We start from the raw sequence: 55,497 nt of genomic DNA, 5'->3' as shown, positions 1-55,497 counted from the left end.
AGGGCCCGTGCATCACGGGGAAGACGACGTCGACGTGGCCGAGCTCCACGGGGATGCTGCCGGGGTCGTACGCCACCAGCGAGCCGCCGCCCGAGCTCAGGGCCAGCGTCGCGCTCTCCGCCTCCACCACGGGCAGCTCGCCGCCCTCGATCTCGTAGCGCTGCTCCCCCGAGGCGAGTACCCACCGGCCGTCCCGCGCGATCCCGATGGGGATGACCTCGTACCTGGAGCGGTCGATGACCTCCAGCACGCTTCCGGCCCCCATGATGGAGACGGCGTGCTCGGAGTTGCGACCGCCGAAGAGGACGGCGACCCTCGGCAGGGGTTCGTGCTGCTGGCTCATGATGACCGAATGTACCCCCTGTTAGAGGGCAATCCGGCTGTTAGACGCGCCTATCTACTCGATGTGGGTAGGGAGCCCGCCCTCTTGGTCATGTCCACGCCGGGGTCCTCTGCGGCCTTGGACCCGGCGGGGAAGCGACCGCCCGGCCGTCGCCCGGCGGGGAGGCGACCGCCCGGCGCGGGCCCGCCGCCCGGCAGGCACGACGGGCTCGCCGCGGCCCGCCGTCCCGCGGAGGGCGGGCGGGCCGTGGGTGCCCGTCCCCTCGTACCCGTTCCGCCGCCCCTCTCACACCCCGTACCGCTCCGGCTTGGGGGTCCGTGACATCAGGAGCACCGCGGCCTCGCTCGGGGGCATCGCGTCGTGGACGACGGCCACCACCACCTCGGTGATCGGCATCTCCACGTCGTGCTTCCTGGCCAGTTCGAGCACGGACTCGCAGGACTTGACCCCCTCGGCGGTCTGCCGGGTGGCGGCGACGACCTCGGTCAGGGTCATGCCCCGCCCGAGGTTCTCGCCGAAGGTGCGGTTGCGCGACAGCGGGGACGTGCAGGTGGCCACCAGGTCGCCCATGCCCGCCAGGCCCGCGAACGTGTGCGGGTCGGCGCCGAGCGCCGCGCCCAGCCGGGAGATCTCGGCCAGTCCGCGGGTCATCAGCATCGCCCCGACGTTGTCGCCGAGCCCCATCCCCGCCGACACGCCGACCGCCAGGGCGATCACGTTCTTCACGGCGCCGCCGAGCTCGACGCCCACGACGTCCGGGTTGGTGTAGGGGCGGAACCACGGCGGCAGGTGGCACGCCTCCTGCAGCCGCTCCATCGCCCGCTCGTCGGTGCAGGCGACCACGGTCGCGGCGGGCTGGCCCCGGACGATCTCCCCGGCCAGGTTGGGCCCGGAGACCACCGCGACCCGTTCCTGCGGCACCTCGGCGACCTCGCAGATCACCTCGCTCATCCGCTTGGTGGTGCCCAGCTCGATGCCCTTCATCAGGCTGACCAGCACCGCCTCCGGCGGCAGGTGCGGCTTCCAGGCGAGCAGGTTCTGCCGCAGGGTCTGGGAGGGCACCGCGAGCACCACGAAGTCGGCGCCGTCGAGGGCCTCGGCGGGGTCGGTGGTGGCCCGCAGCGTCTCGGGCAGCGCCGCGCCCGGCAGGTAGTCGGGGTTCTCGTGACGCAGGTCGATCGCCTCGACGACCTCCGCCCTGCGGCCCCAGATCGTCGTCCGGGTGCCCGCCCCGGCGAGGATCATGCTGAACGTGGTTCCCCACGAACCCGTGCCGAATACAGCCGCCTTGGTCATTTCATCACCGTACGCCGAAGTCAGTGGCCCGAAGGACGCGCCATGGGCGCCGGAGGGGGCTTCTCCCCGCGGAGCTCGGCGAGCTGGGCCGTGACGGCCTCCATGATGTCGGCGGTCGCGGCGCGCAGCACCTCCGCGCCGGGCGGCACCCCTGCGTACCTCGACAGGTCCACCGGAGGTCCCGGCTGCACGCTGAAGGTCCTGCGGGGCAGCAGCCTGGGCCTTCTCGCGCCGTACGGCAGGATCTCCTGGACGCCCCAGTGGGCGACCGGGATCACCGTCGCCCCGGTGGCCAGCGCCAGCCGGGCGGCGCCGGTCTTGCCCTCCATGGGCCAGAAGTCCGGGTCCCGGGTGCAGGTGCCCTCCGGGTAGAACATCACGCACGCCCCGGCGGCGAGCCGCCGCCGGGACTCCTCCAGCGAGCGGGCGGCGTCCACGCTCCCCCGGTGGACCGGGATGGCCTGCATCACGCGCACCAGGTGGCCGATCACCGGCACCGAGAAGAGCCCCGACTTGGCGAGGATCACCGGCCAGCGGCCGTTGTTGTAGAGGAAGTGCGCGATCAGGATGGGGTCCAGCCAGGACAGGTGGTTGGTGACCATGATGATGCCGCCCTCCCGGGGCAGCCGGTCGACGTGACGCCAGTCCTTCCTGACCAGGAGCCAGGAGATCGGCTTGACGATCACCACGGCGAAGGCGACCCAGAATCGCGAAGGCCATCCGGGACGTCTCATGGGCTCCTCCACGGCGACGGGGCGGGGGATCTCCGGCCGCACGACAAGTCTCCCGGTTCACCACCGGTGGTGTCGAGGCGGGATGCTTGGCCTCATGTCCGATCCGGAGAACCCCGCCTGGACGCTCGTCGTCCCGGTCAAGACGCTGATCGCCGCCAAGACCCGCCTGGCGGCCGCGGCGGGCCCGCACCGGGCCGCGCTGGCGGTGGCGATCGCCTGCGACACCGTCGAGGCCGCGCTGCGCTGCGCGCTCGTCGCGCGGGTGGTCGTGGTGACGGGCGACCCGGTGGCGGCGGAGGCCCTCGCCCAGGTCGGCGCCCACGTGGTCGGCGACCCGGGGGCGGGCCTGAACGCCGCCCTGCGGCACGGAGCGGCCGAGGCGGCGCGGCTGGCGCCCGGCGGGGCCGTCGGTGCCCTCCAGGCCGATCTGCCCGCCCTGCGCCCGGCCGAGCTGGCCCGCGTGCTGGCCGCCGCCTCCGGGTTCGACCAGGCGTTCCTGCCCGACGGCGCCGAGATCGGCACGACCTTCTACGGCGTGGGCCCGCGGGTGGCCTTCACCCCGGGGTTCGGCGGCGCGTCGCGCGAGCGCCACCTGGGGCGCGGCGCCGTCGAGCTCTCGGTGCCGGGCGTGGAGTCGGTCCGCCACGACGTGGACACCCCCGGCGACCTGCGCCGGGCCCTGGTCCTGGGCGTCGGGCCCCGCACGCGGGCCGTGGCGGAGAGGATCTCGGCCGAGGGCCGGGCGGCGGGTTAGGCTGGAGGCGTGCAGGCGACGGTGCGGGCCTTCGATCCGGCGACCCGGTCGGGGTCGGTCTTCCTCGACGACGGGACCGAGATCCCGTTCGGGGCGGCGGCGTTCGACGCCGGGCCGCTGCGGCTGCTCAGGTCCGGCCAGCGGGTGAACATCGTCATGGACGGCGACGACGTCTCCTACGTCACCCTCTCGACCTTCCCCGTCCCCGAGTGACCCCCGCCCCCGGCTTCGGGGGCCTCCTTCTTTCCCTTTCCGGCCTGGCCGGGGAAAAGCCGGACGCCCGGCCCCCACCGTGGGGCCGGGCGTCCGCGCCGAGGTCTACCTCTTCTTCGAGGCCTTCTTCCCGCCGCTGTTGACGAGTTCCTTGAAGTCCGAGCCCGGCCGGAATTTGGGCCCCCAGCTCTCGGCGACCCTGATCTCGGCACCCGTCGAAGGGTTGCGGGCGGTACGGGCCGGCTTGTGCACCATCTCGAAAGCGCCGAATCCCGTGATCGATACCTTGTCGCCACTCGCGACGGCGGTCTGGATGGCGTCGAGCACCGCGTTCACGGCCTCGGTGGCCGTTCTCTTGTCGCCCACCCGATCCGCTATGGCGTCGACGAGTTCCTTCTTGTTCATAAGGTTGCTCCCCCTGCTTACCGATGTCCGGGAGTGGGTCATGAGGCAGAAAACCCGTCTCACCCGATTTGTCACGGCGAGGGGTCTCATCACAGATCTCTCATCAACGATCACGATGAGAAACCCCCTGCCCGCTTGAAATTAGGGGACGGAGCCGTATGACTCAATCACCTTCCGCAATGTTTCCAGTGCTTGGCGTATCTGAAACCAGGACATCAATGCTGAGAAGGAACAAATCAAGACGCGCTGCGGCGTGTTCGACGTCCTTCTTGGACAGGTCGCAGATGCTCAGCAGGCGTCGCGCGAGGCGCTTGCGCTCCTCCGCGGGGACGGGCAGGGACCTGACGCGGCGGTGCGCCTCGCGCAACCGCCACGCCAGCTCGTGTTCTGAACCCGTCAGACGGTCGTCGGCAGCCATGGCTGCCGACCATTCTCGTATGTCCCTATGGCGTCGGCGTTGCGCAGGGTCAGCCCGATGTCGTCCAGGCCCTCCATCAGCCGCCAGCGCGTGTAGTCGTCGATCTCGAACGCGACCGTCCCGGCCCCCCACCGGACCTGGCGTCCGGCCAGGTCGACGGTGATCTCCAGGGTGGGGTCGGCCTCCACCGCGGACTGCAGCTCCTCGACGACCGCCCCCGGCAGGACGACCGGGAGCAGCCCCATCTTGGTGGAGTTATTACGGAAGATGTCCCCGAACCTGGCCGCGATCACGACGCGGAAGCCGTACTGCTGCAGGGCCCAGACCGCGTGCTCGCGGGAGGAGCCGGTGCCGAAGTCGGGTCCGGCGAGCAGGATCGTGGCGCCCTGGTGGGCGGGGTCGTTCAGGACGAAGCCCGGGTCCTCGCGCCAGGCGGAGAACAGGCCCTTCTCGAACCCGGTCCGGCTGACCTGCTTGAGCCAGACGGCGGGGATGATCTGGTCGGTGTCCACGTTGCTGCGGCGCAGCGGCACGGCCCGGCCGGTGTGGGTGACGAACGCTTCCATGGCGGGGACTCCTTACAGGTCGGCGGGGGCGGTGAGCCGGCCGGTGACGGCGGTCGCGGCGGCGACCTGCGGGGACACGAGGTGGGTGCGGCCGCCCTTGCCCTGGCGCCCCTCGAAGTTGCGGTTGGAGGTCGAGGCGCTGCGCTCGCCCGGGGCGAGGGTGTCGGGGTTCATGCCCAGGCACATCGAGCAGCCCGCCTCGCGCCACTCGGCGCCGGCGGCCCTGAAGACCTCGTGCAGCCCCTCCTGCTCGGCCTGGAGCTTGACCAGCATCGAGCCGGGCACGATCAGCGTGCGGGTCACGACCCGCCGGCCGCGCAATACGTCGGCCACGGCCCGCAGGTCCTCCAGGCGGCCGTTGGTGCACGAGCCCACGAAGACCGTGTCCACGGCGACGTCGCGGAGCGGGGTGCCCGCGGTCAGGCCCATGTACTCCAGGGCCCGCGCGGCCGCGGCCGGGTCGTCGGTGTCCTCCGGCCTCGGCACGGCCGTCCCCAGGGGCGCGCCCTGGCCCGGGTTGGTCCCCCAGGTGACGAACGGGGTCAGCGTGGTGGCGTCGATCTCCACGACGGTGTCGAAGACGGCGTCCTCGTCGGTGACCAGCGACCGCCAGTACTCCACCGCGGCGTCCCAGTCGGCGCCGGTCGGGGCGTGCGGGCGGCCCTGGAGGTAGGCGAAGGTGGTCTCGTCCGGGGCGATCAGACCGGCGCGGGCGCCGGCCTCGATGGACATGTTGCAGACGGTCATCCGGCCCTCCATGGAGAGCGCGCGGATCGCCTCGCCGCGGTACTCCACGATGTAGCCCTGGCCGCCGCCGGTGCCGATCTTGGCGATGATCGCCAGGATGAGGTCCTTGGCGGTGACGCCGGCGGGCAGCCGGCCGGAGACCTCGATGGCCATCGTCCTGGGCCGGTAGGCCGGCAGCGTCTGGGTGGCCAGCACGTGCTCCACCTCGGAGGTGCCGATGCCGAACGCGATGCCGCCGAAGGCGCCGTGGGTGGAGGTGTGAGAATCGCCACACACGATGGTCATGCCGGGCTGGGTCAGGCCGAACTGCGGGCCGATGATGTGCACCACACCCTGACCGGCGTCGCCCATGGGGTGCAGCCGGACGCCGAACTCGGCGCAGTTCTTGCGCAGCGTCTCGACCTGCACCCGGGAGACCGGGTCGTCGATGGGACCGCGTACGGTCGGGACGTTGTGATCCTCGGTGGCGATCGTGAGGTCGGGCCGCCTGACCGGACGGCCGGCCATCCGCAGGCCGTCGAACGCCTGCGGGCTGGTCACCTCGTGAACGAGGTGCAGGTCGATGTAGAGCAGGTCGGGTTCTCCTTCCGCACGTCGCACGACGTGCTGCTCCCAGACCTTCTCCGCGAGCGTGCGGCCCATGTCGCCTCCTTGCGATCGGCTGTCCCACACCCACTTGCTTTCTCATATGTCGAGACGGCAGTATCGGTGTATGGACAACTCTAGCGGAGTCGGCGTACTCGACAAGGCCGTCCTCGTGCTCAACGCCCTCGAAGCGGGCCCCGCCTCCCTCGCGCAGCTCGTCCAGGCCACCGGCCTGGCCCGGCCCACGGCCCACCGGCTGGCCGTGGCGCTGGAGCACCACCGCATCGTCTCCCGCGACACCCAGGGCCGGTTCGTGCTGGGACCACGCCTGTCGGAGCTGTCCACGGCCGCCGGCGAGGACCGGCTGCTGGCCGTCGCCTCACCCGTCCTCACCCAGTTGCGGGACCTGACCGGCGAGAGCGCCCAGCTCTACCGGCGCCAGGGGGACGAACGGGTCTGCGTGGCCGCCGCCGAGCGGGCCAGCGGGCTGCGCGACACCGTGCCCGTGGGCTCGGCGCTGCCGATGCTCGCCGGGTCCGCGGCGCAGATCCTGCTCGCCTGGGAGGAGCCCGACCGCCTGCACCGCGGCCTGCGCGGGGCCAAGTTCACCGCGGCCACGCTGGCGAGCGTGCGGCGCAGGGGCTGGGCGCACAGCGTCGGCGAGCGCGAGCAGGGGGTGGCCAGCGTCTCGGCGCCGATCAGGGGGGCGGGGGGCAAGGTGGTGGCCGCGGTGTCGGTCTCCGGCCCGATCGAACGCCTGACCCGCACGCCCGGCCGCCTGCACGCCGCCCCCGTGGTCAGCGCCGCCGAAAGGATCACCGAGTCGATGCGCCGCGCCAACTGAGGCCGAACCGACGCCGACAAGGCCTCTCCGGCGGGCGATATGAGGAGGCGAGCACCCCTGCCGCCCCCTAGGCTGGGAAGGTGACAGATCGCATCGAGGCAGCCGCGACTGAACTGCGTCCCCTGCTCCAGAACTTCATCCTCTGGGCGCGTGAGAACGCGCCCGGCGGCGACTCCGGCCTGGTCGGTCCCGTCGCGCTGTGGCACCGGCTGGTCGCCTCCGACGACGTGGGCCGGTGGAAGCGGTCCGATCTGCGCACGGTCCTCCTCGAACGGATGCCCCAGGTGGTCGAGGACCCGGACGCCGCCGCCGACGGCATGGTGCCGGCGGTCCGCGCCTACCTGACCTTCCTGTCCGACTCCGGCCGCCTTTCCAGGGGCTCGGCCTCGCTGGAGGACCTGCTCGCCGAGCTCGACGAGCTGGAGGACGACTTCGTCGACGCCATGGAGGACCTCGTCGCCGCCGACGACGAGGAAGAGGAGGAGGAGTTCGACGAGGAGGACGAGGGGCTCGGCGACTTCGAGCCGTTCGCCGACGAGCTCTCCGAGCTGCCGACGATCAGGCTGCGGCCGGACTCCGAGCTGGCCGCGGCCACCCGTAGGACGGTCCTGATCTCCAAGGCCCGCGACCTCGCGGTCTGGGTGGGGACCGAGCGCCGGGTCGGCGAGACGAGCCTGCTGAGCGACGCCGAGATCGCCGAGGCCCTGGGGGTGCTCGGCTTCCCGGTCCCGGAGACGGGCGGCGCGTCGCTGGCCGACGCGGTGCCCGCCCTGTGGAACGTCTGGAACCTCGCCATCGACCTGGACTTCCTCCAGCCCGAGGGGGAGGACACCGTCAGCGTCGACGCCGACACCGCCGAGTGGCCCTTCGAGGAGGACGACGACGCGCTGGACGCGTGGATGGCCGGTCTGCACTCCATCGACTACGGCGACCCCGAGCTGGACGACGAGGAGGCCACGATCGCCCTGTCGGGGCTGACGCGGGCCCTGCTCGTCCGGGTGCTGCTGGCGACCGGCTCCAAGCCGCTGGCCGAGCTCCGCACCGAGCTGGCCGAGGCCGCCGCCGAGTACGACGACCTGGGCGCCGAGGCCTGGGCCGCCGCCACCGAGCGGTACGGCGACCCGCTCAACCCGGTGCTCGACTGGCTGACCGGCTACGGCATGGTCGAGGTCGAGCACGACCAGGTCCGGCTGACGCCGCTCGGCATGGAGGGCGTGGTCCACCTGGCCGACGAGGCCGACATCGAGCTGGACGCCCGGCCCGCCATCGACGCGATGACCGCCCTGGACCTGCTCTCCTTCGGCGCCGAGCTGCCCGAGGAGGAGGCCGACGCCGAGTTCGCCGCCTGGATGGAGCTGCGCGCCCCCGAACAGGCCGCCAGGGACCTGCTGGAGGCCGCGGCCGAGGACGACGCGGACGCGCTGATCCGGGTGCAGGCGGCCAGCATGGTCGGCTCGCTCGGCGAGGTGGCCGCCCCCGCGTGGCGGGAGGCCCTGGAGGAGCCCTCCCTGCGCCCGTACGCCGCCACCCACCTGGCCCAGCTCGGCGTCGAGGACGCTCCCCCGCCCACCCAGGCCGACACCCACTGGCTGATCCTCGACATGCTGACCATCTCCGCCGGCCTGGGCCGCCCGGAGTTCGTCAGCAGCCTGGACGACATCGGCAACGTGCCGAACCTGGTGAACCTGCTGGACGTGATCTGGAAGGTGCCGCACCCGCACCTGGAGGAGCTCCTGGAGGCCATCGGCAAGGCCCATCCCGACAAGCAGGTGGGCAAGGCCGCCAAGCGGGCCCTGTTCAAGGCCCGCTCGGGCCAGAACTAGCCCCGCACGACCCCGGGCGCGGCCCCGGACACCGGCCGGCCCCCACACGGGGGACCGGCCGGACGGGACGCGGAGGACCGGCGCGGGGGGCCGGCGCGGGAGTCGGCGCGGGAGTCGGCGCGGCGGGGAGCGGGGGTCAGCGCAGCGGGAAGACCGAGCAGGTCGTGGTGGCGTGGGCGTACAGCTTGCCGTCGCCCTCGCCCACGACCTTCGCCTCCGCGGTGGCCACGGTCCGGCCGACGTGCAGCGTCCTGCCCTCGCAGCGCAGCGGCCCGCTGTGCCCGAAGACCGGCCGCACCATGTTCACGCCGAGCTGGACGGTCGTGTACGCCTTGCCGGGCGGCAGCTCGCTCATCACCGCGCACCCGAGGGCCGAGTCGAGCAGGGTGGCCAGGTAGCCGCCGTGCACGCTTCCGAGCGGGTTGTAGAGGTGCTCGCCGGTCTCCCCCTCGAAGACGGCCAGGCCGCGCTCGACGTGGATCATCCGGAACCCGAGCGTGCCGGCGATCGGCGGCGGCGCGATCCGGCCGTCGACCAGCCGCTCCAGGAACTCCAGGCCCGACAGGTCCGCCGCGTCCGCGGGGATCGTGGGCGGTGACCAGGAGTGGGTCCGCGAGGTCGTCGTCTCTGTCCGGGGCGTCGTCGTCATGGCGTCCACCATCCCTGGGACGGGCACCGAATATCAAGTACGGATTCTCTCCGGCTGACCCCGGCGGCGGGCAGGGCACGGCTCGGCGCCGTCACCCCCGGCCCGTCACCCGCGGACGGGCACGGGCGAGGGGGCGGACACGGGTGAGGGGGTGGCGGGCTCCCGGTCGTCCTGCCAGTCGGGGAGCGGCCGGTAGATCGCGATCCCGGCGGCCTCCAGTTCCTCGCGGAGCGCGAAGTAGCGCTCGCCGAACGGGTCGACGCCGTTGAGCGGCATGAGCCCCCGGCGGATGGCGAGGTCGTGCGGGGCGAGGGCGGCGGCCTCGGCGAGGTGGCGTTCGCCGGCGCTCCCGCGCCCGGCGCGGAACAGCCAGGCGGCCAGCCGCGCGTGCAGCCGGGCCCGCCGTTCGTCGCCGGTGGGGGCGCGCAGCTCGCGGGAGGTCGTCCCGGCGTCGCCGTCGATCACCCACCTGCGCAGGGCCGCGACGGCCCGCTCGGAGGACAGCCCGTTCATCGACCGGAAGGTGTCGGTGGCGGTCATGGTGTCCTGCGGGCGGGCGATCCGGCCCTCGGCGTCGACCCAGACCACGGTCGGCACGTTGATCACGTTGTAGAGCTCGGCGATGCGGCCGTCGGTGTCGGTCACCGCCGGATGGAGGGCCTCGCCGAGCCACTCGCGGGCGGCCCCGGGGACGCGGTCGAGGGAGACGCTGAGCACGCTGAAGCCGTACCCGCCCAACTCGCGGTGCAGGGCCTCCCAGGCGGGCAGGTCGTAGCGGCAGCCGCACCACGAGGCCCAGAAGACCAGCGCGACCTTGGTGCCGCGCAGCGCGGTCAGCGCCTCGAACTCCGGGGCGCGGCCGGCGGGGAGGTCGGCGGGCTCACCGACGGCGATCACGCCCTCGTCCGCGTCGGCGACCACCTGCCTGCCGAGCAGCCCGGCGAACGCGACCAGGTCGACGCCGTCGGCGGTCTCGGCCGCCGCCGCGCGGAAAGAGGGGATGCACGCGTCGCCCCGGCACCAGCCCTGCGGCTTGCGCTCCCAGCCCAGGACGGTCTCCCCGTGCGGCAGGATCGGCCCGGCGATCCGTTCCTCACGCCCGTCGGCCAGCAAAGTGATCATTTCAACCTCCTGTTGGATAGTGGCACTCTCCAATTATTGGTCAGTTCCACTATCCAATCAAGGGGTGTGACGGAAGAGGTGGGCGGCGCCCACGGGGAGCTCCGGGGGGCGGTGGGAGCGGCACGGACCGGAAAGGATCACCTGGGGCGAAGGACGGCCCGAACCGAGAAGGATCGCCCGTACCGGGAGGACGATCAGGGTCGAAGAGGATCGCCCGGGCCCGGAGGACGCGTCGGGAGGACGGGCCGGGGTCGAGGAGGATCACCCGGAGCGGGCAGGACCCGGGAGCGGGGTGAATCGCGCAGGACCGGGAAAGGGAAAACCCCCGGAAGCCGTTGCTTCCGGGGGTTCGCGATGTAGCCCCGACCGGATTCGAACCGGCGCTACCGCCTTGAGAGGGCGGCGTCCTAGGCCACTAGACGACGGAGCCTTGCGAGAGACAGTGGTAGTCCCGACCGGATTCGAACCGGCGCTACCGCCTTGAGAGGGCGGCGTCCTGGGCCACTAGACGACGGGACCCTACACACTGTCATCAGATTCGGAGGGGACCGAATCTGCGGCATCTTCCGAAAGAAGAAGATGCAGCTGGGGTACCAGGACTCGAACCTAGAACAACTGAACCAGAATCAGCCGTGTTGCCAATTACACCATACCCCACCGCACTGGACCCCTTGCGGGACTCGCTGGCGACTCCGAAAGAATAGCCCAGGTTGGGGGTCAAGACCAAAACGATTACCCGCGGCCGGATCGCGGTATCACCGGGCTGCCGCCGAGGACCGGCTGTGCGACGCTGCTGGAGAGATCCGTCCACCCGTGAGGAGTTTCCGCCTTGGTCGAGAACCCGTTCTTCGCCGACAGCGAGCTGCCGTACAGGCTCCCGCCGTTCGCCCAGGTCAGGGAGGAGCACTACCTCCCGGCCTTCGAGCGCGGCATGGCCGACCAGCTGCGCGAGGTGCGTGAGATCACGGACGACCCTGAGCCGCCGACGTTCGCCAACACGATCGAGGCGCTGGAGCGCTCCGGCCGGATCCTGCGACGTGTCTCGGTCGTCTTCATGACGATCGCCGCCTCCGACACCACCGACGGGATCCGGCGGATCGAGACCGAGATCCTGCCCAGGCTGACCAAGCACGGCGACGCCATCCGGCTCAACCGCGACCTGTACGCCCGGATCAGGCGGGTCGTCACCGACGACCCCGAGGAGGCGTGGCTGCTGGAGAAGTACCGCGTGGACTTCGTCAGGGCCGGGGCCGACCTGTCCGAGCCCGAGCAGGACCGCCTGCGGGAGCTGAACGAGGAGCTGACCAGGCTCTCCACCTCCTTCACCCAGAACCTGCTGGCGTCCTCCACCGCCTCCGCGCTGGTCGTGGAGGACCCCGCGCTGCTCGACGGGCTCCCGGAGAGCACGATCAAGGCCCTGGAGAAGGACGGCCGCCACGTGCTGCCGCTGTTCAACCACACCAACCAGCCCGCGCTGGCCGAGCTGACCCACCGCGAGACCCGCAGGCGGCTGTACGAGCTGTCGGTCGGCCGGGCCCCGGAGAACCTGCCCCTGGCCGCCAGGATGGCCGAGCTGCGCGCCGAGCGGGCCGCGCTGCTGGGCTACCCCAGCCACGCCGCCTACACGGTCGCCGACCAGACGGCCAAGACCACAGGCGCCGTCGAGGAGATGCTCGGCAGGCTGGTGGGCCCGGCGGTGGCCAACGCCCGCCGGGAGGCCGAGGAGCTGGGCCGGGAGGCCGGTTTCCCGCTGGAGCCGTGGGACTGGTCCTTCCACGCCGAGCGGGTGCGCAAGGCCAGGTACGACTTCGACGGCGCCGACCTGCGCCCCTACTTCGAGCTGGACCGGGTGCTGCACGACGGGATCTTCCACGCGGCCGGCGAGCTGTACGGGATCACCTTCACCGCCCGCAAGGACCTGACCGGGTACAACGCGGACGTGCGGGTCTACGAGGTGTTCGACGCCGACGGCTCGCCGATGGGCCTGTTCGTGTTCGACCCGTACGCCCGCCCGTCCAAGCGCGGCGGCGCCTGGATGAACAGCCTGGTGCTCCAGTCGCACCTGTTCGACGAGCGGCCCGTGGTGATCAACAACCTCAACATCACCAAACCCGCCGAGGGTCCCACCCTGCTGACCTTCGACGAGGTCAACACCGCCTTCCACGAGTTCGGTCACGCCCTGCACGGCCTGTTCTCGGACGTGCGCTTCCCCCGGGTCTCGGGCACCGGGGTGCCGCGCGACTTCGTGGAGTACCCCTCGCAGGTCAACGAGATGTGGGCCACCTGGCCGTCGATCCTGGCCAACTTCGCCCGGCACCACGAGACCGGCGAGCCGGTGCCCGCGGAGCTGCTGGAGAAGATGCGGGCGGCCGAGAGGTTCAACCAGGGCTTCGCGACGGTCGAGTACCTCGCGGCGACGCTGCTCGACTGGGCCTGGCACACGCTGGCCGCGGGCGAGACCGTCGAGGACGCCGAGGCGTTCGAGGCCGCCGCGCTGGAGCGCGCCGGGATCGCCTTCGACCTGGTCCCTCCCCGCTACCGGACCTCCTACTTCGCGCACGTCTTCTCCAGCGGGGTGGGCGGCTACAGCGCCGGCTACTACTCCTACATCTGGAGCGAGGTGCTCGACGCCGAGAGCGTCGGCTGGTTCGAGGAGAACGGCGGCCTCAGGCGCGAGAACGGCGACCACTTCCGTTCCACCCTGCTGTCGGTGGGGGGCTCGCGGGACGTGATGGACGCCTTCCGCGCCTTCCGCGGACGCGACCCGCGCATCGAACCGCTGCTGGAGCGCCGCGGCCTGCAGACGTGACCCCCGCGGCCCGCGCGGTCCTCGCCCGCTCGGTCGCGGGCGGGCCCTGCGGGCACCACGGCGGTGGGGGAAACCCCACCGCCACCGGGGACGCACATCTCCTGCGTTTCCGTACGAAAGCATAAACACTGGGCGCATGACACGAGGACGGAACAGGACGGGCGTCGCGCTCGTCGCGCTCCTGGCGGGTGCCCTGCTGGGCGCCGCGAGCCCGGCGGCGGCCCGGACGGGGGCGAACGGCGGACCGGCCGGGCCGGCCGCGGCGGGCGGGACGGCCGCGGCGGCCGGGGGGCCCGGCGCGACCGAGGGGATCGACGCGACCGGGACCGGCGGCGGGAAGGCGACCGTGCGCACCGACGCCGGCCTGGTGCGGGGCACCGTGACCGGCGGCCACCGGCTCTTCCAGGGCATCCCGTACGCCGCGCCGCCGGTCGGGGAGCTGCGCTGGCGCTCCCCCCGGCCGGTCACGCCGTGGCGGGGCGTGCGCGACGCCACCGCGCCCGGCGGACGGTGCGCCCAGGTCGCCGACGTGTGGGGGCTGCCGGCGAGCGACACCGAGGACTGCCTCTACCTCAACGTGACCGTCCCCGCGCGCGGCCACGCGAACCGGCCCCGGCCGGTGATGGTGTGGCTGCACGGCGGTGGCCTCACCAGGGGCGCCGGCAGCGAGTACGACGCCCGCAGGCTGGCCGCGCGGGGCGACGTCGTGGTGGTGACCGTCAACTACCGGCTGGGGATCTTCGGGTTCTTCGGCCACCCCGGCGTGGAGGACTCCGGGGCCTTCGGGATCGAGGACCAGCAGGCGGCCCTGCGGTGGGTGCGGCGCAACATCGCGGCGTTCGGCGGCGACCCGGGCAACGTCACGCTGTCCGGGGAGTCCGCCGGCTCGCACTCGGTGTGCGCGCAGCTCGCCTCCCCCTCGGCGGCGGGCCTGTTCCACCGGGCGATCAGCCAGAGCAGCCCGTGCCGGACGGGCGACCCCGCGGACGGCAGGCCGCGGCCGATCCTGGACGTGCCGCTCTGGGTGCCCCGGGCCGCCCACGACGGGTACGGGCAGACCCTGGCCGCCACGGCGGGCTGCACCGACCCGGACACGGCGCTCGCCTGCATGCGGGGCAGGTCCGTGGCCGACCTGCTCGCCCTGCAGCCCCTCCCGCTGCCGGGGTACGGCAACGCGGTGCTGCCCGAGGATCCCGCGAAGGTCCTCGATGAGGGCCGTTTCCACCGGGTGCCGATCCTGACGGGCGTCACCCGGGACGAGGGCACGCTGTTCGCCTCGCTGATGTTCCCGCCGATGACGGCCGAGGGGTACGAGGCGACCCTCACCGAGAGGTTCGGGGCGGCCGGGGCCGCGGTGCTGGCCGAGTACCCGCCGAGCGCCCACGGCGGCTCACCCCTGCAGGCGCTGGGGGCCGTGATGAGCGACCTGGACTGGGCGTGGCCGGCGCGCGACACCGACCTGATGTTCGCCCGGTACGTGCCGACCTTCTCCTACGAGTTCACCGACCGCACCGCGCCCGTGCTCTTCCCGCTGCCGAACGGCGTCGCGCCGCTCGCCTCGCACGGCTCGGAGCTGTCGTTCCTCTTCGGGGTCGGCTGGGAGTCCGCCCCGCTCACCGCCGGGCAGCGACGGCTCGGCGACATGATGATCGACTACTGGACGCGGTTCGCCGCCACCGGCGACCCGAACCGGCCCGGCCTGCCCGCGTGGCCGCGCGTGCGCCCCTCGGACGGCACGCCGTACGTGCAGGGGCTGGCCCCGGGCCGGGGCGGTGTGGGGTCGTTCGACCGGACCGCGGCGCACCGGCTCGCGTTCTGGGACGGCCTGGTCACGGGGGAACGCCGGCCCTGAGCCCTTCCGGCTCCCCGCCCCGGCCCGCGGGGAGCCGGTCTCCGGTCAGGCCCCGAGCCTCGCCAGGGCGGCGCGCAGGCGCTCGGCGGTGCGCTCGCGGCCGAGGACCTCGATCGACTCGAACAGCGGCAGGCCCACGGTCCGGCCGGTGACGGCCACCCGCACGGGGGCCTGGGCCTTCCCGAGCTTGAGGCCGTGCTCGGCGCCGACCTCCTCCAGGGCGCCCTTGAGCGCGTCGGGGTCCATCGCGACGGTCTCCAGCCGGGCCAGGTAGCCGGTGAGGATCTCCACCGCGGAGTTCTTCATGGCCTTGTCCCAGGAGGCCTGGTCGAAGACGGGCTCGTCCAGGAAGAGGAAGTCGACGTTCGCCGTGATCTCGGACAGGACCGCGATGCGGGTCTGGGCGAGCTCGGCGACCCTGGCGAAGACCTCGCGGTCCCAGCCGGGCTCCAGCCAGGGGTCGCAGCGGGAGACGAACTCCTCCAGGGGCAGCGCCCGGATGTACTCGCCGTTGAACGCGCGGAGCTTCTTCTCGTCGAAGAACGCCGGGGAGGGGCTGACGTCCTCCAGCCTGAACAGCGGCACCATCTCCGACCAGGGCATGATCTCCCGGTCGTCGCCGGGGCCCCAGCCGAGCAGCATCAGGTAGTTGACCATCGCCTCGGCGAGGTAGCCCTCGTCGCGGTAGGACTCCAGCGCGACCTTGTCGCGGCGCTTGGACAGCTTCTGGCGCTTCTCGTTGACGATGACCGGCACGTGCGCCCAGGTCGGCGGGGTGACGCCGAGCGCGTCCCAGAGCAGCTGCTGCTTGGGGGTGTTGGACAGGTGCTCCTCGGCGCGGACCACGTGGCTGATCCGCATCTCCACGTCGTCGACGACGTTGGCCAGGACGAACACCGGCGACCCGTCGCCGCGGGCGACGACGAAGTCCTCCATCGCGGCGTTGGGGAACTCCACGGTGCCGCGGACCAGGTCCTGGATCACGGTGACGCCCTCGTCGGGGGTACGGAAGCGGACCGCGCCCTCGGTCAGGCCGCGGTCGCGGCAGAAGCCGTCGTAGCCCTGGTGCTCGGAGCCGGTACGGGCCTTGACCTCGTCGCGGGTGCACGTGCAGTGGTAGGCGCGGCCGCCGGCGAGCAGCTTGGCCACGGCCTCGCGGTGCTGCTCCTCGTACGAGGACTGGAAGTAGGGGCCCTCGAAGGCCGGATGGCTGTCGTTGACACCGATCCAGGCGAGCGCCGAGATGATGCCGTCGGTCCACTCGGGCCGGTTGCGGGCGGCGTCGGTGTCCTCGACGCGCAGGACGAACCGTCCCCCGGCCTGCTCGGCCAGGGCCCAGTTGAACAGCGCGGAGCGGGCGCCGCCGACATGGAACATGCCGGTCGGCGAGGGGGCGAAGCGAACCCTAATCACGGGAGACCACCCGGTTGCTGAGAGTGCCGATTCCTTCGACGAAGACGCTGACCTCGTCGCCGACGTTGAGCGGGCCGACGCCCTCGGGGGTGCCGGTCAGGATGACGTCGCCGGGGATCAGCGTCATGACCGCGCTCACGTGGGCGATCAGCGCGGGGATGTCGTACATGAGCTTGGAGGTGCGCGAGCTCTGGCGGACCTCGCCGTTCACCGAGGTGACGATGCCGACGTCGGACGGGTCGAGCTCGGTCTGGATCCAGGGGCCGAGCGGGCAGAACGTGTCGAATCCCTTGGCGCGGGTGAACTGGACGTCCTTCTTCTGCAGGTCCCGCGCGGTGACGTCGTTGGCGCAGGTGTAGCCGAAGACGACCTCGTGCGCCCGCTCGCGGGGCACCTCCCGGCAGAGCCTGCCGATCACCACGGCCAGCTCCCCCTCGTAGTCGACCCGCTGGGAGAGCGCCGTCGGGTAGGCGATGGCCTCCCCCGAGCCGATCACCGAGGTGGAGGGCTTGAGGAAGACCAGCGGCTCGTCGGGGACCTCCCCGCCCATCTCCCTGGCGTGGTCGGCGTAGTTCCTGCCGATCGCCACGACCTTGCTGGGCAGCATGGGGGCGATCAGCTTCACCTGGGAGAGCGAGAACCGCTCCCCGGTGAACTGGATCGGCCCGAAGGGATGGCCGGAGATCCCGGCGACGAACTCCTCCCCGGGGCCGCCCTCGACCACCCCGAACCCGACACCGTCTCCTGTGGAGAACCTCGCTATACGCACACCGACAAGGCTAGTCGCGCTCCGGGTACCGCCGGACCGTGACCGTGTCGGGACGCGGGCGCACCGGACGGCGGCCGGGCCCGGACGCGCACCCGCCGCCCCGAAGACGAGCCACCCATATATGACTAAAAGTATACATAAGTCCTATTTTCCAGATATGGCCAGGATTGATCTAAGAAAAGGTATGTCCTGGTTGCAGGGCATATGGGGGGTATTACCGGCTGTAGCAGCATCGGAGGGCCGGAGCGGTCTTCCCCCGGGGGAAGGAACGGACGTGACCGAAGCCAGCACGGTGAACAGGCCCCAGGGCGGCGAGGCGACGGTGCCCCGGGCCCGCACCGACAGTTCCGGAACGCACAGTGGACTGGTCACCTCCAAGGGGACCACCACCATCGAGAGCGGCGTGGTCGCGAAGATCGCGGGTCTGGCGGCCCGGGAGATCCAGGGCGTGCACAACATGGGGGCGGGCACGGCGCGCGCCTTCGGCGCGATGCGCGGCATGGTGGGCGCCGAGAAGAGCGTCACGCAGGGGGTCTCGGTCGAGGTGGGCGAGCGGCAGGCCGCCGCCGACCTGGAGCTCGTCGTCGAGTACGGCATGTCCATCCCCGACCTGGCCGGCGCGGTGCGCCGCAACGTGATCACGGCGGTCGAGCGGATGTGCGGCCTGGAGGTCACCGAGGTCAACATCAAGGTCTCCGACGTCCACATGCCCGGCCAGGGGGACGGGACGGAGGAGTCGTCGCCCGAGCCGGAGCCGCGCGTCCAGTGAGCGATCTCGCTCCCGGAGCGCCGGGACCGGCCCGCGAGCCCCGGCAGGCGGCCCGCGGGGCGGCCGTGCCCGCGCCCGAGCCGGGGCCCTCGGCCCGCCGGACGGCCGTCCTCGATCCCGGGCTGCCGGCCCGAGGGACGAGCGCGACCCCGTCCGGACCCGAGGGGACGGCGGCGGTGACGGGCGGACCGGAGGGCCCGTGTGCGGGGAGCATCCCGGGACCCGGGGCGCCGGGAACCACGGGAGGACCGGAGCCGGTCGAGGGGCGGGAGCCCCCCGAAGGACCGGGGAGCGCCGGAGGACCGGCGGACGGGGACGGGCCGCCGGACCCGCTCCGTCAGGCGGCGGCCCTCGCGCGCGGGATGGCCGACGCGGTACGCCGCTGCCCCGACGTCGCCGACCTGTCCGGCGGCCCCTTCGGAACGGTGGCGACCTACCGGCCCGGCGAGATGATGCCCGGCGTCGCGCTGCGCGAGGACGAGGTGGAGGTCTCGGTCGTCGTCCGGCTGGGGCGCCCGCTGCCGGAGATCGCCGAAGAGGTGCGCGCGGCGGTCGCCCCGATGGCGGGCGGCCGGCCGGTGAACGTCCATATCGGAGGTGTCACATGAACGGCTTCCCCGTCTGGTCCGTGCTCGGCACGGTCGTCGGTGTTCTCCTGGGGTTCGCCGGGGCCTTCGGCGGCCTGTCGGCGTTCCTGCTGGTCCTGGTGCTGGGCGCGATCGGGTTCGTGGTCGGCCGCCTCGCGGAGAGCGGGCAGCTCGACCTGTCCAGGCTGGCGGCGAGGCGGCGATGAGCACCCCGGTCGAGCACCGTTCCGCGCCCGGCCCGGTGAACTCCCCTCCCGGTGCCCCCGGCGGCCCGTCCGGCGCTCTGCCGGGCGGCGTCCCGGAGCAGGCCGGTCCGTACGCGCCGGCCGCCGCCTCCGGGCGGGCGGCGGTGCCGCCGGAGACGCGCGGCAGGACCGACATATCCGATCGGGTGGTGTCGCGCATCGCGACCCGCGCGGCCGGAGAGGTGGCACGGGTACGGAAGGTCGGCGAGCGGGGGCCGCTGTCCCTCCGGGGCGGTACCCGCGCCACCGTGGACGGCGAGCTCACCACGCTCCGCCTGGACGTGACCGTGGACTACCCGGCCCCGCTCCGCGAGGTGGCCCAGGAGGTCCGGAGCCACGTGGCCGAACGCATCATGGCGCTGACCGGCCTGTACGTCGGCCACATCGACATCGACGTCGTCAACGTGACCCTGACCGGCACCCGGACCACGAGAACCGGCGGAACTCCCGGGGGCACCGGGGACACCGCAGGCACCGCAGACACCGGGGACACCGGGGACACCGGCGGAAACGGGAGCACCGGGACCGTCGGGGGCGCCGGCACCGCCGAGGGCGCCGCTCCTCAGAGGGAGCTGGGATGACCACCCGCACCTCCGGCGGGACCGGACCGGTTCCCGCGACGGGACCGGCTCCGGGGGCGACGACCGCACCCGGCGCGGAGATCGCGGAACCGCCCGCGCCGTGGGCACCCGCCACGGTGCCGAGGAACGCCTCGGCGGACCGCGCGGCGGTCAGGGCGTTCCGCCCGCGCCGGGTGATCCCCTCGATGATCACCGCCGTCCTGATGACGGCGCTCGGCCTCCTCGTGGCCGTGGAGGTCGTGTCCGCGCTGCTGCGCCGCCCGCTCCGCCTGGTGCCCTACGACCGGATCCTCGCCTGGGCCTCGTCCACGCCGTGGAGCGACCAGCGGGTGATGGCGGGCGCGGGCCTGGCCGGCCTGCTGGGCCTGCTGCTGGTACTGCTCGCGATCGTGCCGGGACGGCCCACGCTCGTCCCGGTCAGGACGGGCACGGGGAATCTGATCGTCGGCGTGCACCGCCGGGGCTTCGCCAGGTCGCTGGCCCGTGCCGCCGAGGCGGTGCCGGGCGTCGACCACGCCCGGGTGAGGCTGCTGGGCAGGACCGTCCGGGTGACGGCCGACGCCGGCACCCGGGACGTCACCGGGCTGGCCGACGTCGTGCGGGAGGCGGTGAACGCGCGGATCGACGCGTTCTCCCCCGTCCGGAGACACTCCGTGCGCGTACGGCTGCGAGGCAGGTGAGGTGAGCACCGTGGACGACACGACCGCCCGGGGCAACCGGCTGGGACTGTTCCTCGTGGGGCTGACGCTGCTCGTCCTGGCGGCACTGGCGACGGCGCGCGGGGCCGGGGTGTTCCCGCGGGACGTGGCGCCCGCCGGGACACCGCTCGTCGACGCGCCGGTGCGCGAGGCGTTCGCCCGCTACGCCCCCCGGCTCTGGTGGGTGGTCGCGGCCGGCGGGATCGTGCTCGCGCTGTTCGGCCTGCGCTGGCTGCTCGTCCAGGCACGCCGCCGCAGCCTGGACGGCATGCGCCTGGAGGGCGGTCCCGCCGGGGTCACCGAGGTCGACACCGGCGGCGTGACCGACGCGGCGTCCGCGGAGGCGTGCGCCCACCCCGCGATCACCGGTGCCACCGCCACGATGACCGGCACGGAGCGGCACCCCCGCGTACGGATGCGGGTGACCCTCGCCGGGGACGCCCCGATGAGCGCGGTCCGCGAGCACCTGGGCGAGGTGGTCCTGCCGCACATGCGCCAGGCCCTGGAGAGCCCGGACATGCCCGCCGTCGCCCGGGTGAACGTGGAGGACGCGCCGCGCTCCCGCCGGACCCTCGCCTGACGGAGCGCCGATCGTAGAGTGGCGGGAGAAACCACCACCTCGAGGAGACGATGTGCCGGTCGTGAAGATCAACGCCCTGACGGTGTCCGCGGAGATGCGCGAGGAACTGGAGCGCCGTTTCTCCACGCGCGCGGGGGTCGTCGAGTCCGCCGACGGATTCGAGTGGTTCGAGCTGCTCCGCCCGGTGGAGGGCACCGACCGCTACCTGGTCTACACCCGCTGGCGTTCGGAGGAGGACTTCAAGCGCTGGACCGAGAGCCAGGCCTTCCAGCGGGGCCACGCCCAGGCCGCGGCCGGCGCGGGCCAGGACCAGGGACAGGGCCAGGGCCAGGGGCACGGCCAGGGCCAGGGGCACGGCCAGGGCCCCGGGCAGGGACATGGGCAGGGCCCGGCCCAGGGTCACGGGCACGGGCAGGGTCCCGCCGCCACCGGGGCCGAGCTGTGGTCCTTCGAGGTGGTGCAGAGCACCGGCCCGGCGCCGGGAGCCTGACCGCCACCCCGAACGACCCGGGCCAACCGGGCGACCTGCCCCGGCCCGGGACGGGACGGTCCGGCGCGGTCCGGTCCGGCCTTCACCGCAGGATCGCGCCCCCCGCCGCGCCCCCGCCGCGCCCTCCGCCCCCTGACTCCCCGACCCCCTGGAGGGCTCAGCCCTCCAGGGGGTTGTTCGCCATGAGCTCGGCGATCCCGGCGCGGGCCAGCCTCCCGGCCTGGCTGTCCGGCTTGCGGGCCCCCTGCTCCAGGACGCACATGGTGAAGTACGGGCCGATCCCCAGCCGGGGGTAGCGCTCCAGCACCTCGGCGCGGAGCTCCGGCGGGAAGTCCTCGGGCCTCCGGCCGGAGATGTCGAGCGCGGTGGACAGCTCCAGCAGGTACCCCTCCGGGTCCTGCTCGGGGTCCACCTTGTCCCACATGTGACGCACGACGACCTCCGAGGCCCGCACCCGGCGCTCGACCGGCCAGCCGGCCCCGGCGGCGAAGACCCACGCGACGTGGCCGCCCGCCTCCTCGAACGGCACGGTGTGGCTGTCGAACTCCGCGACCAGGCCGATGTCGTGCATCATCGACGCCACGTACAGCAGCTCGGCGTCGAAGGCGATGTCGTTCATCGCGCCGTAGGCCGCCGCCCAGAGGTAGGCGCGGACGGAGTGGTTGAGCAGGGCGGGCGAGCAGTAGGCGGTCGCCACCTCCAGCGCGCCGCGGGCGGCCGGGGAGTCGGGGACGACGATGTCGGCGAGTCTCATGCGGCACAGCCTGCCGAAGCGGGCTCCCGTCCGCGAGTGGCTCAAAGGACATCGGCCGATAGGATCGCGCCATGAGGTTCCGGACGGTCGCGGTGATGCTGTTCGACGGCATCCCGCTGTTCGAGGCGTCGGTGCCGATCGCGGTCTTCGGTGAGCGGCGGCCGGGGCTGCCGGAGTTCGACACCCGGGCCGTCTCCGCCGAGGGCGGCCCGGTCCGCACCGACATCGGGATCACCCTCGCCGCCCCGTACGACCTCGGCGCCGTGGACGACGCCGACCTGGTCGTCGTCCCCACCTGGCGGAACCCGTCGGGACCTCCGCCCGCCGGGGACGCGCTGGAGGCGCTGCGCCGCGCCCACCGGCGCGGGGCGACCGTGGTCGGGCTCTGCCTGGGCACGTTCGTGCTGGCCGCCGCCGGTCTGCTGGACGGGCGCCGTGCCACCACCCACTGGCGCTACGCCGGACTGCTCGCCTCGGCCCATCCCCTCGTCGACGTCAGGCCCGGCGTCCTGTACGTCGACGAGGGCGACGTCCTCACCTCCGCGGGCAGCGCGGCGGGCATCGACCTGTGCCTGCACCTCGTCCGGCGGACCTACGGCCCGGAGACGGCCAACCACATCGCCAGGAGCCTGGTGGTGCCGCCGCACCGGTCGGGCGGCCAGGCGCAGTACATCGACCGTCCCGTGCCGCCGCCGTCCGCCGGCGACCCCATCGGCGAGACCCTCGAGTGGGCCCTGCGCCACCTGGACCGCGAGCTGACCGTGGACGCCCTGTCCGCCCGCGCCGCGATGAGCCGCCGGACCTTCGACCGGCGCTTCCGCCGGGTCACCGGCACCACTCCGGCCCAGTGGCTGCTCCACCAGCGGGTCCTGCAGGCCCAGCGGCTGCTGGAGACCACCCGCGAGCCGGTGGAGCGGGTGGCCCGCAGCGTGGGGTTCGCCTCGGCGGTGGCGCTGCGCCCGCACTTCCGCCGCCGGGTCGGCGTCTCCCCCGCCGCCTACCGGGAAGCCTTCGGCGCCGCCCCCTCGGGCACCGCGTCAGGAACGGGGACCGTCACCCGCCCGGCCCCGTGAGTCCCAGCAACCTCACAGGACCCGCGGGCCGTGTACGCCCCTCGGAGCGCATAGGGTTCACAAGCCCCTAAGGTTCATGGAACCCGCGGATCTCACCGGTGGGAACCCGCATCCGATTGCTAACGATGTCCCGGAAGCACCCCTGCCGGCTTGACCGGTTTGGTGGGATTCGGCAGCATGATCCGCTCCCTTGCCCCGTCCCGGAAGGAACTGGCGTGCGCCGCCGCACACAAGCACTCGCTCTTGCCCTGGTCTCGCTGCTGACCTGTCTCGTCCCGGCCGGGACCGCGACGGCGGGCACCGCGGGACGCACCACGGAGTGCCAGGGCGACTGGCTGCCCGCCACGCCCACCGGGGCGGACGTGATGAACGGACGGCTCGGCTTCCTGGACATGGCGCCGGTGAAGGTCGGCGGGAACGTCGACTGGCGTACCGACCCCTACCGCAACCGCTCGTGGAGCATGGTGTTCCACTCGCTGCGCTGGATGGGCCGCCTCGTCGCCGACTACGAGACCAACGGTGACGCGGCCTACCTCAGGCGGGCCGTCGAGATCGCCAGGGACTGGGTCGCCGACAACCCGCGCGGCGGCGCGAGGACCAGCCCGTACGCCTGGCAGGAGCACCCGATCGCGCTGCGCGCGCCCGCGCTGGTCTGCCTGAGCAAGCACGTCGACGCCTCCTGGCTCTCCCGCAGCCTGACCGAGCACGCCGCGATGCTGTCGAACCCGAAGCTGTACGAGAAGGGTCACAACCACGGCATCGACCAGGACATCGCGCTGCTGGGCATCGGCTGCCGCTACGGCCGCAAGGCGTGGTCCGGGCTCGCGATCAGGCGGCTCACCGAGACCGTGAAGCTCGACGTGGACTCCCAGGGCGCGCTGCGCGAGCAGGCCCCGCGCTACGCGATCTACGTGTACGAGCGCCTCAAGGTGGCCATGGACAACATCCGGGCGTGCCGGCTCAAGGTGCCCGGGGAGATCACCTCGCGCTGGGAGTCGATGGAGGACTTCATCGCCCACTCGACCCAGCCGAACGGGTACATGGTCCCGATCGGCGACGGCGGCGCGGACGTGCGGCCGGTCGGCTACGGCGCGCCGAAGAAGACCGTGCGGGTGTTCGGCAACGGCTACGTCTACGGGCGCACCGCCTGGAACGACCCCGCCTCGGCGTTCTACTCCATCCGCTTCGGGCCCGGGATGAGGTACCACGGCCACGAGGACCACCTGGGCGTCACCTACTACGCCCAGGGCCGTGACGTCCTGGTCGACGCGGGCTTCGACTCGTACGAGAACAGCGGCTACCGGCGCTGGACGATGTCGCCGCAGGCGCACAACACCTCGACGGTGGCCGGGGCCCGCTTCCGCGGCGGCACCGCCAGCGCCCTGAGCGGGTCCTCGATCGGGCGGGAGCGGCAGAGCTACCGACTGACCGACAGGGCCTACGGCGTGCCCAGGACCCGTTCGGTGCTCGTCGGCCACGGCCGGGACGTGATGGCCGTGCTGGACACGGTCCCCAAGGGCTCGCGGGTCGGCAGCCTGTGGCACTTCTCCCGCGACCTGTCCGTCGTCTCGAACGGCGGGGGCCGGGTCGTGCTGAAGGACGAGAAGGGCTGGAAGGCGACGCTCGCGCAGGTCTCGATGCCGTCGTGCGAGCCGGTCGGCGGGCTGAAGGTCGTCCGCGGCGGGAAGAACCCGTACCAGGGCTGGGTGTCCTCCGCCTACATGCGCAGGCACCCGGCCCCCGCGGTCGTGGCCCCCGCCGCCGGCGCCTCCGTGCTGACCGTGGTGGTGCCCGGCACCGACGCCCCGTCGCTCTCCTGCTCCGGCGGCACGGTCTCGGTGAAGACCTCCGAGGGCACGGTGAGCCTCCGCGTCCGCGGCGCCGGCCTGTCCTGACGTTCCCGGACGGGTGTCCCGCCGGTCCCGTCCCGGGCGGTCCCCGGGACGGGCGCCCTCAGACGGTGTGGCCCGCCCGCAGCAGGCCGTAGGTGACGGCCTGCTCCAGCGCCTGCCAGGACGCCTCGATGATGTTCTCGTCGACGCCGACCGTGGACCACTCCCCGGCCGCGTCGCTGGAGGTGATCAGTACGCGGGTGACCGCGTCGGTGCCGTGCGTCCCCTCCAGGATGCGCACCTTGAAGTCGATCAGCTCGACCTCCGCCAGCTCGGGGTAGAGCCGCTCCAGCCCCAGCCGCACGGCCCGGTCCAGGGCGTTGACCGGGCCGTTGCCCTCGCCGGTGGCGACGATCCGCTCGCCCTTGGCGTACAGCTTCACGGTGGCCTCGCTGACGACCTCCCCGCCCCGGGCCCGCTCGACGATCACCCGCCAGGACTCGACCTGGAAGTGCCGCCTGCGCTCGCCGGCGACGGTGTCGCGGAGCAGCAGCTCGAAGGAGGCGTCGGCCGCCTCGAAGGTGTAGCCCTTGGACTCCATCTCCTTGACCCGGTTGACCAGCTCCCGCGAGGTGTCCTGGCCGAGCTCGTAGCCCAGCTCGCGGCCCTTGAGCTCGACCGAGGCGCGCCCGGCCATGTCCGAGACGAGCATGCGCATGTCGTTGCCGACCTGGGCGGGGTCGATGTGCTGGTAGAGGTTGGGGTCGACCTTGATGGCGCTGGCGTGCAGCCCGGCCTTGTGCGCGAAGGCGGAGACGCCCACGTAGGGGGCGTGCGAGTTGGGGGTGACGTTGGTGACCTCGGTGATCGCGTGGGCGATCCGGGTCATGTCCGCCAGCGCCTCCCCGGGCACCAGGTCGAACCCCCGCTTGAGCTGGAGGTTGGCCACGACGGTGAACAGGTTGGCGTTGCCCGAGCGTTCGCCGTAGCCGTTGGCGCAGCCCTGCACGTGGGTGGCGCCCGCCTTCACCGCCGCCAGCGAGTTGGCGACCGCGCAGCCGGTGTCGTCGTGGCAGTGGATGCCGATCCTGGCGGACGTCTGCACGGCGGCGTGCACCACGTCGGCCAGCTCGTCGGGGAGCATGCCGCCGTTGGTGTCGCAGAGCGCGATCACCGAGGCGCCCGCCTCGGCCGCGACGCGCAGGACCTCCAGCGCGTACGCCGGGTTGGAGGTGTAGCCGTCGAAGAAGTGCTCGGCGTCGAGGAAGACCCTCTGTCCCTCCGCGCGAAGATGGGAGACCGTGTCGCGGATCATCGCGAGGTTCTCCTCCAAGGTCGTGCGGAGGGCCAGCTCCACGTGCCGGTCGTGACTCTTGGCGACAAGGGTCACGACCGGCGCGCCGGATTCGCGCAGCGCGGCGACCAAGGGGTCGTCGGCCGCCTTCACGCCTGCCCGGCGGGTCGCGCCGAACGCGGCGAGCTGCGCGTGCCTCAGGTCCAGCTCTGTTCGAGCCCGCCTGAAGAACTCGGTGTCCTTGGGGTTGGCGCCCGGCCAGCCGCCCTCGATGAAGCCGACGCCGAGGCCGTCCAGGTGACGCGCGACGGCCAGCTTGTCGGCCACCGTGAGGTTGAGCCCTTCCTGCTGGGCACCGTCACGGAGAGTCGTGTCGTACACGTGGAAGCGATCGTCGGCCATGTCGTTCTCCTTCGCGGGTTCGATGATCCGCCGCGCGCAGTCCGGCTCCGGAAACAAAAACGACCCCTCACGGACGTGAGAGGTCTGCGCGCCGGCGATGTCCCTTTTTCAGCCGGCGCGCCTGCCGATAATGAGCAGACCGTAGAACATGATGCCTCGGAGTCTGCCACACGCCGACACCATCTGACACATCGATCTCACCATCCGAGATCCTCCGCGTGCCGCCACGTCGCCGGATCGTTCGCCACGACCTGCCGCCACGGGCGAGAATGACCTCCATGAAGACCACCTACCTCGACCCGGCCGTGGGGCAGTACCTGCTCGCGCACACCACCCTGCCCGACGAGATCCTCGACGCGCTCGCCGTCGAGACCCGCGAGACGACCGGCGACCGCGCCGGGATGCAGATCTCCCCCGACCAGGGAAGCCTCCTCACGATGATCGCCCAGCTCTGCGGCGCCAGGAACGCGGTGGAGGTGGGCACCTTCACCGGCTACTCCTCCATCTGCCTGGCCCGCGGTCTCGCCCCGGGCGGCGGGCTCACGTGCTTCGACGTGAGCGAGGAGTGGACGGCGATCGCCCGCAGATACTGGGAGAAGGCGCAGGTCGCCGAGCTCATCGACCTGCGGATCGGCCCCGCGGCCGAGCGGTTGCGCGAGCTTCCCGTGCACCCCGCCGTGGACCTGGCGTTCATCGACGCCGACAAGGTCAACTACCCGGTCTACTACGAGCTGCTGATGGAGCGCCTGGCCCCGGGCGGGCTGATCCTGGTCGACAACACGCTGCAGAGGGGCCGGGTCGCCGACCCCTCCGTCGACGACGAGACGGTCAGGCACATCCGCGCGTTCAACGACCTGGTCAGCGCCGACGAGCGGGTCACCTCGATCATGCTCCCCATCGCCGACGGCCTCACCATGATTCGAAAGCACTGACGAGAACCTTCCCGGATCCGCGTACGAGCGCGACGTTTTCCGATTACTTTACGTCACATGAAGAGCACGTTGCGCTCACCGGCGCGGAGGGAAGGATGAGACCATGGGAATGCTCATGGAGAGATCGACCGCGTACCGGCTCACGGAACGGAAGGATGTCGAACGGCTCTACCTGGAGCTCGTCGATCGGTTCGAGAATCACCGGATCGAGATCGTCAACGGCCGGATCGTGGTGAGGGAGATGCCCACGATCGCCCACGCGAAGGTCGTCCACCAGTTGACGGCACAGCTCATGCCGCTCTCCATGGAGAAGGGATGGCGCCTCTATCCACAGGTCAAGCTCCTCCTGCAGGTGCAGGGAGATCGCTTCGAGCCCGACCTCGTGATCGTTCCCCCCGATCCCCCGCTCCGGGATCCCAGCCACATCTACGCGAACGCCACGCTGCTGGTCGTCGAGGTCGTCTCTCCGAGCAGCGTTCACGACGACCACGTGGTCAAGCCGCGCGCCTACGCGCTCGCGGGAGTGCCGCTCTACCTCGTGATCGACACGTTCGCGAACCGGTTCAGGCTGCTCAGCCGGCCGGGACCGGAAGGGTACGCCGACGAGGTCACCGAATCGCTCGGCAAGCCGCTCGAACTCCCCGCGCCGTGGGATGTCACGATCGACACGGGCCGGCTGATCGAGGACTGAGCCTGCCGCGCGTGATCGGGTCCGGCCCGGTAAGGCCGGGCCCTCTCACGTGCGGGTGGCGGCCACCCGTGTCCCGGCGGACCCGGGTCCTCCCTCGGCGGCTAGCAGATCTTGTGGACCCAGCCGTGCGGGTCGGGGCGGGAGCCGTACTGGATGCCCACGAGCTCCTCGCGGATCTTCGAGGTGACCGGGCCCTGGGTGCCGTCGCCGATCGTCCAGGAGCCGTCGGCGCCCTTGACCGTGCCGACCGGGGTGACGACCGCGGCGGTGCCGCAGGCGAAGACCTCGGTGAGCTCGCCCGACTCGCAGCCGCGTCGCCACTCCTCGATCGACAGGCGCCCCTCCTCGGCACGCAGGCCGAGACCGCCGGCGAGGGCGAGGATGGAGTCGCGGGTGATGCCGGGCAGGAGCGTGCCGGTCAGCGCCGGGGTGAGCAGGCGGTCGCCGTAGACGAAGAACAGGTTCATCCCGCCCATCTCCTCGACGTAGCGGTGCTCGACCGCGTCCAGCCAGACCACCTGGTCACAGCCCTGCTCGACGGCCTGGCGCTGGGCCACGAAGGCCGCGGCGTAGTTGCCGCCGCACTTGGCGAACCCGGTGCCGCCGGGAGCGGCACGGGTGTACTCGGTGGAGAGCCAGACCGAGACGGCCTGGCCCCCGCCGAAGTAGGCCGCCGCAGGGCCGGCGATGACCATGTACCGGTAGGTCCTGGAGGGGTAGTTGACACCGAGCGCGGGCTGCGTGGCGATCATGAAGGGACGCAGGTAGAGGCTGTGTCCCGGCGTGGTGGGGACCCAGTCGCGGTCGGTCTGGACGAGCAGTTCCAGCGACTCGACGAACGTCTCCTCGGGCAGTTCGGGCATGGCCATCCGCAGCGCCGAGGTGTTGAACCGGGCGGCGTTGGCCTCCGGCCGGAAGGTCACGATCGCGCCGTTCTCCTGGCGGTAGGCCTTGAGCCCCTCGAAGAGCTCCTGCGCGTAGTGGAAGACCGAGGTCGCCGGGTCGAGGACGAGCGGCCCGTACGGGGTGAGCCTGGCGTCGTGCCAGCCCCTCCCCTCGGTGTAGTCGATGGAGATCATGTGGTCGGTGAAGACCTGGCCGAACCCCGGGCTCGCCATTACCTGCTCGCGCTCGGCCGTGGTGCGAGCGTGGTCGGAGAGCTGCACGTCGAAGCTGAGCTTCTGAGCGGTGGTCATGACGCGGATCCTTCTCTTGGTGTCTGGCTTACCCTTGCGTCCATTCTGCGTTGGACCGGGTAACGGGAAACTACTGCATCGCTGACGAAATCCGTCAGCGAGGCGGAAAAACCAAAACGCGCCCGGCGGCTCAGGTGAGCCGCCGGGCGCGTCTGGGTCGAGGTGGGCGGCTTCCTCAGCCGGCTACTCGGGCGGTGATGTCGTCGCCGATCTCCCGGGTGGTGCGTCCGGCCCCGCCGGCGGTCCGCCCGGCCAGGTCGTCGGCCACGGCGCGCTCGACGCGGGCGGCCTCGGGGTCCAGGCCCAGGTGGTCCAGGAGCATGGCGACCGACAGGATCGTGGCCGTCGGGTCGGCCTTGCCCTGGCCCGCGATGTCGGGGGCGCTGCCGTGGACCGGCTCGAACATGCTCGGCGCGGTGCGGTCGGGGTTGACGTTGCCGCTGGCCGCCAGGCCGATGCCGCCGGCGATCGCGGCGCCGATGTCGGTGAGGATGTCACCGAAGAGGTTGTCGGTGACGATGACGTCGAAGCGCTCGGGCTGGCCGACGAAGAACATCGAGGCCGCGTCGACGTGGCAGTAGTCGGTGCGGACGTCCGGATACTCCCGGCCGACCCGGTCGAAGGTGCGGGCCCACAGGTCGCCGGCGTAGGTGAGCACGTTGGTCTTGTGGACCAGCGTCAGCTTCCTGCGCGGGCGCGACAGCGCCTTGTCGAAGGCGTAGCGCACCACGCGCTCGACGCCGTACGCGGTGTTGAGCGACTCCTGGGTGGCGATCTCGTGCGGGGTGCCGCGGCGCATCACGCCACCGGCGCCCGCGTAGGGCCCCTCGGTGCCCTCGCGCACGACGACCATGTCGATGTCCTCCGGCCGGGCCCTGCCCAGCGGGGTCTCCACGCCGGGGAAGAGCTTGACCGGCCGCAGGTTCACGTAGTGGTCGAGCGTGAAGCGGAGCTTGAGCAGCAGGTCGCGCTCGAGCACGCCCGGGGGCACGCTGGGGTCGCCGACCGCTCCGAGCAGGATCGCGTCGTACCCGCGCAGCTCCTCCAGGACGCCGTCGGGCAGCGTCTCGCCGGTCTCGTGGTAGCGCTTGGCGCCCAGGTCGTAGGTGGTGGTCTCCACCTTCGTGCCGACCGCTTCGAGAACCTTGAGCCCTTCGGCGACGACCTCGGCGCCGATGCCGTCCCCGGGGATGACCGCCAGGCGGATGTTACGCGAATCCATGCCGTCACCCTACCGGCCCGTCTCGGTGCTTGAACACCGGTCTCATCCCTCGGACACGTTTTCCCTCCGGGAGACCCCTGATCATTTTGTCCAACTTTAGTATATGTTGACCGTTTCATGAGGTTTGGTTATGGTCCTCAGCGTTCAGATTCATGCCTAATTCGTCCGGATCATCCCTTATCGAGATGGACGAAGCCGGGGAACCACTTCTTGCCGGGATCCACCCGGGCCCCGGGAACCCCGCTCCCCGACCGGAGCGCGTTCCCGTCCGCCCGGCCGATCCCTCGGGGCGAGTCGGCGCGCACCCGCGCCGTAGGGCGGCCTCCACGCCCGAGCCCGACAGCTCACCCGGCCGGCCCCATGGAAGGAACGACCCTGTACAGCAAGATCTGCTCTCGCGTCGCGTCCGTACTCGTCGCCGGAACCGCGGTGTTCGCGACCCCGTCCACCGCGTCGGCCGCCTCGCCCCTGCCCGCCCCCGGGCCCGCCGCGCTCGGCATGCCCGCCCTGAAGGGCGCCCTGAGGGCCGCCTCCCTGCGCCCCGCCTGGCAGAAGGCCCTGACCTGGGCCATGTCCAAGCGCGGCACGCCGTACGCCTGGGGCGGCACCGGCCGCGGCGGCTTCGACTGCTCGGGGCTGATGCTCCGCGCCTACGGGGCCGCCGGGATCACGCTGCCCCGCATCGCCTCGGAACAGTACGGGGCGTTCTCGAAGAAGATCGCCTGGAAGGACCTGAGACCCGGGGACCTGGTCTTCTTCCGCGGCCTCGGGCACGTCGGAATGATCACGAAGCCCGGGTACATGGTGCACGCCCCGCGGAGCGGGGACGTGGTCAAGGAGGAGCGGCTCAGCGCCTGGCGGCGCGCCTCCTTCGCCGGCGGGGTGCGCCCGGACCCCGAGGGGGTCGAGCTGACCGAACGGATCGAGCGCGCGACCGGATCCGTCACGGGCCGGTGACCTGCCGTCCGTCACCGGCGGGTGGGCGCCCCTCGTCGCCGGCGGGCGCCGGTCTGCCCGCGGTGGCGTCCGCTCCGCCCGCGGGCGCGTCCGCTCCTCAGCCCCGGGTGGGCGAGCCACCGTTGTCGCGGCGGTCCAGGGCGGTCTGCAGCGCGTCGGACGTCTCGTTCTCGTTCTCGTCCGGGCGGTTCCAGGAATACATCTCGTACATGGCGGATCTCGTCTCGGTCGCGTGTGAGCGGTGAAGGTGGCCGAGACTCCGGTCGGGACTCGGACCGGGCCCGATGTCGCGGTCCGGGTCACGGACCGGCGGACGGAGGGCTCGGAGCCGGCGAGCGCCACGGACACCGTGGCGGGCCGCCGGCCTGCCCCTGTCGGGCCCCGCCGCGGCGGGTGAACGGTGCGAACACCCGGCGCATCCCCATCAGGGTACCCGGCACCGCGGGGACCGTCTCGCCCCGCGTACCCACTTCTCACATGCCGAGACGGCGGGCGGGCGCCGGCGCGACCCCCTCCCGGAGGCGGGGCCGCGCCGGCGCCGTGGCTCGCCCGTCAGTCGGTCAGGTCGACCGAGCGGCCGCTGTCGGCGCCGATCTCCGCGCCGATCTGGTCGATCACGTCGGCCGGGATGGCGGTGTCGACGGTGAGCGCGATCAGGGCCTTGCCGCCCTTGGCGTCCCGGGCCACCTGCATCGAGGCGATGTTGATCGAGTGGTCGCCCAGGATACGGCCGACCACGCCGACGATGCCGGGACGGTCGGTGTAGGTGAAGAAGGACAGGTGGTCGGTCGGCTCGATCTCCATCTGGTAGCCGTTGACCTCGACGATCTTCGTGATCTGCCTCGGCCCGGACAGGGTGCCCGAGACCGAGACCGCGCGGCCGTCGGCGAGCACGCCGCGGACCGTCACCACGTTGCGCCAGTCGGGGCTGTCGGAGCTGGTGATCAGCTCGACCGTGACACCGCGGTCCTTGGCCAGCAGCGGGGCGTTGACGTAGGTGACCGAGTCCTCGACCACGTCGGTGAAGACGCCCTTGAGCGCGGCCAGCTCCAGCACCCGGACGTCGTGGGAGGCGATCTCGCCGCGCACCTCGACGTCGAGCCTGGTGGCGACCTCGCCCGCGAGCGCGGTGAACACCCGGCCGAGCTTCTCGGCCAGCGGCAGGCCCGGCTTGACGTCCTCGGCGACGGCACCGCCCTGGACGTTGACCGCGTCCGGCACGAACTCCCCGGCCAGGGCCAGCTTCACGCTCCGCGCGACCTGCGTGCCGGCCTTCTCCTGGGCCTCGTGGGTGGAGGCGCCCAGGTGCGGGGTGACCACGACCTGGTCCAGCTCGAACAGCGGGCTGTCGGTGACCGGCTCCTTGGGGAACACGTCGATGCCGGCGCCGGCGACGCGGCCCTCCTTGATCGCGGAGTAGAGGGCGTTCTCGTCGATGATGCCGCCGCGGGCGACGTTGATCAGACGCACGTTCGGCTTGACCTGGTGCAGCTCCCGCTCGCCGATGAGACCGATGGTCTCCTTGGACTTGGGCAGGTGCACGGTGATGAAGTCGGCCTCGCGCAGGGCCTCCTCCAGCGAGACCAGGCGGACGCCCATCTGCGCGGCGCGGGCCGGCTGCAGGTAGGGGTCGTAGGCGATCAGCTCGACGCCGAACGGCTGGAGGCGCTGGGCGACCAGCTGGCCGATCTTGCCGAGGCCGAGGATCGCGACGACCTTCTCGTCCAGCTCCACGCCGGTGTACTTCGAGCGCTTCCACTCGCCGCCCTTGAGCGCCGAGTGCGCCTGGGCGACGTTGCGGGCGGAGGCGAGGATCAGGGCCACGGTGTGCTCGGCGGCGCTGGTGATGTTGGAGGTGGGCGCGTTGACGACCATGACGCCGGCCTTGGTGGCCGACTCCACGTCGACGTTGTCCAGGCCGACGCCGGCGCGGGCGACCACGCGGAGCCGGGGGGCGGCGGCGATCGCCTCGGCGTCCACCTGCGTGGCGCTGCGCACGATCAGGGCGTCCACGCCGGCGAGGGCGGGCAGGAACTGGGCGCGGTCGGCGCCGTCGGTGTGGCGGACTTCGAAGTCCGCGCCCAGAACCGCGAGACCGGCCTCGGAGAGTTCCTCGGCGACCAGTACGACGGGCTTGTTCACAGGCAGATCCTTACTAGGCGGTGAGGTGCACGGACCTCACGTAGTCTATCGGCGCTTGTGAACGCGTTCACGAGTGTCCCGCGATCCGAGACGGGGTACACGAGAGCTCAGGTCGGCCCGGGTGCGGCCCCTGGACCGCCCGGGGCGGGCTACCCGTCCCCGTGACATCCCATGCTTCGAACTTCAAGTTGGTATTGATCCCAAGAAAACTTCGCGATTACCCTGATAAGCCGTGGTTCACTACCTATCGTTCCTCATATGAGCATCGGGAACCCCGCTCTCGGCACCGTGCTCGCGCAGCACGGCGAGCCGCACCGGCTGCTTGCGGCGCTCGCGGAATGGGGACTCCTGGTCGCCGTGCGACCCGACCGTTCGGTCGTGCTCGGCACGACCCAGGCCGGTGAACGTGTCCTGCTCGGGTACACCTCGGCGGACACCTACGCGCGGCACCGCGGCAGCCACTCGCTCTCGGCGTGCGACGCCGACACCGTCCTCGACATCCAGCGCGTCACCGGGGTGCGGGAGATCGTGATCGACGCGGCCGGGCCGGCGGCCGCGGCCGTGCCGATCGAGGACCTCCAGCGCTACCTGCTCTCGACGCGCAGCGGGCCCACGCCCGCGCTGTCGAGCGCGACGCCCACCGCGTACGCGACCGGGGCGATGGCCACGGTCTCGCGTCCCGCGCCGGCACGCCCGCAGGCCTCGCCGCCGAGGAACCCCCATCCCCAGGCCCCGTCGCCGCAGAGGCCCCCGCAGGGCTCCTACCCTCAGGGCCCGTACCCGCCGGGACCGGCCCCGCAGCCGTCCTACCCGCAGGCCCCGGCCCCGCAGAACCGACCGCGGACCCCGGTGCCCGCCGCGCCCGCCGCCTCCTGGATCCCTGCCCCCCGGCCGCACCTGTCGGGTCCGATGCAGATGGTCGATCCGGGCTACCGCCGGTGCGACCACCCGATCCTGCCCGCGCTGCGCGCCGCCATCTCGCACCTGCTCGTCGACTACCCGCTCGTCCACCACGTGTGGATCTCCGAGGCCGGCACCTCCTCGGGCGCCCCCGGGATCATGCTGCACGTCAAGGTGCACATGTCGGCGGCCGAGGACGTGGTCAGGGACATCCACCGCGGGGTACGGGCCAGGCTGCCGCAGCTCGCCGCCAGTGAGGCGCCGATCCTGATGGCCCGGGTCGCCGACGCGCGCAGCGAGCAGCGGATGATCGAGCTGGGCGCCCACGTGGTCTGCGCCGACGTCACCGACTGACACGTCCGGCCCGCCCGGCGGCGCCGGGCGGGCGGGCGGGACGTTCGGATCTCCGGGCAGGGCCGGACCCGGCCGGGTCGGGCGACGGGGCCGATCGGGCCGTCAGGACAAACGGCGCCGGGGCCGGTCAGGTCAGGCGGCGGGCGAACACCACTCCGGTCCGGGCGCACGCCCCCGCCACCAGCGCCGACAGCAGCGGCAGGCCGACCAGCACGCCCCCCAGCACGAGCCAGGGCACGTCGAGCAGGTACATGACGACGGGCCGGCCCTCCAGGACCACGCCGGACATCGCGCTCAGCTCGGCCTGAACGCGCGCGTTCAGACCGAGGACGGCCATCACGCCCGCGGCCAGCCCGGCCGGTACCCCCGTCGCGACCCCCAGAGCGGCGATGAACCCGGCCTGCCCGGCGACGAGGAGGCGCTGGGTGCGGGCCGGCGCCCCCACGGCGGCCAGCGTGGCCCGGTCGGGACGGCTCTCGGCCGCGGCCAGCCCGGTCGCGGCGAACGTGGCCCCGAGGACCAGGATCGCGGCACCGAGGGCGGCGAGGGCGAGCGCCTTCCTGCCGTCGTCGTCCCGGAAGCCCCGCTCGACCGTGGCGAAGGCCGACGGGGTGACGGCCCGCACCGCCTCGTGCAGCCGCCGCTCCTGCTCGGGGGGGATGTACAGCACGGCCGGATCGACCAGGAGGGTGTCGTAGACCACGGTGAGGCCGAGCCTGGAGCCCTCGGAGGGGGGGAGCATCGCCGCCACCACCGGTCCGGCCGGAGGGCGCCGGAGCACGGCGGGCACCGAGTGCTCGACGTTCTCGCCCCGCACGGTGGTGACGGTGAGGGTCAGCGTTCCGCCGCGCAGCGCCCGCGGGTCGAAGACCACGGCCTTGCCCGCGGCGAGGGCGGCCTCCGCGGCGGGGTCGGGACCGCGCAGGAGGTAACGGAGCAGATCGGCTCCCCCCACGGGAACCCTGCCCCTCCAACGGAGGTCGCGTGGGAGGGACCCCACGACCGGATAGACCGGCTGGGAGGTGGAGTCGGCGAGTCCTCCCACCTCGATCACCGGCACCCCGGGCAGGAGGGAGGTGACGGTCCGCCTGAGCTCGGACCGGACCGCCTGACGGGACTTGGACTCTGGGTCGATGGACGACACCACCGTGGTCCCCGTCACGTAGCCGGGAGTGTAGGTCTCCCGTGCCCTGGCACTCTGGCTGGAGACCATCACCGCCACGGCGCCGAAGACGGTGGTCGCCACCAGCACCGCGGTCACGGCCGGGGCCGTGCGGCCCCGGTTGCGCGCCGCGTCCCTGGCGGCCATCCGGAACGGCAGCGGCAACCGCCCGGTCGTCCGCGCCACCACGCCGACCAGCCACGGCGTCAGCAGCACCATCCCGAGCTGGCCGAGGATCACGCTCCCCAGCAGATTGATCATGACCGAGCCTTCCCCCGCCGGCCACGGCGTTACCCACGCGTGAGGGAGGGCGAGGACGGCGATGGCCGCCACCGCGGCGACCAGGAGCACCAGGCCCAGCACGGGCAGCCCCCGGCGGTCCCTGACCCGGCCCCGGCGGCCGGCCAGCGCCTCGGCCACCTCGGTCCGCGACGCCTGGACCGCGGGGACGACGGCCGCGAGCAGCGCGCTCACCACCCCGAGGAGCACGACGAGCGCGATCGGGCCGGCGGGCACCTCGAAAGGACCGTGACGGAAGAACGGCATGAGGGCCGCGGCCAGCCCGATCCCGCCCATGGCGCCGAGCACGCAGGCCGCGAGGCCGAGGGTGAGGCCGTCGGCGAGGACGACGCCGCGCAGGTGGCGGGGGGAACCGCCCTGGGAGGCGATCAGCGCGAGCTCGCGCCGGCGACGCCGGATACCGACGGTGAACGCCGGTCCGGCCAGGAAGACGACCTGCAGCACGGCGATCGTCGCGACGAGGATGATCATGACGGGGTCGGCGCCTCTCCCCAGCGGAGGGAGAGGGTCGGTGGGGCCGCCCGCCGCCGGTGGCGGGTCCTCGACCACCGCCCGCGAGACGACCTCGACACCGTGCCGGTTGATCTCGCCGACCCGCTGCCAGGTGACCGGGGCAGGGGTGTCGACGAACCAGGTCCTCCACGCGGTCCCACCGGTCGCCGCGCGTACGGTCCCGGGCAGGGCGACGATCGTCCGTGAGTCGGGGACGACCCGGCGCTCGACGACGCCGACCACGGTGACCGGGCTCCCGCCCTCCAGCGTGATACGGGTCCCCGGTCCCAGTCCGAGTCCCGGGCTCGCCGCCACCTCCCGGGACGTCGACGGCAGACGCCCGGCCGACAGGTCGTACATGCCCGTGGCGATCGGATCACGCAGGTCGATCTCCCACAGGCCGGCCTCCCGGTAGGCGCCGGCCACCCGGTACCCGGTCATGAGCCTCCGTGAGGGCAGGGCGCGGCTGCCCGGCCCGAAGAGGGAGAGGACCTCCCGCTCGGTCAGCTCCCTGTCGCGCGTCGTGCCGTCGAGCACGCCCAAGGCCGCTGTTCTCCTGCCCTCGATGTCCTGCCGGATCGGTACGCCGACCGTCCCTCCCTCTATCCGGGCGTCGGCCGTGCCGAGGTCGCGGCTCAGCCCCTCCCTGGTGTCGACGTCCACGGTGGCCTGCCAGGTCAGGCCCGCGGTGAGCAGCATCACCGGGAGGCCGATCATGAACATGATCAACGCGCTCCGCGCCCTGGCCCGCCCGATCCCGCGGCGGGAGAGGCGCAGCGCGGCGAGCAGGGCGCTCATCGGGCGCTCTCCAGCGGGACGGCGGTGGAGTCGGCGATCTCGCCGTCGCGCAGGAAGACCACGCGGTCGGCCCAGGCGGCGTAGCGGGGCTCGTGGGTGACGAGGAGCACGGCGGCCCCGGCGTCGCAGCGGACGCGCAGGAGCTGGAGGATCTCGTCGCCGGTGGGGGTGTCGAGCGCGCCGGTGGGCTCGTCGGCCAGGATCAGCCGCCGTTCCCCCACCAGCGCGCGGGCGATGGCGACCCGCTGGCGCTGGCCTCCGGAGATCTCGTCGGGGAAGCGGTCCGCGACCTCTTCGAGGCCGACCTCGGTGAGCACCCGCATCGCCTCGCCGCGCGCGGTCCCGAGGCGGGCCCCGTCCAGCTCGCGGGGGAGCGTGACGTTCTCCAGCGCCGTGAGCGAGGGGATCAGGTTGAGGTCCTGGAAGACGTAGCCCACGCGCCTGCGCCGGAGGCCGGCCCGTTCGGCGGCCGTCAGGCTCGACAGCGGCGTGTCCTCCACGGTCACGGACCCGGAGGTCGGCACGTCGAGGCCCCCGGCCAGGTTGAGCAGGGTCGACTTGCCGGACCCCGAGGGCCCCATGACCGCGACCAGTTCCCCGGCGCCGACGTCGAGGCTCACCCCGCGCAGCGCCGTCACGGCCCGGGGCCCCTCGCCGTGCGTGCGGGTCACCCGGTCCAGGCGTACGACCTGGTCGGCGGTCATCGGAGGCCTCCCTGCGTGCGAGTCCGCGTCGGTAACGGTGGCGGTGGCGGTGGCGGTGGGAATGTCAACTGTCCTTCTCCTGCTTGCGGGGGGAGGCCGTGAGCACGGCCTCGCAGTGGTCCAGCCAGCGCTGCTCGGCCTCGGCCTGGAAGATCATCGATTCGAGCACCAGCCGTTGCGCGGGACTCTCGGCGCTCGCGTGCCTGGCGCGGACGAACTCCTGCAGCGTGCGCATGGTCGCGGTGCGCTGGGCCTGGATGATCGGCCGCACGTCCGTGGCCGCGGCGACCGCCATCGCGAGCTTGATGACCAGTTCGTCCCGAGGCCGGTCCGACTGGGCGACGGGGGTGCCGAACCATCGCTCCATCTCGGCCAGACCGGCCTCGGTGATCGAGTAGACGACCCGGCCCTGCTCGTCCTGCTCGCCGGGGCTCACCACGCCGTCGCGTTCCATGCGGGAGAGGGTCGTGTAGACCTGGCCGATGTTGAGCGGCCAGGTCGCCCCCGTCGACGCCTCGAACTCGGCGCGCAACTGGTAGCCGTAGCGAGGCCCCTTGCTCAGCAGGGCGAGGAGCCCTTGTCGGATCGCCATGAATACTGAGTATGCATACCGAGTATGCCCATCGCAAGAGATTCGCGTATTCTGGACAGGTTCCGCCCTCGGGGCCGATACTCGGAGGATGAGCTCGCCGCATCCCCCGTCCCGCGCCTCCGACGGGGATCGCGACCGTGCGATCAGCGAACTCCGTGACCGCGCCGTCGAGGGGCGCCTGTCGCACGACACGTTCCTCGGCCGGGTCGACATGGCCCTGCGCGCACGCAACCAGGGCGAGCTCGACCATCTGGTCGCCGACCTGCCGCAGCGCGGCCGGTTGCGCCGCATCGTCACCGAGGCCGTCGCCTCGGCCTCCGACTTCACCAAGCGGGTGGAGTCGGCCTGGCGGCGGCCCAGGATGCCCCGGCTGGCACTGCCCGGCGACGGCAGGACCCGTTACGTGGTCGGCCGCGGCTCCACCTGCGACCTGGTCCTCGCCGACCTGACCGTCTCACGGGTACACGCCGAGCTCCGCCGCGACGAGGACGGCTGGATCCTGGTCGACCTGGGCTCGCTCAACGGCACCCGGCTGAACGACTGGCGCCTGGTCGGCCCGGCGAAGGTCCGGCCCGGCGACGTCGTCTCCTTCGGCGACTGCGGCTTCCTGATGATCACGCCCCAGCCCCTCTGAGCCCCGGAGGCCCCCGGAGGGCACCCGGCGCCGGCCCGCGCCCGGGGTCTCGTCCGGGGGCCGGCCGTCCGGGCTTCGGCGGTCCTCTCAGCCGCCCTGGGGCCCGGCCGCCTGGGCTTCGGCGATCCTCTCGGCCGTCAGGGTGTAGCGGGCGACCAGCACGATGCTGACCCCCATCAGGAACGCCGGCAGCAGCGTCGTGCCGTACAGCACCGCCGTGGTCGCCGCCTCGGGCTGGACGACCGGCGTGGAGGGGTCGGACTCGATGAACCCCGTGGCCCCGAGCAGCCAGCCGAGCACCAGCGCGCCGAGCGCGAAGACCACGGTCTCGGCGGCCGTCCACAGGCCGGTGAACACCCCCGCCCGGCGCTTGCCGGTGACCAGGGCGTCGTGGACGATCACGTCGGCGAGCATCGAGAACTGCAGCAACTGGAATCCGGCGTAGCCGATGCCGACCACGAGCACGCACGCGTGCGCGTACACCGCGCCGAGGGAACCGGACAGGACCATCGCGACGGTGCCCGTCAGGAACAGCGACGAGGCCAGGAGCATCGCGCCGCGCTTGTCGTAGCGCTTGGACAGCCAGACCCAGAGCGGCATGGTGATCAGCAGCGGGCCGACGAGGCAGACGAAGAGCGTGGTGGTGGCCGCGGGCTCGTCCAGCGTGTAGGTGGCGAAGTACGGCGCTCCGGCCAGCATGATGCCGGCCGAGAACATCTGGGCGCAGCTGAAGCCGAGCAGCACCATGAACGTCCTGTTCGAGCGGGCCGCGGCGAACTGGGCGACGATCGACGACTCGGCCTCGGCACGGCCGACCATCGGGGCACGGGCGGTGCCGAAGAACGAGGCCAGCATGGCCAGCAGCAGCACCCCGCCGATGACCAGGCCCATGGTCCGGTAGCCGGCGGCGTCGTCCCCGGCGATCGCCGGGGCGCCGGCCCCCGCGAGCAGGATGCCCAGGCCGATGAAGACCATCCTCCACTGCAGCAGGGAGGACCGCTCGTGGTAGTCGTCGGTCATCTCCGCGGCCATCGCCTTGTAGGGCACCTCGTAGAAGGCGTACGCCGTCGCGGTGAGGAAGTAGCAGACCCCGACGTACAGCGCGGCCGTCATGCCGGTGAGCGGCGGGCCCGCGAAGGTGAGGGCGAAGGCGGGCGGGAGGGTGACCGCGCCCAGGAGGATCCACGGGCGGCGGGCCCCGAACCGGGAGACCGTGCGGTCGGAGCGCTGACCCACCCAGGGGTTGATGACGACGTCCCAGAGCTTGGGGAGGAAGGCCACCGCACCGGCGATCCAGGCGGGGACCGCCAGCACGTTCGTCATGTAGAACAGCAGCAGCAGCCCGGGGACCGTGGAGAACGTCGCGGTGCAGATCGAGCCGATGCCGTAACCGACGCGCACGCCGCGCGGCACGGTGACGGCGGGGGGTGTCGCCGGGGAGACCATGCCACATTCAATCGCAGCGCGTGGGCACTGGGTAGATCCCCGGACGGATGAATGTTCGGGATCGTCCCCTGCCCTTCCTGCCGAGCGATCGTCGCTGGTCCGGCCCCCGGCACGGGACCGGACCCCGGCACGGGACCGGACCCCGGCACGGGACCGGACCCCGGCACGGGACCGGATCCGGCGCGGGACCGGAAGACCGGAACCCGGCGGACCCGTGTCGCGCCGGGGGCGGGCCGGAAGCCGCTGGATCCGGGACCGCACGCCGGACCGGAACCCGGCGGACCCCGAACCGGGAATTCGGCCGGGCCCCGGCGGGTCCGGGATCCGGTTCGGGCCCCGGATTTTTCCCGGCGCGAGTCCATGATTTTTTTCGCGGTGCCGCGCCGCCGGGCCCGCGAGCCGGCCGGACGGCGCCGCCGATCGAGCGGCACGGTGAATGTCCAGCTCAACCAGGTCACGAAACGGGTGTTCAGGGTGTAACGAACGCCCCGCCGGCCCCCCGGAACCGGGGTCCCAGACGCCCCTGGGACCCCTCTGGTTTACCGGTGACCCAGATTAATGTCCGGAATTTGCTGACAAGGGTGTTCCGTCACCGACAGAATGCGGATCCGTCCAGCGTCTACCAACTGGAGGAACACCACATGCGCAGACCGCTAGGGCTACTTCTCTGCCTCGGGAGCCTGGCGGCCCTCAGCACGCCGATCGCCACGGCTCACGCCGCGGCCTCTCCCCCGGCCGAGTGTCGCGTGTACGCCGCCAAACCCCGTGCCACCCCCGCGGGACGGATCCAGGCCTCCGCCGCGCGCCTGGGCTGTGACGACACCGCCCTGGTCCGCATCCGCATCAAGCGGGCCGTGCCGGGCGCCGACCCCGTCGTCAAGAGCACCTCCCTGCGCGGGACCAACGGCCGGGTGACGGTGCGACTGCGGTGCGCCCCCGGCGTCTACTACACCGTCGTCACCGACTACCGGGGCAACGTCGGCCGCTCCAAGCCGGTCAGGGTCCGCTGCTTCCCCGGCACCACCCCCACCCCCACGACCGGCCCCACGGCGAGCCCGACGGCGAGCCCCACGGCCAGGCCGACGACCAGCCCGACGAGCAGGCCGACCACCAGCCCGACGACCAGGCCGACGAGCACCCCCAAGCCGACCGCCACCGCGACCTCCCCCGGCACCCAGCCGGGCTCCTCCCTCTCCGAGGAAGTGGTGCGCCTGACCAACGCCGAGCGGCAGAAGGGCGGCTGCGCCCCCCTGGTGTCCGACCCGCAACTGCGTTCGGCCGCCCAGGGCCACTCCGACGACATGGCCGCCAAGAACTACTTCAGCCACACCTCCCAGGACGGCCGGACCATGACCGACCGCATCAACGCCAGCGGGTTCAGCCCGAAGCGTGCCTGGGCGGAGAACATCGCGATGGGACAGCGGACCCCCGCCGATGTCGTCAGTGCCTGGATGAACAGCTCCGGCCACCGCGCCAACATCATGAACTGCGGCTACACCCACCTCGGGGTGGGCGTGGCGAACAGCCCCCGGGGCATCTACTGGACCCAGAACTTCGCCAAGCGCTGAGTCCCCCGGGCACCGCGCACCGACCCTGAGCGCGGTGCCCACCGAGCTCCCCCGGCTCCCCCGGCACCCCCGGCACCCCCGGCACGAAGGCCCGCGCCCCCGCGACGAGAACTCGTCGCGGGGGCGCGGGCCTTCGGCGTACGGGCCGACGCGGCCCGGAGGTCCTACTTGAGCCAGCTCATCATCGGGCGGAGCTTGGCGCCGGTCTTCTCGATCGGGTGCTCGGCCAGCTCGTCGCGGTAGGCGGTGAACCTCTTCTGACCGCCGTCGAACTCCTCGACCAGCTCCTTGGCGAACTCGCCGGACTGGATCTCGGCGAGGATGCGCTGCATCTCCTTCTTGGTCTCCGCGGTCACCACGCGCGGACCCCGGGAGTAGCCGCCGTACTCGGCGGTGTCCGAGACCGACCAGTACATCTTGTGGATGCCGCCCTCGTACATCAGGTCGACGATCAGCTTCATCTCGTGCAGGCACTCGAAGTAGGCGACCTCGGGCTGGTAGCCCGCCTCGATCAGCGTCTCGAAACCGGCCTTGATCAGCTCGGACACGCCGCCGCAGAGCACGGCCTGCTCGCCGAACAGGTCGGTCTCGGTCTCCTCCTTGAAGGTCGTGCGCAGCGCGCCGGCGCGGGTGCCGCCGATGCCCTTGGCGTACGACAGGGCAAGGTCGAGGGCGTTGCCGCTGGCGTCCTTCTCCACGGCGACGAGGCACGGCACGCCGCGGCCCGCGGTGTACTGGCGGCGCACGAGGTGACCGGGACCCTTCGGCGCGACCATGGCCACGTCCACACCCTCGGGCGCCTCGATGAGGCCGTAGCGGATGTTGAGACCGTGCCCGAAGAAGAGCGCGTCGCCCTCGACCAGGTTCGGGGCCACGTGGTCGGCGTACAGGTGACGCTGGATGTGGTCCGGCGCCAGGATCATGGTCAGGTCGGCCTCCTCGACGGCCTCCGCGGGAGCCAGCACGCGCAGGCCGTCGGCCTCGGCCTTCTCCCGGCTCTTGGAGCCCTCGGGCAGGCCGACCCGGACGTCCACCCCTGAGTCGCGCAGCGAGAGCGCGTGGGCGTGTCCCTGGCTGCCGTACCCCAGCACGGCGACGTGCCGGCCCTGGATGATCGACAGGTCGGCCTGGTCGTCGTAGAAGATCTCAGTCACTTCTTAACCTTTCGGGTTTCTCTGCGCGCGTTACGCGGTCCGGTCCAGGGCCCGGAGAGAACGGTCGGTGATGGAACGGGCTCCGCGGCCGATGGCCACCATGCCCGACTGGACGAGCTCTTTGATGCCGAACGGCTCGAGGACCTTGATGAAGGCCTGCAGCTTGTCCGGCGTCCCGGTGACCTCGATGGTCACCGCGTCCGAGGAGACGTCGACGCAGCGCGCCCGGAACAGGTTGACCAGCTCCAGCACGCTGGAGCGGTTCTCCGAGTCGGCCCGCACCTTGATCAGCGTCAGCTCGCGCTGCACCGCCTGCGCCGGGTCGAGCTCCACGATCTTCAACACGTTGACGAGCTTGTTGAGCTGCTTGGTGACCTGCTCCAGCGGGAGGTCGGCGACGTTGACCACGATGGTCATCCTGGAGATGTCCGCGTGCTCGGTCGGGCCGACCGCCAGGGAGTCGATGTTGAACCCGCGCCGGCTGAACAGCGACGCGACGCGCGCGAGCACGCCCGGCTTGTTCTCCACCAGCACCGAGAGCGTGTGCCTGCTCATGCGTCGTCCTCGCTGTCCCACACCGGCGCCATGTCGCGCGCGAACTTGATGTCGTCGTTGCTGGTCCCGGCGGCGACCATCGGCCACACCATGGCGTCCTGGTGCACCACGAAGTCGACCACGACGGGCACGTCGTTGATCTCCATCGCCTTGCGGATCGTGGCGTCCACGTCCTCGGGCCGCTCGCAGCGCAGGCCCACGCAACCGTAGGCCTCGGCGAGCTTGACGAAGTCCGGGATCCTGCGCACCGTCTGCAGGTCGGTGTTGGAGTACCGCTGGTTGTAGAAGAGCGTCTGCCACTGGCGGACCATGCCCAGGTTACCGTTGTTGATGATCGCGACCTTGATCGGCACGCCCTCGATCGTGCAGGTTGCGAGCTCCTGGTTGGTCATCTGGAAGCAGCCGTCGCCGTCGATGGCCCAGACCGTGGTGTCGGGGCGGCCCATCTTGGCGCCCATCGCCGCCGGCAGCGAGAAGCCCATCGTGCCGGCGCCGCCGGAGTTGATGAACCTGCCGGGGCTCTCGTAGCCGATGAACTGCGCGGCCCACATCTGGTGCTGGCCCACGCCCGCGGTGTAGATCGCGTCCGGGCCGACGATCTCGCTCAGCCGCTCCATGACGTACTGCGGGGCCAGCGAGCCGTCCTCGAACTCGGTGTAGCCCAGCGGGTAGGTCTCCTTGTAGGTGTTCAGCGCCGTCCACCAGTCGGTGTAGTCGCCCTTGCGGCCCTCGTTGCGCACCGCGGCGATCAGCTCGGTGAGGACCTCCTTGCAGTCGCCCACGATCGGGACGTCCGCGTGCCGGTTCTTGGAGATCTCCGCCGGGTCGATGTCGGCGTGCACGACCTTCGCGTACGGGGCGAAGGTCGACAGGTCACCGGTGACGCGGTCGTCGAAGCGGACGCCCAGCCCGATGAGCAGGTCGGACTTCTGCAGCGCGCCGACGGCCGACACCGAGCCGTGCATGCCGGGCATGCCCATGTGCTGGGGGTGGCTGTCGGGGAAGGTGCCCCGCGCCATCAGCGTGGTGACCACCGGGATGCCGGTGAGGTCGGCGAACTCCAGCAGCTCCGGCGACGCCCCGGCCCGGTGCACGCCGCCGCCCACGTACAGGACCGGCCTCTTGGACTCGACGATCAGCTTGGCCGCCTCGCGGATCTGCTTGGAGTGCGGCCGGGTCACCGGGCGGTAGCCGGGAAGCTGCATGACGACCGGCCACTGGAAGGTGGTCCTCGCCTGGAGGGCGTCCTTGGCGATGTCGACCAGCACCGGGCCGGGACGGCCGGTGGAGGCGATGTGGAAGGCCTCCACGATCGTCCGGGGGATGTCGTCGGGGTCGGTGATCAGGAAGTTGTGCTTCGTGATCGGCATGGTGATGCCGGAGATGTCGGCTTCCTGGAAGGCGTCGGTGCCGATCGCGGCGCTCGCCACCTGCCCGGTGATCGCGACGATCGGGACCGAGTCCATGTACGCGTCTGCGATCGGGGTGACCAGGTTGGTCGCGCCGGGGCCGCTGGTGGCCATGCAGACCCCGACCCGCCCGGTGGCCTGCGCGTACCCCTGCGCCGCGTGCCCCGCGCCCTGCTCGTGCCGTACGAGCACGTGCCGGACCTTGGTCGAGTCGTAGAGCGGATCGTAGGCGGGCAGAATCGCGCCGCCGGGGATCCCGAACACGGTGTCGACCCCGACGTTCTCCAGCGCCCTCACGAGGGCCTGGGCTCCTGTCATCTGTTCGGTCATCGGCTCGTTCCTTGTGGCTGAGCATGCGTGATGGCATAAAAAAGGCCCCATTCCACCTGGTCGGCGGAGCTGGGGCGGCGCGCAGGTCGGAGTGCTTCGCTATCGGCCTGCGCGCCGGCGAAGTACTACGAGAATCCCACGGTGAAGCTGCATGGCTCCACCATGGCCGACCGGGCGTGTCCGCGTCAAATCCATGGACAGGTATCTCAGATCGTGAGATATGAGCTCAGGCGGGGGTGACGAGGCTGGAGAGGCTGGTGCGCATCAGCGAGTCGACGCCGCGCGCCGCCATCGGGCGCGCCACCAGGAACCCCTGGCCGCGCGTGCAGCCCATCTCGCGCAGCAGCTCCAGCTGCTCGGGCCGCTCGATGCCCTCGGCCACCACGATCAGCCCGAGGTCGTGGCCGAGCCGCACGATCGTGCGGGTCAGCAGGGTCAGCGTCTCGTCGCGGCCGAGCCCGGACACGAAGGACGGATCGATCTTGATCATGTCGACCGGGAGCTGCCGCAGGAACGCCAGCGAGGCGTACCCGGTGCCGAAGTCGTCGATGGCCAACCGGACGCCGAGAGCGCGCAGCTCCGACAGGCGGACGATGGTCTCGTCGGCGTCCTCGACCAGCATCTCCTCGATGACCTCCAGGGTCAGCGCGCTGGGCGGCAGGCCGCTCTCGCCCAGGGCCGACCCGACGGTCTCCACGAAGCGCGGCGCCATGATCTGCCGGGCCGACAGGTTCAGCGAGAGCCCGATCTCCCAGGCCGAGGCGCGCCAGGCGGCCACCTCGCGGCAGGCCTCGCGCAGGATCCACTCGCTCAGCGGCACGATCAGGCCGGTGTCCTCGGCCGGCCCAAGGAACTGCTCGGGCGGCACGGACTCCCCGGCCCGGCACCAGCGCACCAGCGCCTCGACCGCGGTGACGCGCGAGGTGGCCAGGTCCACCACGGGCTGGTACTCGATCGCGAACTGGTTCTCCAGCAGCGCCCGCTGCAGGTCGGCGGCCAGCTCCAGGCGTCGTACCACGTCGGCGTGCATGTGCGCGGCGAACACCTCGACCCGGCGCCCGCCCAGCTCCTTGGCCCTGGCCATCGCCACGTCGGCGTTGCGGATCAGGTCGGCGGAGGAGACGTCGTCGTCGGCGAAGGCCACCCCGACGCTCGCGGTCAGCGCGATGTCGCGGTCGGCCACCCGGAACGGCTCGGAGGAGACCGTACGGACCAGCCGCTCGGCCAGGTCCACCGCGGTCTGGGCGTCGACGGCCCCCTCCAGGAGCACCGCGAACTCGTCGCCGCCCCAGCGCGCCAGGGTGTCGTCGGCCCGTACGGTGGCGCGGAGCCTGCGCGCGGCCTGGCCGAGCAGGTAGTCGCCGCTGGCGTGGCCGACCGAGTCGTTCACCGCGGTGAAGCCGTCCAGGTCCAGGAAGATCACGGCCGCGCCGCCCGCGCCGGGGCGGGCCAGCACCTCCCTGGTGCGCTCCTCGAAGTAGGCCCGGTTGGGCAGGCCGGTGATGCCGTCGTGGAAGGTCAGGTGGGTGACCTGGTTGCGCAGGGCCTCCTGGTCGCTGACGTCGCGGGTGGTGACCAGCAGCAGTTCCTCCCCGCCCACGTGGCGGGTGGCCACCGACTCGGCGGGCCGCCAGGTGCCGTCCGAGGCCCGGACCCGGCAGGCGACCATGCAGGCCCCCGGCCCCTCGGCCGGCTCGTCCTCGGCGCTCATCACGCTCAGGGCCGCCCGGATGCCCGGTACGTCCTCGGGGTGGATGTAGTCGAAGATCGTCCCGCCGACCAGGTCGGCGGGGCGGTACCCGTAGGTGATCTCGACGCCCTCGCCGATCCGGTGCACCACGCCGTCGTGGTCGCAGATCATGACCACGTCGCCGGTGCTCTCGGCCAGGTCGTGCAACTGCCGCTCGCCCAGGTGGACCAGCCTGCGCAGCCGCCCGGTCTCCACCAGCATCAGGAACAGCCGGACCACCAGGACGGCCACGATCGACGCGCACACCAGGGCCAGGACCATCGGCGCCCCCTGGACGGCGCCGCCGCCGGCCACCCGCAGCAGCACCACGACGGTGGCCGCCGCCACCAGCAGGAGCGGCACCGCCGCGATCAGCGAGGACGTGCTCTCGCGGACCGACGGCTCGTCGTCGGCCGGATCCCACGGCTGCGTCGCGGGCCGGCTCCACGGGACCGCGGCCAGCACGAGGAAGGCCGCCGGGGCCAGCCAGACCCAGGTGAGCGACGGCGTGTCACCGCTCACCCTGGCCAGCGCGGTGACCGTCTCGGAGGCCGCGACGGCGCCCAGCACGGCCAGCGCGGCCAGGCCCACCGGCCAGGCCGACCGGCGGATCGGAACCACCGCCGGACCCACCACGCAGGCCAGGATCAGGCAGAACAGGGGCGAGGCGAACGTGACCGCGATGTCCCCGGCGTCGCCGGCCTCGCGGGACGCCGGCCCGACCAGCGTCACCCAGAGGATCACCAGGATGGAGGCGGCGCACACGTAGGAGTCGGCGAGGTCGCGCAGCAGCGCGTGCCCCCGGGCGGGCCTGGCCGCCGAGAGGCCGGTGCCCACGGCGAGCATCGCCGTACCGGCCAGCAGCACCAGGTCGGCGAAGGTCACCACGAAGGGCGCGCCGTCCGCGATGGGCCGCACGCCGACCCCGGCCAGCCAGGTGAGCGAGCCGCCCGCCAGCCAGCGCCAGGCCAGCGCCCTGCGCCGGCCGTTCGTCCGGGAGGCGGCGGCGAACAGCGACCCCGCCGCGGCCGCGGCGGTGACGACCCCCGCCACCGCCTGAACGACCACGGCCGGAGCCCCGCTGAGGAGTGCGGCAACGAGCCCCGCCACGCCGACGGCGGCGGCGGTCAGCGGTACCCGGGGGTCACGCCAGCGGATCAATGTCGTCTGCCCATCGGTGTCGTCACGGTGTCTCTCGCTCCGCGGCGTCCCTTGCTCGCCGCGCTCGTACCACCGGCGCGAGCGCTCCGTCGTTCGTCTCGGAGCTCACACCGGCACAGGGTCAGTGTGTGCCGTCCGGCTCGTGCGGGTGGCGACAACGCCGTAGTCGTCACCGATCTGATAACCACGCGGGAACGGGACCGCCTCTGAACGAAGGTACGCAGCACAGGTCACGAGGTAGCCACAGTCAGGATTCCTTTACCGGTCAGTAAGAACCCGTGATCACATTTTTGAGCGGCTCGTCCGCGAGGTAGCGCAGGAGCTGGGAACGGAGCAGCTTCAGGGTGCGCCGTACCGACGCCGGGCTGCTGCCCGCGACGTGCGGGGTGACGAAGACCCCGGGCGCGGTCCACAGCGGATGTCCCGGCGGCAGCGGCTCGGGGTCGGTGACGTCCAGCGCGGCCAGGATCCGGCCGCCGTGCAGCGCCTCGACGAGCGCGCCCGTGTCGACCACCGGCCCCCTGGCCGCGTTCACCAGGAGGGCCCCCTCCCGCATCGCCCCCAGGAACGCCGCGTCCACCATGCCGGTGGTCTCGGGCGTGGACGGCACCAGCAGCACCACCACGTCGGCGCCGGGCAGCAGCCCCGGCAGCTCGTCCAGGCCGTGCACGCCGGGCCTGGCGGTCCTGGCCACCCGGACGACGTCCACCTCGAAGCCGCCGAGCCTGCGCTCCAGCGCCTCGCCGATCGAGCCGTACCCCACGATCAGCACGGTGGAGTCGGCCAGCACCCCGGTGTGGTGGTAGGTCCACTCCCCCCGCGCCTGCGCCCGGGCGAAGTCCGAGAACTCCCGCAGCACCGCGATCATGGCTCCCACGGCCCACTCGGCGGTACCCGCGTCGTGCACGCCCCGGGCGTTGCAGAGCGTCACCCCTTCCGGAAGGTGCGGGCGGTAGGCGTCCACCCCCGCCGTGACGGTCTGCAGCAGCCGCAGGGAGGTCATCCGGGCGAGCAGCGCGGGCAGGTCGGCCACCGGCATCAACGGCGGGATCCAGACCTCGGCCTTCTCGGCCCCCTCAGGCACCGGCCCCTTGCCGTCGTAGACGACGCACTCCACCTCGGGCAGATCGCACAGAACACCGGCGGCGGCCTCGGAGGGAACCCAGATCTTCATGAACGCATTATCGTGCCCATGGCGACGCTGACGCGTCGCGGTGAAGCCCTACCTATGGCGACGCTGCGCGTCGCGGTGAAGCCGCTCTGATCCGGCTCCTTCCCTGTCTATGGCGACGCTGCGCGTCGCGGTGAGTCCGCTTGGATCCGGCTCCTTCCCTCGTCGCTCATCCGCTTCGCTCCTTCGCTCCTCAGTCCAGTCGCCGGCGCGGCCTCACGGGAGTCCCTCAAGGGGCGTGGAAGGTGACTCCCCACGCTTCGGAACCGGCCGGAGTCTGGTCCGCACAGCATTGCCCTGGAGGAGGACACACCCTGAGAACACCCCTGGGGAGTCGTGAAGCCGCGCCGGGGACTGGACTGAGGAGGGCGGAATCGTGAGGAACGAGCGATTTCGAACGACGAGGGAAGGAGCCGGATCCAAGCGGCTTCACCGCGACGCGTCAGCGTCGCCATAGACAGGGCCTCACCGCGACGCGTCAGCGTCGCCATGAACACAGCGTCGCCTAGGAACAGGTGAGGTTGGTCTCGGGTTTGTAGACCGTGGTCTTCTTGACGCGCTTGATCTCCTTGCCGTCCTTCTTGAAGACGCGCCAGACGTCGATCGTGAACCCCTGCTGGCCGACCATGTCGATGCAGTCGGGGCCGCTGTCGGTGGCGCTCTCGAAGGGGACCACGTCGTAGCGCTCGGACGAGATCGACTCGATCTCGTAGCGCTTGGTGCTCCAGAAGGAGACCGTGACGCTGCGGTCGGTGGCCGAGCTCTTCACCAGCACCCCGTACGGCGAGTCGTTCCTCCAGCGGAAGTCCGGCTGGGGCCAGGAGACCGTGGACTCCCTCCCGGCCGGGTAACGGGAGATGTAGAACTCGTGCGCCACGTGCTGCACGTCCTCGAGGCCGCCGAAGAACACCGCGTTGTACATGGTGGTGACGAACTGGGAGATCCCGCCGCCGACCGAGTTGACCAGCCTGCCGCCCTCGATCATGGGGGCGGGCAGGAACCCGCGGCCCGTGTCGCGCCTGCCGACGACGCCGTTGAGCGAGAAGGTCTCGCCCGGCTTCACCAGGTAGCCGTCGAGGAGGCCGGCGATCGTCTTGATGTTGACGACGCGCGCCGAGCAGCAGTCGTAGAACGTGGTGAACTGACTGATCCGCTCCTTGATGCCGAGTTCGCGCGCCTGGGCGTCGGTCATCCTCGGCTGGACGGTGGTCAGGGACACCGGGATCGTCCGGTCGCCGCCGCCGACGATCATCTCGGCCACGTCCGCGGCGAGCTTCTCGTCGTCGATGCCCTTCCCCTTGCGGCCGGGCACCAGCTTCGGCCTCCCGCCGACGATCTCGAACGTGGGGTCGCGCGGGGCCGTGCCCGGATCGACGAGGGCGTCCTCCACCGTGACGACGGCGCTCCTGGCGTCGAACACCGGCCGCATGCCGCCGGCGCCGTCCGGTTCGAAGGACAGGTGTGCCGCGAGGGTCTCCACCGGCAACCGGGCCCGCCTGCCGGACGAGGTGAGGACGACCGGGCCGGACAGGGCCCGGGGCGCGAGGGACGCGGCCTTGGCGACCATGGCGTCCGTGGCCTTGGGCTTGATCACCGAGACCGGGAGGCGGACCTCCCGCGCCGGGCCGAGGAAGGCGTCCTCGATCGCGGCGACCGCCGCCTCCCGCTCCAGTTCCCGGCCGTCGCGGGGCGTCACGACGACGGGGTCGACGCCCTTGAAGGTGACCGAGCCCTCGCGGACCTTCAGGTCGATCTTCTTGGCCAGCCCCTCCACCGCGTCCTTCAGCGCCTCCGGGTCGGAGGAGACCTTGGGATCGAGCTCGGTGGTGCCGGTGAGGGCCCGCCAGACCTGGCCGGGAGCCGGAAAGCCGCTGGGGGCCTGGTTGATGGTGGCGACGACGTCGAGCTTCAGCCCGGCCTCTTCGGGGTCGAAGGCGAAACGCCTGCCGGCGGCCAGCAGGGTCATCTTCTCGGACGCCTCGGCGGCCAGGCGCTCCCTGAGCTCGTCGGCCGCCTCGGTGGCGGTCAGCCCGCCGATGTCGACGCCCCGCACGGTGGTGCCGGGGAGCATCTTGCCGGACATGACGACCGCCGGAACCGCGTACGCGAGCCCGACGACGCACAGGACCGCGAGGACGGCCAGGACGATTCCGCGCCCCCTGCGTCGGCGCGGGGGCGGCTCCTCGTAACGGAGCCCGTCGGGTTGCGGAAAACCTCCGTCGCCGCCGGGGACCAGCGAGGGCTCGTCGCGCGGGGAGGGCCGCTCGGGCGGCGGGGCCATCTGCCAGGGCTGGGCGGGCTGCGCCGCGGGCGGGATGGACATCGATCCGCGGGCGGGGCTCGCGGGCGGGCCGCCGAGGCCGGTGGAGCCGAAGATGTCGGGGGACACGCCGGGAGGCAGGCGCGAGCCGCCCCGGGGCTGTCCGGGCCGCCCCGCCGGGGCGGGGCGCGGGTCACGGGCGCCCGGTGGAACGGGGTTCGAGGGAAGGGGGGCCGCTTCGAAAGGGTCCGTCGGCGGGTTCACAGACGCTCCGGCGTTCCGCACGGCCTCCGGCTCCTCCTGCCTCTCAGCTTCCACCATCGGCAACCCTAAACCACATCGGATGACCACCGTCTAAAAAGGAATAACAAATCAGCCCATCCAGCGGTAGCGATGTCCGGGCCGTTCCGGGCCTGCCGGACGCGCCGTTCAGGCCGTGAACGCCGCCGCCAGGTCGTCCAGTGCCGCCTTGACGCGCTCGACCGTCACCCGCTGTCCGCGCAGGCGGTGCGCGAGCAGCGGGGCGGCCAGCGGGGCCAGCAGGGCGTCGGCCAGGACGGGGGCGTCGGCGCCGGGCCTGGCCCGTGTGACGAGCATCGACAGGTGGGCGTGGTAGCCGTCGTAGGCTCCGCCGAAACGGGCGAACGGGGTCGCCGTCTCGGCCATGAGCAGCAGGTCGAGCTGCTCCACGGTCCTGTCGGCGAGGGCGTGCAGGAACGCGCGGACGCGGGCCGGCGCGTCGGCGCCCGGCCCCAGGGGCGGCGGCCCCTGGATGAACGCCGACTGGAACTCGCGCTCCCGCTCGTCGATGAGCGCGTAGGCCAGCCCCGAGCGGTCACCGAAGCGGCGGTACAGGGTGCCGACGCCGACCCCGGCCGCGGCGGCCACCTCGGCCATCGTCAGCCCTTCCACGCCGTGGACGGCGACGATGCCGGCGGCGGCCTCGAGGATCCTCGTCCGGTTGCGCGCCGCGTCGGCCCGTTCGGGGCGCGGGTTCGTGACGGCGTCCACGACCACAGGCTAGACGTTCGCGATCGCGGGCCACCGGGGAGGGTTGCAAGCGGAACAGGTTCCGCTTATGGTCAAACGGAATTGATTCCGGATAAGGAGAAGGCCATGACAGGCAGGGTCGCGCTCGTCACCGGAGGCAGCCGCGGGATCGGTGCCGCCGTCGCCGTACGGCTGGCCTCGGAAGGAACCGACGTCGTGATCACGTACGCGCGCTCGGCCGACCGGGCCGCGGCGGTCGTCGAGCGGATCGAGGCCGCCGGAGCCCGCGGCCTGGCCGTGGCGGCGGAGGCCGCCGACGCCGACGCCCTGGTCGCGGCGGTCGAGCGCACGGTCACCGCGTTCGGGAGGATCGACGTCCTGGTCAGCAGCGCCGGCATCGCCCCGTACGGGCCCCTGGAGGAGGTGACGCCGGCCGAGGTCGACAACGTCCTGGCGGTGCATCCCCGCGCGTCGTTCGTGCTGGCCCAGGCCGCCGCCCGGCACATGACCGAGGGGGGGCGGATCATCTGCATCGGCAGCAGCCTCGCCGAGCGCGTGCCGTATCCGGGCTGGACCCTCTACGCGATGAGCAAGTCCGCCCTGGTCGGCCTGACCAAGGGCCTCGCCAGGGACCTGGGGCCGCGCGGCATCACGGCCAACCTCGTCCATCCCGGCTCGACCGACACCGAGATGAACCCGGCCGACGGCCCGGGGGCGGAGGAGGAGCGGGCTTTCTCCGCGCTGGGCCGCTACTGCGACCCCGAGGACATCGCCGCCACCGTCTCCCATCTGGCGGGCGCGGGCGGCAGGAACATCACCGGGGCCACCGTCCTGGTCGACGCGGGCACCACGGCCTGACCGCCATGGCCTGGTTCCTGCTCGTCCTCGCGGCCATGCTGGAGATCGTCTGGGCCACCGCGCTGGAGCGCTCGGACGGGTTCACCCGCCTGTGGCCGGCGGTCGTCGGGGTGACCACGGCGGCCCTGAGCCTCGTCATCCTCACCTTCGTCCTCAGGAGCCTGCCGATGGGCACCGCGTACGCCGTCTGGGTCGGGCTCGGCGCCCTCGGGGTCGCGGTCGCGGGCATCGTCGCCCTGGGCGAGAGCGCGGCGCCCGCCCGGCTGATCTGCCTGGCGCTCATCCTGGCCGGCGTCATCGGCCTCAGGCTCCTGGACGGGTGACGCCGGCCCGTCCCCTCCCGCCCCTTCCCGTCGCCTCCCCCGCGGCCCCGGTGGCGGCGGGAAGCGGGGAGGGCGGTGACGACCGCCCGGCTGTGGGGAACCGGGCGGCCGGGTCCGTCACCGGCGCGCCGGGCTCACTTCGCCAGGGTGTCGACGGCCGGGCCGTCGTGGAGGCGCTCGTGCTCCGTCGCCAGGTAGCTGCACGAGACGTATCCGGCGGTCCCCGCGGGCAATCCGGAAGCCGACGTCCTGCCCAGCCGGAAATAGCACCAGCCGTTCGTCGAGCCGTATCTGGTCTGCCCGGAATCGCCGTAGTAGAGATAACCGATGACCCGCGAGCCGCCCGGGGTCGACCTGAGGCGCACCCCGTCGGCGATGATCGCGGCGTCCACCCCCGCGGCCGCGGACAGGACGGAATCGCCGCTCACGGCGTTCGCGGAGGCGGGGACCGTCGTGGCGGCCATCCCCGCGACCACCGTCAGGGCGGCGGCCGTGGAGGCCAGGAATCTTCTCATGTGCATTCTTCCGATCGTGAGGTCAGGTCATACCGGAGTGAATGGCGAGAGTGCCGTGATCACTGTGCAAGTTAGCGCTAATCACGTCAATAGCAAATACATCTCAGAAATGAGAATTACCACATGAAAAACCCCGGGTAAGCGCACGCTTTTCTCTCGCCGTCCGCACCCGCGAAAGGAGCGGCACCGGACACCCCTGCACCGGCCTCCCGGGGGGACCTCTCCCACGGATTCCGGGTGACCTTCGTCACGGCTTCCCGGGTGACCTCCATCACGCCCCCCGGCCTCTTCCGCGGCCGGGAGCG

General features: G+C 72.2%; 51 protein-coding genes, 3 tRNA genes and 1 riboswitch (1 of these 55 cut by a window edge). Of the genes, 23 read left to right on the top strand and 31 right to left on the bottom strand.

All coding sequences use genetic code 11. The features are described 5' to 3' along the window. The 3 genes from AB0G16_RS07280 to AB0G16_RS07270 form a co-directional block, all read right to left on the bottom strand. Positions 1–343: the 5' portion of a D-alanine--D-alanine ligase family protein gene (locus AB0G16_RS07280; RefSeq protein WP_362800027.1), read on the bottom strand. It extends 767 nt beyond the left edge of the window; 343 of the gene's 1,110 nt are visible here — the first part of the coding sequence; it begins with the start codon at positions 341–343; its stop codon lies beyond the left edge, outside the window. Between the two features lie 285 nt (positions 344–628). Continuing rightward, on the bottom strand, positions 629–1,639 hold the full coding sequence (locus tag AB0G16_RS07275) for an NAD(P)H-dependent glycerol-3-phosphate dehydrogenase (protein ID WP_362800024.1): 1,011 nt from the start codon (positions 1,637–1,639) through the stop codon (positions 629–631). Positions 1,640–1,659: 20 nt separating this feature from the next. Beyond that, on the bottom strand, positions 1,660–2,373 hold the full coding sequence (locus tag AB0G16_RS07270) for a lysophospholipid acyltransferase family protein (RefSeq protein ID WP_362800021.1): 714 nt from the start codon (positions 2,371–2,373) through the stop codon (positions 1,660–1,662). Positions 2,374–2,467: 94 nt separating this feature from the next. Here AB0G16_RS07270 and cofC point away from each other — a divergent pair, with 94 nt between their 5' ends. Together cofC and AB0G16_RS07260 are read left to right on the top strand one after the other, a co-directional pair. Then, entirely contained in the window at positions 2,468–3,127 is a 660-nt protein-coding gene (gene cofC, locus AB0G16_RS07265; protein ID WP_362800018.1) for a 2-phospho-L-lactate guanylyltransferase, read from the top strand. A 9-nt stretch (positions 3,128–3,136) separates the two neighbouring features. Beyond that, entirely contained in the window at positions 3,137–3,340 is a 204-nt protein-coding gene (locus AB0G16_RS07260) for a hypothetical protein (RefSeq protein WP_362800015.1), read from the top strand. Between the two features lie 105 nt (positions 3,341–3,445). Here the strand turns inward: AB0G16_RS07260 and AB0G16_RS07255 are convergent, their stop codons facing one another. The 4 genes from AB0G16_RS07255 to leuC all read right to left on the bottom strand — a co-directional run bounded on the left by AB0G16_RS07255 (position 3,446) and on the right by leuC (position 6,118). Next, entirely contained in the window at positions 3,446–3,745 is a 300-nt protein-coding gene (locus AB0G16_RS07255) for an HU family DNA-binding protein (RefSeq protein ID WP_362800210.1), read from the bottom strand. Positions 3,746–3,908: 163 nt separating this feature from the next. After that, complete coding sequence (locus tag AB0G16_RS07250; RefSeq protein WP_362800013.1) at positions 3,909–4,163, bottom strand: hypothetical protein; 255 nt, start codon at positions 4,161–4,163, stop codon at positions 3,909–3,911. Continuing rightward, positions 4,142–4,729: a 3-isopropylmalate dehydratase small subunit gene (gene leuD, locus AB0G16_RS07245; protein WP_362800010.1), complete on the bottom strand. Its 588-nt coding sequence runs from the start codon at positions 4,727–4,729 to the stop codon at positions 4,142–4,144. The genes AB0G16_RS07250 and leuD overlap by 22 nt, the downstream gene beginning before the upstream one ends. Before the next feature lie 12 nt (positions 4,730–4,741). After that, positions 4,742–6,118, bottom strand: coding sequence for a 3-isopropylmalate dehydratase large subunit (gene leuC / locus AB0G16_RS07240; protein WP_362800007.1), 1,377 nt, complete (start codon positions 6,116–6,118; stop codon positions 4,742–4,744). A 70-nt stretch (positions 6,119–6,188) separates the two neighbouring features. Between leuC and AB0G16_RS07235 the strand changes: the two genes are divergently transcribed. Beyond that, positions 6,189–6,905, top strand: coding sequence for an IclR family transcriptional regulator (locus AB0G16_RS07235; RefSeq protein WP_362800003.1), 717 nt, complete (start codon positions 6,189–6,191; stop codon positions 6,903–6,905). An 80-nt stretch (positions 6,906–6,985) separates the two neighbouring features. Then, positions 6,986–8,728: a hypothetical protein gene (locus tag AB0G16_RS07230; protein WP_362800000.1), complete on the top strand. Its 1,743-nt coding sequence runs from the start codon at positions 6,986–6,988 to the stop codon at positions 8,726–8,728. A 136-nt stretch (positions 8,729–8,864) separates the two neighbouring features. Here AB0G16_RS07230 and AB0G16_RS07225 read toward each other — a convergent pair whose 3' ends face one another. From AB0G16_RS07225 to AB0G16_RS07205, 5 genes are all read right to left on the bottom strand, one after another. Beyond that, a complete protein-coding gene (locus AB0G16_RS07225) occupies positions 8,865–9,377 on the bottom strand; it encodes a PaaI family thioesterase (RefSeq protein ID WP_362799997.1) in 513 nt (170 codons plus the stop codon). Positions 9,378–9,482: 105 nt separating this feature from the next. Beyond that, positions 9,483–10,499, bottom strand: coding sequence for a TlpA disulfide reductase family protein (locus AB0G16_RS07220; RefSeq protein ID WP_362799994.1), 1,017 nt, complete (start codon positions 10,497–10,499; stop codon positions 9,483–9,485). Between the two features lie 357 nt (positions 10,500–10,856). Beyond that, positions 10,857–10,929 (bottom strand) — tRNA-Glu (locus AB0G16_RS07215). Between the two features lie 13 nt (positions 10,930–10,942). Further along, positions 10,943–11,018, bottom strand: a tRNA-Glu gene (locus AB0G16_RS07210). Between the two features lie 66 nt (positions 11,019–11,084). Then, positions 11,085–11,156: transfer RNA gene (locus AB0G16_RS07205), tRNA-Gln, on the bottom strand. 172 nt (positions 11,157–11,328) lie between these two features. On the opposite strand from AB0G16_RS07205, the gene AB0G16_RS07200 reads away from it, so the two are divergent. Both AB0G16_RS07200 and AB0G16_RS07195 read left to right on the top strand, forming a co-directional pair. Next, on the top strand, positions 11,329–13,308 hold the full coding sequence (locus AB0G16_RS07200; RefSeq protein ID WP_362799991.1) for a M3 family metallopeptidase: 1,980 nt from the start codon (positions 11,329–11,331) through the stop codon (positions 13,306–13,308). A gap of 136 nt (positions 13,309–13,444) precedes the next feature. Continuing rightward, positions 13,445–15,160, top strand: coding sequence for a carboxylesterase family protein (locus AB0G16_RS07195; protein ID WP_362799988.1), 1,716 nt, complete (start codon positions 13,445–13,447; stop codon positions 15,158–15,160). A 45-nt stretch (positions 15,161–15,205) separates the two neighbouring features. On the opposite strand, the gene gltX is transcribed toward AB0G16_RS07195, so the two are convergent. Together gltX and AB0G16_RS07185 are read right to left on the bottom strand one after the other, a co-directional pair. Beyond that, positions 15,206–16,537, bottom strand: coding sequence for a glutamate--tRNA ligase (gene gltX / locus AB0G16_RS07190; RefSeq protein ID WP_362800207.1), 1,332 nt, complete (start codon positions 16,535–16,537; stop codon positions 15,206–15,208). A gap of 28 nt (positions 16,538–16,565) precedes the next feature. Continuing rightward, positions 16,566–17,342: a fumarylacetoacetate hydrolase family protein gene (locus AB0G16_RS07185; RefSeq protein ID WP_362799985.1), complete on the bottom strand. Its 777-nt coding sequence runs from the start codon at positions 17,340–17,342 to the stop codon at positions 16,566–16,568. 322 nt (positions 17,343–17,664) lie between these two features. On the opposite strand from AB0G16_RS07185, the gene AB0G16_RS07180 reads away from it, so the two are divergent. From AB0G16_RS07180 to AB0G16_RS07150, 7 genes are all read left to right on the top strand, one after another. Next, the gene (locus tag AB0G16_RS07180) at positions 17,665–18,111 is read left to right on the top strand and encodes an Asp23/Gls24 family envelope stress response protein (RefSeq protein WP_362800204.1); all 447 of its coding nucleotides are present in this window, start codon (positions 17,665–17,667) and stop codon (positions 18,109–18,111) included. 362 nt (positions 18,112–18,473) lie between these two features. After that, positions 18,474–18,719 carry a hypothetical protein gene (locus tag AB0G16_RS07175; protein WP_362799983.1) on the top strand — a complete coding sequence of 82 codons (246 nt, stop codon included), beginning with the start codon at positions 18,474–18,476 and terminating at the stop codon, positions 18,717–18,719. After that, positions 18,716–18,904: a hypothetical protein gene (locus tag AB0G16_RS07170; RefSeq protein WP_362799980.1), complete on the top strand. Its 189-nt coding sequence runs from the start codon at positions 18,716–18,718 to the stop codon at positions 18,902–18,904. Before AB0G16_RS07175 ends, AB0G16_RS07170 begins: the two co-directional genes overlap by 4 nt. Beyond that, on the top strand, positions 18,901–19,524 hold the full coding sequence (locus AB0G16_RS07165; protein WP_362799977.1) for an Asp23/Gls24 family envelope stress response protein: 624 nt from the start codon (positions 18,901–18,903) through the stop codon (positions 19,522–19,524). Before AB0G16_RS07170 ends, AB0G16_RS07165 begins: the two co-directional genes overlap by 4 nt. After that, on the top strand, positions 19,521–20,204 hold the full coding sequence (locus AB0G16_RS07160; RefSeq protein WP_362799974.1) for a DUF6286 domain-containing protein: 684 nt from the start codon (positions 19,521–19,523) through the stop codon (positions 20,202–20,204). The genes AB0G16_RS07165 and AB0G16_RS07160 overlap by 4 nt, the downstream gene beginning before the upstream one ends. Positions 20,205–20,214: 10 nt before the next feature. Further along, complete coding sequence (locus AB0G16_RS07155; RefSeq protein WP_362799971.1) at positions 20,215–20,802, top strand: hypothetical protein; 588 nt, start codon at positions 20,215–20,217, stop codon at positions 20,800–20,802. Positions 20,803–20,854: 52 nt separating this feature from the next. Further along, positions 20,855–21,292: an antibiotic biosynthesis monooxygenase gene (locus tag AB0G16_RS07150; RefSeq protein WP_362799968.1), complete on the top strand. Its 438-nt coding sequence runs from the start codon at positions 20,855–20,857 to the stop codon at positions 21,290–21,292. Positions 21,293–21,449: 157 nt separating this feature from the next. Here the strand turns inward: AB0G16_RS07150 and AB0G16_RS07145 are convergent, their stop codons facing one another. Then, positions 21,450–22,046, bottom strand: coding sequence for an HD domain-containing protein (locus tag AB0G16_RS07145; RefSeq protein WP_362799965.1), 597 nt, complete (start codon positions 22,044–22,046; stop codon positions 21,450–21,452). Between the two features lie 71 nt (positions 22,047–22,117). Here AB0G16_RS07145 and AB0G16_RS07140 point away from each other — a divergent pair, with 71 nt between their 5' ends. Both AB0G16_RS07140 and AB0G16_RS07135 read left to right on the top strand, forming a co-directional pair. Then, the gene (locus AB0G16_RS07140) at positions 22,118–23,119 is read left to right on the top strand and encodes a helix-turn-helix domain-containing protein (RefSeq protein ID WP_362799962.1); all 1,002 of its coding nucleotides are present in this window, start codon (positions 22,118–22,120) and stop codon (positions 23,117–23,119) included. A 215-nt stretch (positions 23,120–23,334) separates the two neighbouring features. After that, positions 23,335–25,014 carry a heparinase II/III family protein gene (locus tag AB0G16_RS07135; RefSeq protein ID WP_362799958.1) on the top strand — a complete coding sequence of 560 codons (1,680 nt, stop codon included), beginning with the start codon at positions 23,335–23,337 and terminating at the stop codon, positions 25,012–25,014. A gap of 58 nt (positions 25,015–25,072) precedes the next feature. Here the strand turns inward: AB0G16_RS07135 and cimA are convergent, their stop codons facing one another. Continuing rightward, positions 25,073–26,647 (bottom strand): citramalate synthase, encoded by a 1,575-nt coding sequence (cimA, locus tag AB0G16_RS07130; RefSeq protein WP_362799955.1) that lies wholly within the window; start codon positions 26,645–26,647, stop codon positions 25,073–25,075. Between the two features lie 278 nt (positions 26,648–26,925). Between cimA and AB0G16_RS07125 the strand changes: the two genes are divergently transcribed. Beyond that, a complete protein-coding gene (locus tag AB0G16_RS07125) occupies positions 26,926–27,579 on the top strand; it encodes an O-methyltransferase (protein WP_362799952.1) in 654 nt (217 codons plus the stop codon). Positions 27,580–27,682: 103 nt separating this feature from the next. Next, positions 27,683–28,270, top strand: coding sequence for a Uma2 family endonuclease (locus tag AB0G16_RS07120; RefSeq protein WP_362799949.1), 588 nt, complete (start codon positions 27,683–27,685; stop codon positions 28,268–28,270). 101 nt (positions 28,271–28,371) lie between these two features. On the opposite strand, the gene AB0G16_RS07115 is transcribed toward AB0G16_RS07120, so the two are convergent. Further along, positions 28,372–29,466, bottom strand: coding sequence for a branched-chain amino acid aminotransferase (locus AB0G16_RS07115; RefSeq protein ID WP_362799946.1), 1,095 nt, complete (start codon positions 29,464–29,466; stop codon positions 28,372–28,374). Between the two features lie 175 nt (positions 29,467–29,641). Next, positions 29,642–30,688, bottom strand: coding sequence for a 3-isopropylmalate dehydrogenase (locus AB0G16_RS07110; RefSeq protein ID WP_362799943.1), 1,047 nt, complete (start codon positions 30,686–30,688; stop codon positions 29,642–29,644). A 143-nt stretch (positions 30,689–30,831) separates the two neighbouring features. After that, positions 30,832–31,061, top strand: a riboswitch (cyclic di-AMP (ydaO/yuaA leader). Between AB0G16_RS07110 and AB0G16_RS07105 the strand changes: the two genes are divergently transcribed. After that, positions 31,049–31,645, top strand: a complete 597-nt coding sequence (locus AB0G16_RS07105) for a C40 family peptidase (protein WP_362799940.1) — start codon at positions 31,049–31,051, stop codon at positions 31,643–31,645. (Overlaps the previous riboswitch by 13 nt.) Before the next feature lie 552 nt (positions 31,646–32,197). On the opposite strand, the gene serA is transcribed toward AB0G16_RS07105, so the two are convergent. Then, positions 32,198–33,787: a phosphoglycerate dehydrogenase gene (gene serA / locus AB0G16_RS07100; protein ID WP_362799937.1), complete on the bottom strand. Its 1,590-nt coding sequence runs from the start codon at positions 33,785–33,787 to the stop codon at positions 32,198–32,200. A 258-nt stretch (positions 33,788–34,045) separates the two neighbouring features. Between serA and AB0G16_RS07095 the strand changes: the two genes are divergently transcribed. Further along, positions 34,046–35,041, top strand: coding sequence for a hypothetical protein (locus AB0G16_RS07095; RefSeq protein WP_362799933.1), 996 nt, complete (start codon positions 34,046–34,048; stop codon positions 35,039–35,041). A 127-nt stretch (positions 35,042–35,168) separates the two neighbouring features. On the opposite strand, the gene AB0G16_RS07090 is transcribed toward AB0G16_RS07095, so the two are convergent. From AB0G16_RS07090 to AB0G16_RS07080, 3 genes are all read right to left on the bottom strand, one after another. Next, positions 35,169–37,793 carry an FtsX-like permease family protein gene (locus AB0G16_RS07090; protein WP_362799930.1) on the bottom strand — a complete coding sequence of 875 codons (2,625 nt, stop codon included), beginning with the start codon at positions 37,791–37,793 and terminating at the stop codon, positions 35,169–35,171. Beyond that, a complete protein-coding gene (locus tag AB0G16_RS07085) occupies positions 37,790–38,497 on the bottom strand; it encodes an ABC transporter ATP-binding protein (protein ID WP_362799927.1) in 708 nt (235 codons plus the stop codon). The genes AB0G16_RS07090 and AB0G16_RS07085 overlap by 4 nt, the downstream gene beginning before the upstream one ends. A 64-nt stretch (positions 38,498–38,561) precedes the next feature. Beyond that, positions 38,562–39,089 carry a PadR family transcriptional regulator gene (locus tag AB0G16_RS07080; protein WP_362799924.1) on the bottom strand — a complete coding sequence of 176 codons (528 nt, stop codon included), beginning with the start codon at positions 39,087–39,089 and terminating at the stop codon, positions 38,562–38,564. Positions 39,090–39,177: 88 nt separating this feature from the next. Here AB0G16_RS07080 and AB0G16_RS07075 point away from each other — a divergent pair, with 88 nt between their 5' ends. After that, positions 39,178–39,723, top strand: a complete 546-nt coding sequence (locus AB0G16_RS07075) for a DUF1707 and FHA domain-containing protein (protein WP_362799921.1) — start codon at positions 39,178–39,180, stop codon at positions 39,721–39,723. A gap of 87 nt (positions 39,724–39,810) precedes the next feature. Here the strand turns inward: AB0G16_RS07075 and AB0G16_RS07070 are convergent, their stop codons facing one another. Next, positions 39,811–41,169 (bottom strand): MFS transporter, encoded by a 1,359-nt coding sequence (locus AB0G16_RS07070; RefSeq protein ID WP_362799918.1) that lies wholly within the window; start codon positions 41,167–41,169, stop codon positions 39,811–39,813. Between the two features lie 641 nt (positions 41,170–41,810). Here AB0G16_RS07070 and AB0G16_RS07065 point away from each other — a divergent pair. Beyond that, positions 41,811–42,737: a CAP domain-containing protein gene (locus AB0G16_RS07065; protein ID WP_362799915.1), complete on the top strand. Its 927-nt coding sequence runs from the start codon at positions 41,811–41,813 to the stop codon at positions 42,735–42,737. A gap of 164 nt (positions 42,738–42,901) precedes the next feature. Here the strand turns inward: AB0G16_RS07065 and ilvC are convergent, their stop codons facing one another. From ilvC to AB0G16_RS07030, 7 genes are all read right to left on the bottom strand, one after another. Continuing rightward, a complete protein-coding gene (ilvC, locus tag AB0G16_RS07060; RefSeq protein WP_362800201.1) occupies positions 42,902–43,882 on the bottom strand; it encodes a ketol-acid reductoisomerase in 981 nt (326 codons plus the stop codon). Positions 43,883–43,921: 39 nt separating this feature from the next. Then, positions 43,922–44,446 (bottom strand): acetolactate synthase small subunit, encoded by a 525-nt coding sequence (gene ilvN / locus AB0G16_RS07055; protein WP_344894122.1) that lies wholly within the window; start codon positions 44,444–44,446, stop codon positions 43,922–43,924. Continuing rightward, positions 44,443–46,236 carry an acetolactate synthase large subunit gene (locus tag AB0G16_RS07050; protein WP_362799911.1) on the bottom strand — a complete coding sequence of 598 codons (1,794 nt, stop codon included), beginning with the start codon at positions 46,234–46,236 and terminating at the stop codon, positions 44,443–44,445. The genes ilvN and AB0G16_RS07050 overlap by 4 nt, the downstream gene beginning before the upstream one ends. 175 nt (positions 46,237–46,411) lie before the next feature. Next, positions 46,412–49,075, bottom strand: a complete 2,664-nt coding sequence (locus AB0G16_RS07045) for a GGDEF domain-containing protein (RefSeq protein ID WP_362799908.1) — start codon at positions 49,073–49,075, stop codon at positions 46,412–46,414. 265 nt (positions 49,076–49,340) lie between these two features. After that, positions 49,341–50,249 (bottom strand): 2-hydroxyacid dehydrogenase, encoded by a 909-nt coding sequence (locus tag AB0G16_RS07040; protein ID WP_362799905.1) that lies wholly within the window; start codon positions 50,247–50,249, stop codon positions 49,341–49,343. Positions 50,250–50,751: 502 nt separating this feature from the next. Continuing rightward, positions 50,752–52,635, bottom strand: coding sequence for a VanW family protein (locus AB0G16_RS07035; RefSeq protein ID WP_362799902.1), 1,884 nt, complete (start codon positions 52,633–52,635; stop codon positions 50,752–50,754). A 300-nt stretch (positions 52,636–52,935) separates the two neighbouring features. Beyond that, positions 52,936–53,517: a TetR family transcriptional regulator gene (locus AB0G16_RS07030; protein ID WP_362799899.1), complete on the bottom strand. Its 582-nt coding sequence runs from the start codon at positions 53,515–53,517 to the stop codon at positions 52,936–52,938. Between the two features lie 105 nt (positions 53,518–53,622). On the opposite strand from AB0G16_RS07030, the gene AB0G16_RS07025 reads away from it, so the two are divergent. Together AB0G16_RS07025 and AB0G16_RS07020 are read left to right on the top strand one after the other, a co-directional pair. Continuing rightward, positions 53,623–54,354, top strand: coding sequence for an SDR family oxidoreductase (locus tag AB0G16_RS07025; RefSeq protein ID WP_362799896.1), 732 nt, complete (start codon positions 53,623–53,625; stop codon positions 54,352–54,354). A 5-nt stretch (positions 54,355–54,359) separates the two neighbouring features. Continuing rightward, positions 54,360–54,677, top strand: a complete 318-nt coding sequence (locus tag AB0G16_RS07020) for an SMR family transporter (RefSeq protein WP_362799893.1) — start codon at positions 54,360–54,362, stop codon at positions 54,675–54,677. 134 nt (positions 54,678–54,811) lie between these two features. Here the strand turns inward: AB0G16_RS07020 and AB0G16_RS07015 are convergent, their stop codons facing one another. Next, a complete protein-coding gene (locus AB0G16_RS07015; protein ID WP_362799890.1) occupies positions 54,812–55,192 on the bottom strand; it encodes a hypothetical protein in 381 nt (126 codons plus the stop codon). Positions 55,193–55,497 lie beyond the last annotated feature (305 nt).

Source organism: Streptosporangium sp. NPDC023615, assembly GCF_040640155.1.
Lineage (GTDB): Bacteria > Actinomycetota > Actinomycetes > Streptosporangiales > Streptosporangiaceae > Streptosporangium.
The sequence above is the reverse complement of the archived record's forward strand: the minus strand, read 5'-3'. Positions and strand labels throughout refer to the sequence as shown.

Excerpts from the sequence above, each read along its gene's own strand:
- AB0G16_RS07165 (WP_362799977.1), top strand. The coding sequence starts at position 18,901 with ATGAGCACCCCGGTCGAGCACCGTTCCGCGCCCGGCCCGGTGAACTCC.
- cimA (WP_362799955.1), bottom strand. The coding sequence starts at position 26,647 with ATGGCCGACGATCGCTTCCACGTGTACGACACGACTCTCCGTGACGGT.
- AB0G16_RS07120 (WP_362799949.1), top strand. The coding sequence starts at position 27,683 with ATGGGAATGCTCATGGAGAGATCGACCGCGTACCGGCTCACGGAACGG.
- AB0G16_RS07250 (WP_362800013.1), bottom strand. The coding sequence starts at position 4,163 with ATGGCTGCCGACGACCGTCTGACGGGTTCAGAACACGAGCTGGCGTGG.
- AB0G16_RS07020 (WP_362799893.1), top strand. The coding sequence starts at position 54,360 with ATGGCCTGGTTCCTGCTCGTCCTCGCGGCCATGCTGGAGATCGTCTGG.
- AB0G16_RS07115 (WP_362799946.1), bottom strand. The coding sequence starts at position 29,466 with ATGACCACCGCTCAGAAGCTCAGCTTCGACGTGCAGCTCTCCGACCAC.
- leuC (WP_362800007.1), bottom strand. The coding sequence starts at position 6,118 with ATGGGCCGCACGCTCGCGGAGAAGGTCTGGGAGCAGCACGTCGTGCGA.
- AB0G16_RS07195 (WP_362799988.1), top strand. The coding sequence starts at position 13,445 with ATGACACGAGGACGGAACAGGACGGGCGTCGCGCTCGTCGCGCTCCTG.
- AB0G16_RS07255 (WP_362800210.1), bottom strand. The coding sequence starts at position 3,745 with ATGAACAAGAAGGAACTCGTCGACGCCATAGCGGATCGGGTGGGCGAC.
- AB0G16_RS07015 (WP_362799890.1), bottom strand. The coding sequence starts at position 55,192 with ATGAGAAGATTCCTGGCCTCCACGGCCGCCGCCCTGACGGTGGTCGCG.
- AB0G16_RS07140 (WP_362799962.1), top strand. The coding sequence starts at position 22,118 with ATGAGGTTCCGGACGGTCGCGGTGATGCTGTTCGACGGCATCCCGCTG.
- AB0G16_RS07175 (WP_362799983.1), top strand. The coding sequence starts at position 18,474 with ATGGCCGACGCGGTACGCCGCTGCCCCGACGTCGCCGACCTGTCCGGC.
- AB0G16_RS07220 (WP_362799994.1), bottom strand. The coding sequence starts at position 10,499 with ATGATCACTTTGCTGGCCGACGGGCGTGAGGAACGGATCGCCGGGCCG.
- cofC (WP_362800018.1), top strand. The coding sequence starts at position 2,468 with ATGTCCGATCCGGAGAACCCCGCCTGGACGCTCGTCGTCCCGGTCAAG.
- AB0G16_RS07160 (WP_362799974.1), top strand. The coding sequence starts at position 19,521 with ATGACCACCCGCACCTCCGGCGGGACCGGACCGGTTCCCGCGACGGGA.
- AB0G16_RS07270 (WP_362800021.1), bottom strand. The coding sequence starts at position 2,373 with ATGAGACGTCCCGGATGGCCTTCGCGATTCTGGGTCGCCTTCGCCGTG.
- AB0G16_RS07110 (WP_362799943.1), bottom strand. The coding sequence starts at position 30,688 with ATGGATTCGCGTAACATCCGCCTGGCGGTCATCCCCGGGGACGGCATC.
- AB0G16_RS07075 (WP_362799921.1), top strand. The coding sequence starts at position 39,178 with ATGAGCTCGCCGCATCCCCCGTCCCGCGCCTCCGACGGGGATCGCGAC.
- AB0G16_RS07040 (WP_362799905.1), bottom strand. The coding sequence starts at position 50,249 with ATGAAGATCTGGGTTCCCTCCGAGGCCGCCGCCGGTGTTCTGTGCGAT.
- AB0G16_RS07085 (WP_362799927.1), bottom strand. The coding sequence starts at position 38,497 with ATGACCGCCGACCAGGTCGTACGCCTGGACCGGGTGACCCGCACGCAC.
- ilvN (WP_344894122.1), bottom strand. The coding sequence starts at position 44,446 with ATGAGCAGGCACACGCTCTCGGTGCTGGTGGAGAACAAGCCGGGCGTG.
- AB0G16_RS07080 (WP_362799924.1), bottom strand. The coding sequence starts at position 39,089 with ATGGCGATCCGACAAGGGCTCCTCGCCCTGCTGAGCAAGGGGCCTCGC.
- AB0G16_RS07070 (WP_362799918.1), bottom strand. The coding sequence starts at position 41,169 with ATGGTCTCCCCGGCGACACCCCCCGCCGTCACCGTGCCGCGCGGCGTG.
- AB0G16_RS07025 (WP_362799896.1), top strand. The coding sequence starts at position 53,623 with ATGACAGGCAGGGTCGCGCTCGTCACCGGAGGCAGCCGCGGGATCGGT.
- AB0G16_RS07225 (WP_362799997.1), bottom strand. The coding sequence starts at position 9,377 with ATGACGACGACGCCCCGGACAGAGACGACGACCTCGCGGACCCACTCC.
- leuD (WP_362800010.1), bottom strand. The coding sequence starts at position 4,729 with ATGGAAGCGTTCGTCACCCACACCGGCCGGGCCGTGCCGCTGCGCCGC.
- AB0G16_RS07145 (WP_362799965.1), bottom strand. The coding sequence starts at position 22,046 with ATGAGACTCGCCGACATCGTCGTCCCCGACTCCCCGGCCGCCCGCGGC.
- AB0G16_RS07090 (WP_362799930.1), bottom strand. The coding sequence starts at position 37,793 with ATGAGCGCCCTGCTCGCCGCGCTGCGCCTCTCCCGCCGCGGGATCGGG.
- AB0G16_RS07050 (WP_362799911.1), bottom strand. The coding sequence starts at position 46,236 with ATGGGGCCTTTTTTATGCCATCACGCATGCTCAGCCACAAGGAACGAG.
- AB0G16_RS07170 (WP_362799980.1), top strand. The coding sequence starts at position 18,716 with ATGAACGGCTTCCCCGTCTGGTCCGTGCTCGGCACGGTCGTCGGTGTT.
- gltX (WP_362800207.1), bottom strand. The coding sequence starts at position 16,537 with ATGTTCCATGTCGGCGGCGCCCGCTCCGCGCTGTTCAACTGGGCCCTG.
- AB0G16_RS07105 (WP_362799940.1), top strand. The coding sequence starts at position 31,049 with ATGGAAGGAACGACCCTGTACAGCAAGATCTGCTCTCGCGTCGCGTCC.
- AB0G16_RS07065 (WP_362799915.1), top strand. The coding sequence starts at position 41,811 with ATGCGCAGACCGCTAGGGCTACTTCTCTGCCTCGGGAGCCTGGCGGCC.
- AB0G16_RS07275 (WP_362800024.1), bottom strand. The coding sequence starts at position 1,639 with ATGACCAAGGCGGCTGTATTCGGCACGGGTTCGTGGGGAACCACGTTC.
- AB0G16_RS07095 (WP_362799933.1), top strand. The coding sequence starts at position 34,046 with ATGAGCATCGGGAACCCCGCTCTCGGCACCGTGCTCGCGCAGCACGGC.
- AB0G16_RS07235 (WP_362800003.1), top strand. The coding sequence starts at position 6,189 with ATGGACAACTCTAGCGGAGTCGGCGTACTCGACAAGGCCGTCCTCGTG.
- AB0G16_RS07125 (WP_362799952.1), top strand. The coding sequence starts at position 26,926 with ATGAAGACCACCTACCTCGACCCGGCCGTGGGGCAGTACCTGCTCGCG.